We start from the raw sequence: 57,671 nt of genomic DNA, 5'->3' as shown, positions 1-57,671 counted from the left end.
GGGATGGGTGTTGTAGTAGGGGAAACAACAGTTATTGGAGATGATTGTATTTTATATCAAGGTGTCACATTGGGTGGTGTTGGAACTGGTGAACATAAAGTGAAGAGACATCCAACGTTATGTAATAATGTAATGATATCAGCAGGAGCTAAAATTATTGGTGATGTGACAATTGGAGATAATAGTATCGTAGGTGCTTCATCTGTTGTGCTTAAAGATGTTCCACCAAATTGTACAGTTGTTGGTGTTCCAGGTAAAATCGTAAAAGAAAATGGTATTAGAGTTGATAAAGAATTATAAAATAAAGTATCTATGGATAATGATTTCATGGATACTTTTCTTAAGTTACTGTATAATTTTCTCATTAGGTTATCTTCAATCTATAGACACTCATGTTTATCAGTTTCTCTCTTCATTTCAAAACTCATCATTAACAATTTATATGAAAATCATAACTTTTTTTGGATCAACTTTAGGAATTATACTTGTTTGTCTCCTATGTCTTATTAATGATTGGAAAATAGGTTTCATGATGAGTATACATGTTGCAATTGTCGCAATTATCAATCAAATTATGAAAATTCTTATAGCAAGACCAAGACCAGATGTCCTACCATTGGTAATAGAACGTGGATTTAGTTTTCCTTCTGCTCATGCAATGGTTTCATTCATTTTATATGGAATGATCGCGTATTTCTTTTGGAATAAAAAGAAAATCATTTCGCTTCTTTTATTTTTTGTCATATTATTAATTGGAGTTTCACGTATATACTTAGGTGTTCATTATACTAGCGATGTCATTGGTGGATATTTATTTTCGTTTGCTTACTTAAATACAGTATTCATTTTTATGAAAAATCATAAATGGCTTTCTTATACATAAGATTGTATGAGGAGGTTTTTTTATGTCTATTCCTGCAGATATACAATCGAGTCTTTATTATTATGATTTAACACTTGTCCAGCGAGAGAATAACTTATATTGCCTTATTGATTTAAAAACAGGGGAATGGTATGAGAAGATGACTATTTACTATATTCAAAGATTATTAGATGTTTGGAACACAAAAAGAAAAAATATTTGTATTTAACTTGACCTAACCCTTGGGGTTAGGTTTAATATGTTTATGGGTGATGTATATGAGAATAAAGGAAGTTATGAATAAATATAAGGTAACGCGAAAAGCACTCCTTTTATATGAAGAAAGAGGTCTTATTCAACCAGATAGAGAGTTATCGGGATACAGAGATTATCGATTAGTTGATATAGAAGTGTTAAAGAAAATTATATTGCTACGAAAAATGGAATTCTCTTTGGATGAGATTGAAAATATTATTATTTATAATAACAAAGAGTTAATTTTGAATAAGAAAAATGAATATGAAAAAGAGGCACATTTCATTGAAACAAAGAAATTATATCTTGACTATATTCATGATGTTATTATAGGTGAGTATGAAATAGATGAAGCTATAGATGCTATAGATGATACTTTAAAGTTATATGATGAAAATAAATATGATGATATGATTCATTTTGATTATCAAAGAGATACAATTGCAGTGATGTGGTTAACATCACTGTTTATCGCAGTATCATCTGGAAGAATTTATTTAATGATATCTTCAGTTATTATGGGAATTGTGGCAATTATTATGAGTTTGAGAAGTGTAAGAAAGTTCTTTTTATACTTGCCTGTCAAAAGAATTGTAGGAGTATTGTTAATTCTAAGTGGCTTGCTTGGCACTCTTATCTTTATGTATAAAGATAATAATATGAAGAATAATTTAATGACAATGTGTAGTACAATGGCGTTTATGTTTGGATTTAGTTTCTTTAGTGAAATAAGAACTTTCTTTAAAAAGTATCAAAATATCTTCTCAACGCTTTTCTTTTTTTGTGGACTTCTTATTATTGGAGTATTAATATATTTCAATATAGAAAGCCCAATATATTTAGTTTTTATTTCATTAGCAATTGGTTTTATAACTTTAGGAATTGTGTATAATTCTATGGTGAGGAAGATTTTTTTTGAAATATTTTTAGATTTCTTTTAAAGAATTGAAAAAATCAACATCTCATGTTAAAATAAGTAATGTTGATTTACTCTTTGGATAAAAGAGTACTTATCATCTCATAATTGTGTGTATTTAATCATACACCTGTTTTGTCCTTGTACCTCAGATGGATAGAGGGTTCGCCTCCTAAGCGAAACGCCGCTGGTTCGAATCCAGTCAGGGACGCCATTGAAATGATGTCGAAATCCTTTGTATATGAAGAATTTCGACTTTTTAAATGTTTTGTATATATAATATAAAAATAAAAAACTGTAAAATTGATAGTTTATTTACAGTTTAATAAAATCATTATAAATATGATTTATTGATAGTATTTACTATTTTTAAAAAATTGAATAAATTCATCATTCAGATAGGATAAATGTAATTCATCTAAGAGTTGAAGGATAGTTTTTAAACTATTCTTCATTTTATTTCTATAGTGATAAATCTCTTTTAAAGCATCATCACGAGATATAAGATTATAGCGAATCATTTGAGAAAGTTTGAATTCATTTTCAGTATATCCTAATGTTCCATAATAAAAGAAATCTTTAAATTCCTCTATGATACAATCAAAATGCCAACTCTTTTCAGGCCTTTTCCAAGATAATCTCTCTGTAACAGCTTTTTCATATTCATCTGGATTATTTTCAATATAATCATCTAAATCAAATAGTTTATAGTTTTTAAATTCATGTGAGATTGTTTTTTTACCATTAGATATACTTTTATATGCTAAATCGTCATCATTGAGAATGATTTCAATATTATCATCAAAGTTATATTTTTCATTTTCAATTAATCCTTTTAGAAGTCCATATTTATTGTTTCCATTTCCTTTTTCCTTTAATAATTCTGCTTTAAAAGGAGCCAACTCTAAATAAGATGCAGCACTTACAAATTTTTTTATTTTATACTTTTCATCTGCTAATCTATAAAGATTACCAGTTATACCATATCTACATCCCGCACATAATGCTACCCTTGTCATTGCAGGATCAGGTTTTTTAACAAATGCTTCTAAATTCTTACGGAAGCGAATAATGAAATCATTATCTTCAACAATAATTAATTGACTCTTTAGAATTCGAGAAGCATTTAAAAGATTTTCATATGCGAAGGGATGTACTAATCCAGATTTATGATGATTGAATGCTATAACATTCTCTGGTCCAAATATATTACATAGTGTCATCCATGCATATAATCCATCTTTGCCACCACTGACCATGACACCAATTTTTTCTCCTTCCTTTAAATTGATGTCCTCTTTTAGCTGCTTTATGCCTTTAAATTGTTTTCTAACATGATTTTTACAATAGTTGCATATCTGCTTGCCATTTTTAAGTGTTGTAAAATGAGCGGTCTTATAATGATCTGGAGTCACACAGAAATCACAGCCAATATTATGTGCCTGATGAAATGAATTGTCAGTTAGTGCTTGTTCGATTGTTTTCATAATACTCTTCTCCTTGATTGTTATTACACATTTATTATAGTTGAAAAAAAACTATTTTTATATATTCCTGTCACAAGAGGTCAAAATATGCAATAAGAAGAAAAGAATATAAAAAAGCACTATAATTGTGCTTTTTGGTCCTGATAAATATTATTTCTATATTAATAATTTTGTGATTGCAAGCACTAGCATATTAATTTATAGAATAAGAAAATAATATTTATAGGTACTCCTCAGATACTATTTTAAAGACATCTTTTTTTATTACAATAATATTTAAACAAGTGGAAATATTTTGACATTAAATGATAAAAGCACTCATAATGAGTGCTCAAATATCAAAAAATGAAAATATATTCATGAATCTATATTTAGTTTTATCATCAGATTTATAAAAATAAACCATAAATTTATTTAATAATTAAAAAGATTAAATAAAATTTGTAATTACCTGTTTTTAAAATATCTTATTAGCGAGGTTATTATAATGAAAATAGCTACTATTATATAGATATTATGAAATATAAATCCAATTATGGTACTATTGTTTCCAGCAAGTGGTGCTGGAAATATGATTGAGAAAAATAGAAATACCATGAATAAGAATATTCCTTTATATAAACTTGATGCTGCGTTTTCCTTATTTCTTAACTTTTCTGATTCAGGATCAGAAAAGATTTGATTCTTAGTTGAATCTTCTGAATAAAATATATAGTCACTATTATATTCATCGTTTGCAAAATTATTCTTAAAATATTTCCATCCATCATCCATAAAAATCTGTTGATACTCTTTAAAGTCTTCTTTCTTAATCTTTCTACTGTCTACTCTATATACTCTCTTGGTTTTTAATGTTTTTTTGAAACTATATGCATCCAATCGTAATGGAACAAACAATCCAAAAGAAGTAATACTTTCTAGTTCATATCCTTTCTGAGCTTTTTTATTTAAGTAATCCTCTGTTGACTTACTACCTAGATATGGTTTGATTCTTAACATATTATTTCTCTCCTTTTTTTAAAATGCTTTCTGCAATCAAACATAATTTTTTCATTCGTAAATAATCATGAGATAAAACTTCTAATCCAGTATCAGTTATTTGGTACACTTTACGCCTTGAGTTATCCTGAATCAACATTTGATCTACAAGATGAGATTTTTTTAAATTCTCTAGTGCTCCATAGAGAGTTCCTGCCGCAAGGATAATAGTATTTTCACTTAAGAGCTCAACCTTTTTGATAATGCCATACCCATGTAATGGTTCACTTGCTAATGCAAGAAGTATATAGAACGTCGATTCAGTTAAAGGATTAGATTTCAATTCATCCACCTCCATTTATAAAGTTTTACGATATAAAGATTATCTATATATCGTATTGCGATATATCGTCTATCTATATAATACCACGTTTTTTAAAAATTACAACATATTTTATTTATTTTATGACTTCTCTTTTGATCCATAGTTCATGATATCGTTTATTGAGACGTAATAATTCTTCATGAGATCCATGCTCAACGAGTTGACCATTTTCAAGAAATAATATTTGATCGCAACGAGAGATAGTACTTAATCTATGTGCTATCATAATGACAGTCATTTGAGATGTTAATTTGGAAAGAACACTATCTATTTCTAATTCTGTTTCAACATCTAAATTTGAAGTTGCTTCATCCAAAATGAGTATTTTAGGATTGAGAAGAATTGCTCTAGCTAAAGATAGTCTTTGTTTTTGACCAGCAGAAAAGTTTCTTCCATTTTCAGATATCTGGCTCATGTAAGTATTGGGGAGAGAGGAAATAAAATCATGAATTTTTACCATTTTACATACCTCTATGACACGTTCCATAGAATTTTGATGATGCAGATTAATATTTTCCAAGATAGATCCTGAGAAAAAGAAAGAGTCTTGACCTACATAGCCTATGATTTTACGTAAAGATTGCTTATTAAAATCAATAATGTTTTTATGATTAATATAAATATGCCCTTTTTCATAATTATAGAGTCTCATAATAAGTCTAATTAAAGTTGTTTTTCCTGAGCCACTTTTTCCTATAATAGCTACTTTTTTATTGTGGGGAATAATTAGATTCAAATTTTCAAATACATTATATTTAGTGTTATAACCAAATTGTAAGTTTTCTATGACTATATCACCATTAATGATGCTTTCTATTTCTTCTTCATTGTTGAATTCAGTTGGTAACTCAATAATCTCAGTAAGTCTATTAATCGCAATTATTGATTTTTGAAAATTATTCTGTAGTTGAAGTATCTTTTCAATGGGATTAAAGAAATAAACAAGTAAAGTATTAAACGTCATTAAAGTCCCAATGCTCATATGCTGACTAATTATATAATAACTACCTAATGTGAGTACTAAAAGAGTAAAGATATGACTTACAATTTCTTGAATCGTTATTTGGAGACTAATTGTACAAGCTACTTTTGTACCTTTAGATAACATTTTTTTAAAGTTATCTGTTATTTTATGAATAAAGGCATTTTCAATACAAAAACTTTTGATAAGTTCAATTCCAGATATCATTTCAATTAATAAGGAATTGAGTGATGCGTTATATTTCATATTTTCATAGTTAAGTCTTGTAATTATTTTTCTAAATACAATGACAGTGAAAGCATAAATAAGAATAGGAAACAAAGTAAGAATAAATAAAGTCCTATTCATATAGCATAGTATAAAACCTGCACCAATAGAAAGCACAACATCCATAATTAAAGATATACAAACTGTTGATAATGTTTCTCTGATACTGATTGCATCATCAAATCTAGATAAAATATCGCCAGCCTGACGATTGGCAAAAAAATCAAAAGGCAACAGAATTGTTTTTTTGTAAAGATTTAGCAAGAGTTTTTCATCGAGTCTTTTTGAATATTGAAATATGAAGTACTGTCTCATAAATGAGAAAATATTGCTGATGATAATTATAGAGGCAAAAGTTATGAAAATTTTAGGTAATTGTGCACTCAATCCGTTTGGGATAATATTATCAAATAGTATTTTGTTGTATAAAATTGATAAAATACTGAGTAAGGTTACAATTAATGATAAGAAAAAAATAAGTAATGTTAATTTTAATTCACTATTAAATAATTTCTTAAAAACATGAAATGATGTAGAATAATAATTTTTGTTTTTTTCAAACTTTTCAGTAGGGATAACCTCAAGAATATGACCAGTAAACTCTATAGGAAAAGATTCTCTTAAAATCTTTCTTTTACCTTTGAGTGGATCACAAACATAAAGGTACTTATGAGATATTTTGTAAATAATCACAAAATGAAGAGAAGAACTTGTGTTTTTCAAACATGCAATGCAAGGTAGTAGAAGAGTTTCTTTTTCATTATCATCAATGGTGGTGAGAAGTTTTCCTCTAGAGGCTAAACCCAATTTTGCTAGAGCAATTTTCATTCCTTTTCCTGAAGTTCCCTCTAAATTTGTTTTTGCATATTGTTTTATAATTGCAATAGGAATCTTTTTTCCATAATAACTGCATATTGTCGATATACAAGCAGGTCCACAATCGTTTGAATCGTGTTGATATATACAATGTATTTGGGCCATATTATTTTTTTCTCTCTTTCTCTAAGGATAAGACGTCTTCAAAAGAAGAACAATTGAATAATCCATGACTTTGCCAATATTGTTTTTCAAAACTTGAATCTAATTGTAATGATTTATCTAATTTTTCTATTGCAAATGTTTCTTCCAGAAATTGATTCGAATGGATTTCTTTTTTTTCTATAAGATATTGATTAATAATGTAAGCTGATTTATTAATTTTATGGATAAGTTCATCTATATCGCTGCTATGCGTGAAAATAATTTCACTGATTGGAAGCAAGCCCATACCTGAACCGATGTATTTTAAATAATTATTTGTTTCATTTGCTCCTGAGCGACTTGTTGTTATAACTGTTACAAGTAGTTTATTACGAAGTTTTAATAAATGACACCAATATGATAGTCTATCTAATAGAATTTTCATTGGAGATGAAACATGCATGAGATAGACTGGACAAGCTAAAATAATAACATCTGCATTATCTAACATTGCTTTTAATTGTCCCATATCATCTTGCCTATCTAGAGGACACAATCCTTTCTCAAAACAAGTATTGCAGCCCCTACAAACATTGATGTCTATTTCAGTTGTATCTATGATTTGAAAATCTATATTCTCATTTCTTGCATGTAAATTATCTTTTAACAATTGAATAATATTTCTCGTAAAACCATTGATATGATTTGAACCAACCAATGCTAAAATATTTTTTTGCTTAGAGATTACCATTTACATAATCCTCATCTATATATTTTCTTACCTCATCATTATGAAGTGCAATGATTTCAGATTTTAAATCTTTTATATGTTCTTTTATTTCAACAGAATCCATGAGTTTGTGAGATATTTTATTAATGTTATAGCCAGATAATTCCATATGTCTTAAATCAAAACCAATATTTAATTCTTCAATTCTTTGTGAATTGATAAACTGATCATGTGTTATTGCATAAACAAGAATTGGGACTTCATAGTAAATCGCTTCTAGGATAGAATTATATCCTCCATGTGTTATTAAAAGATGTGCTCTTTGGAGTAACTCTGTTTGTTTTATATATTTATGAAAATGGATATGAGAAGGTAAATTGGTAATTTTAAAAACATCTGTACCAAAATACTTTTGTGATATTTCAACTTGATAAGGTTCTTTTTTATATGCGTTAATAATATAATTATATAATTTAACTGGAAAATTAATTAAACTGCCACTTGATACAACTATCGTATCTTTATTATTTTCAATTCTTTCTGGCACTTCAAAAATTTTTGGTTTCATAAAAAGATACTTTTTAGTCTCCTCTTGAGCAATAAAATTTAGACGCTTTGATCCATAACAAAAGTTCATTTTTTCGTCTGGACAAGTTAAATAATTTAATGGTAGAGTGCGTATACCATACTTAGTACATGTTTTAGTAAATTGTTTTTTAATCATAGTATAAAGTGAGTTAATTTGTTCGTCAGATAAAGTATCTAATTCTCTTTTTAAAGAGAATGGTAGATATTTTCTAAGATGACTTTCAACAAATAAATCTGTAAAAGTAGGCGATGTTGTATATCCAAGTACAGGGATATTTAATTGATCGCCAATAACTCTTCCAAATAACGAACATGCATCTCTTAATATATAGTCAGGGTTGATTTGTTTGATTATAGGAAGAAGATCATTGACATAAATCATTGAACCTTCTAGCATATATTCTAATGGATATTTGACTTCAGCGACTAAATCCTCAATAGTTGGTACATCTTTTTTTTCAATAAAAGGATTATGTCTAAAAAGCAATTCTTTCAGTTGCTTATCTAGGGCTTTATGATATGCGATGTAATGTAGATTTTTATCTTCTCCATATATATTTATATATTCCTCTTCTAAAAAGCAAAAAACTTCATACTTTTTACAAAGGGATTTTACAGTATTCTCTATTGCATTAACATGACTAAAACTTGAGTGTGTTAATATAACGATTTTCATTTTTAATTCTCCTTAATATTAATTAAGGGCATAAGATGAACTTATGCCCCTATGCTAAATGGATTAGCAACATTTCAATTCAGTATAACCGTTTGTAGCATTTCCAGGGCCTTTAGAAACCAATGCGCTTAATGCAGCTCCAACACTTGCCCAGTTGCTTGTAGCTGAGTTAAAAGTCTTAGAGGCTCTGCTTCCATCACCAGCTGCTGATAATTCAACGAAGATATCATCATCGAATTCTTCTTCTAAATCAAAATCAGATAGTTGGATATTTTTTAATGTTTTCATATATTTCACCTCCTTTCCCTATATAAAACGTTTGAAAACGTTTGATAAGCTGTTTACGAAATTCACTTGGAGAACAACCATTTCTTTTTTTAAATACTCGTGAAAAGTATTGTAAACTGTCATAGCCTACTAACTGGGATATTTCAGTGATGGTGTATCTAGAATCAGCTAATAACTCTTCAGCTTTTTTCATTCTTATTGTATTTAAATAATCGATAATAGTTGTATGAGCGTACTTTTTAAAAAGATAGAACAATTCGCTTCTACTCATGAAAAATTTATTGGCTATATCCTGTATTTGGATTTTAGACTCAATATTATCTTTTAAATATGCCTTAATTTCAAATATAATTTTAGGACATTGTTGATAACTTTTTTTCTCATTTAAGTAGATAGCTTCATTTAACATAAGAAAATATGTCATAATGAAATTCAGTATCTGTGGAGTATAAGATTTTTTGATATGCAATGTTTTGACATAGGAACAAAAAATTCTAATATCTTCATTGATATCGATAAATGAATGTTTGCTTAATGATTGCAGTTGATCATCAATTATAAATTCTAAATAAAGAATATGAGAATATTCTTTGTAAGCTTTGATTTCACATTTATTTCTTCCATCAATAAAACAAAGCTGATTATGTACTTCATGTTTGACATCATTGAGATATAAAATAAAATCTTGATTGGGTGCTATAAGAATTCTTTGACATTTTTTTCGATTCAATAGCACACTATCATCTAGCATAAAATGATTTAATGTAATATCTTTAACACTTAAAGAATCTTCAATATACATTGGTTATTCCTTTCCATGCTAGTGCTTGCATGACTATTATTAAATATTTTATTCAATTTTGAAAGCGCTTTGACTAGTATTGGGACTATTGTGCAAATATGGTAGACAATATTAGAAGTTATGTCTTTTTTTTCAGTGTAAACTTAAAGTATGAAAAACTGTTTATGTTGAGGAGGGTATAAAATGAACAATTATTACAAACAAAAGTTTATAGCACAAAGAAGTCCACTAATGAGTAAGGAGGAGTATTATAAGTATTTTATAGAAAATAATGATTTTACTTATGAGAATATGATGACATTATTTCAAGATTCAAGAATTAGAGAGGGAATTTTATTTGCCAGTCCTGATTTGTATTTTTCAATTAAAAATCAAAGTGGAGATCAAGAGAAGATATTACTGGCTTTTGTAAAGTATTTTATAAGAATGACAACAAGAGCAACACCTTTTGGTTTGTTTTCAGGTATTCATTTTAATCAAGAATATGTGAATGATACCAATACTAAACCCAAGCATATTTGTACAGTTGACTTTGAATGGCTCATTTGTTTAATTAATCGCATTGAATTAAATATTGATGTCCTTTATGGTTTAAAAGTCAAATCCAATCATAATCTCATGATTGAAAATCATATCTGTACAAATCCATATATATCACTTAGATATGAGCAAAAAGAGTATTTAGATAATATGAATATAGACCAGCACATATTAAGTATAGAAAATACACCGATGGTGACATTTATTTTAGCCAGATGCGAAGAGTTTGTAGATTTCTTTGATTTAATTAATGAAATTAGAGAACAGTTGCAAGACAAGATTCCCCCTTATAAAATAGTTAATTTTATGGTTGAGCTTATTCATAGAGAATTTCTGTATACAAATTTACGACCATCGTTGCCTTTAACTCGTCCGTTGGAAGAGACAATCATGACATTGGAAAATATTGATACAGCTGATATATATGTAAGAAAATTGAAAAAAATCAATCAGCTCATTGATTTATATAATAAAACTGAACTTGGTTATGGTGAAGATATATTAGTGAATATTGTTGAATATATGGAGAAACTTCAAAAGGCCAAGAAATATATTCAAATTGATATGCGATTAAGTGACACCAATATGGAAGCAATTAAAAACAATATTCCAGATTTATCTAGTCAATTTTTTAAAGCTGCTCATTATTTATCTCAATCATTAATAAAGAACGATATTTTAGAGGAATACACTTATAAGTTTATAGAAAAATATGGTTTTGAAAGGCGGGTTCCATTATTAGAAGTTGTAGATGTACAAAGGGGAATTGGTTATCCAAATTATCATAAGACATTAAACAAAAAAGAAAATAATGAAGAAAAAATGAAATATCTTATAAATAATAAAATTCTTAATTGCTTTGCCAATAAACAAAATTTTATAAATATAACTTATGAGGAACTAAAAGAATTAGAATTATCACATATCCATCATAAAATAGGTTCGTTTGATTTATCATTTCATAAGAAGAATTCAATTGAGTTATCACCTTTGCTTGGTATTAGTCCTGCTGGTCGAATTATTGGTCGTTTTATAGAATTGGCAGATTTAAAAGAGGAGTATAAGAGGATTTTTCATGAAAACCAGAATCATTCAAATATAAAGCAAGTTGAATTGATGCTCATGCCATCTGACTTTAGATGTGGGAATGTTATTTCAAGACATTCATTCAATATAAATGTGATTGCTTTAGGATCTTATTCTAAGAAGCCTTCTATATCAATACAAGATATATACATTGGTGTGAATAAAAATAAACAGCTATATCTTTATTATCAAGGAAAAATATTAAATGTAAGAATATCAAATATGTTAAATCCAAAATTATGTCCTGAATTATATCGTATATTATTAGATATTTCAGAGCAGAGTTCAGTGGCTGATTCTCTAGCATATATGCATAGTTTTATAGAAACATTTCATCATGTACCAGAATTAAAAATAGAGAACGTTGGTATATTTCCTGAAAGATGGCTTATAAACAGATCAATATTAGGAATGAATGAAAAGTGTTCTTTTGAAGAATTTCTAGTTTTATTTGATCAGTACTCACAAGGTGTTCATATTCCAGAATATTTTTATTTAAAAGACTATGATAATACACTTTTGTTGTGTAAAAAATGTTTGATTCATATGAAAATCTTCTATATGGAAATTATGAAAAAAGGAAATATGTTTATACATATCACTGCAGGAGGGCATACATTTCAGGATATAAGTGTTGATGAGATTATTATGAGTTATGAACCTATACAAAATAAAGAAACAATTTCTTCTGAATACATTAATTATCCATTAGAAGATATTGCATATTCTCAAAGAAATAAAGCTATAGGGTCTGATTGGATTTATCTTAAGATTTATGCAAAAAAGTTAACTTTAAAAAAGATTGTTAAAAATGAGATTAAGAAATATGGAGAGCAATTTATTCAGGGAAATTATATTGATAAATATTTCTATATTCATTACATTGATAATCAAAGACATCTGAGAATAAGATATCATAATATATCTCAATTTAAAGAGTTTATGGATAAGCTTCATCATTTCATATCTTATTTAAATGATACGTATGATATTTATGATATCAAACTAGATACTTATGAGAGAGAAATAGAGAGATATGGTGGTATTGACATGATGGAGATAAATGAATCTATGTTTTGGATAAATTCTAAAGTTACAATTGATTTATTGAACTTATCATCTCGAAATAAAGAGTTGAGTTTAGAAGATTTAGCAATCTTAGAAATTGTATACTTTTTAAATCAATTAAAATTAACATCTCATTATATAGAAGAATTATTCTCTTTTATTGATAATAAAGAGAGCTTGAAGAGATTTAGACAAGATAAGAATAAATATATGAACTTATACATTCTTTTAGAAAACAAAGAAAATCCTAACAATGATTGTATGCATAAAGAACTCATGGACATATTCTATCAACAAAACGAATTACTTAATGAATATAGTCAAAAATTAGTAACCAGTACATTAACAAACTCAAAAGCGGATATTATATTGGCACATCTACACATGTTTTGCAATAGATTATTTGGAGTGGATAGAGCATCAGAATTAAAATGCTATGCCATTGTAAAGCATCTCTTTCATGCTATAGAAGGTTATAAAAAATACAATGGATGATAATGTAGATAAGTATAGAAAGTTATTTTCAAGTCAGATTAATTCTTTTTTTGATGAAGAGGGGGATAAAACTCTTCTTCCTCATTTGGTTCATTTTGCAATTGTTATGAAAGACCTAGATATATCTCATTATCAACAAAAAGAAATATTAAATATATTAGTTAACAATAAAGATTATTATTTTCAAAACAATTATTCTTTGTTTGATGGCATTCCGCTCCTCAGTATACTTTTCCTCATTAATAAGGATATCGTTGGAAAAAAATATGTGAGTATTCAAAAACAATTATTAGAACTCATTCAGAGTATGAAAATAGATATTCAAGATTTTCGCAATGTAGAATATGTTAATGGTATTTCTGGATTACTTAATTATTATTTAATATTATTTCAAGATGACTGTTCATTGATATCAAGTGAGCGAATATATATGTTGATAGAATTCATAATGAAACATGTTCATCAGAAAGTATATAATACGCTTCCTATGAATTTGGGCTTATCACATGGGATCGCAGGACTTCTCTTGGTTTTATCAAAAGCATTTAAAGCAGGATTTCAGATGTTGGGAATGAAGAGTATAATATGGCATTTACAAAGGATATTAATAACACATTATTTCCATCATAAATTGAGAATACCAGGAATTATAAATAAAGAAGAAGTTATTTTTCCACGAAATACTCCAAGTTGGTGCTATAGCGAATTAGGAGTCCTGCATGCTATTATACAATCAACTCAGATTTTAAAATTCAATTTTTTATCAACTTTATTTAAAGAGCAATTAAAGAGCATTATTCAGGATAAGAATAATTATAAAATTATAAGTCCTAATTTTTGTCATGGATATTCAGGTATTTTCGTATTTGCAAGATTGTATGAAGTGAGTAGTAAAGAACTAAATGGTTTTTTATTAGAACAAATTGAATTTTTTTATGATCACGAATGTTTAAGTATATTTTATGATCAGTATTATAATTTATCAGGAGAAATTTGTTCTGATGCAAGTTATTCATTTTTAGATGGTTCAATATCAGTTTTGCTATCCTTATTATTTGTTGAGGGATACAATACAGTCATATGGGAAGAAATGCTTTTGTTGAAATAGTCATTATTATTTGTTAGTATTAAGCCCAATTCAATTATAATATAATTTATCATTTATACTCGCTTATGTAGATAAATGGTAAAAATGAGATATAAGATGTGGATGATAGGATATTAGAATATCATCCTTTTTTTATTTTATCTATATATTATAAAGAATTGTTTGTAGATGATGTTGGTCTCTACAAATATAAATAATTTATACAGATTATATATTATCATTTGTATAAATACTAAAATATATGAAGGAGGTTGATAGAATGGTAGGTAGTCGCTTTGATCTAGAAATAGATTATACGAAAATTGGAAGAAAAATTCAGAAATTACGAAATATGCAATCATTAACTCAAGCCTATGTTGCTGGACTCGCAGATATCTCTTTAAGTCATATGAGTAATATAGAAACTGCTAAAACAAAGCCATCACTTGTGACTTTGAGTAGAATATCAAGAATACTAGGATGTACATTAGATGAATTGGTTTTTGATGATGAAATCACTTTACGATTTAAACAATTAAAAGTTTTAGGAATTTCTGATGAATTTGAAATACGTGTCTTTGAAGATTTTGTTGATTCAGTTAAAAAAAATAAAAAATATTTAAAAGTAGATGATAGAGGTGAATAATAATGAAAATAGCGATTTGTGATGATCAAATAAATGAACTAGAGAAAATAAATCAACTGGTGGAAGAATATTGTTGTTTTAATAAATACAAGGCAGATATTTATGCATATAGCGATGTGAATTCGCTTATGCATCACATAGATGATATAAATTGTTTGATTTTAGATGTATTATTATACAAAACAACAGGACTTGAAGTTGCAAGACAGATATTCCAGCGTAATAAAGATATTAAAATTATATTCTGTTCAACCAACCCAGAATATAGTTTAGAGGCATTTGAAGTAAATGCATTTAGATATCTTGTAAAGCCTATAGATAAATTGAAATTATTTGGATATTTAGATGAAGTTAGAAAGTATTATATGGAATTATCTATTTGTGTTAATGATATTAATCATCGACAGAGAACAATGAGTCTTTTTGATGTTTGTTATATTGATATGCAAGGAAGGAAGTCAACTATTCATTTGAAAGATAAGACAACCATTATAATGGTGAGGCAAATGAAAGAGTGGATATCTATTTTAGATGGGTTAGGATTCTATTTAAGCCATAAAGGGGTTCTGGTGAATCTTAAATATGTTTTAGGTATTGAGGATGATATTGTGACATTGAAAAATGGTGAATCTGTGTATTTATCAAGATCATATAGAAAAGATTTTCAGAAAGCATTTTTTGATATGTTAGGTGAAATATTATGAATTATGTTTTCAGTATTGTTACTTCAAATATAATTGAACTTTGCTTATTTACATATTACTATCGCATCGTATTGTCTCTTAAAAAACCTAATAAAATATTATATATTGTTGTTTACAGTTCATTATTTTTAATAAAATGTCTATTTAATTTTTTCTTTATTGCAAAAATTAATATAGCTGTATCCTTTTCTATATATCTGTTACTCATTTTCTTTTTTTCTCAATCAAATATAATATATAAAATACTATCATTAGGAATATATTTTGGATTATCAATATTTGCAGAGTCATTAACTTATCATATTTTCTCTATCTTTTTTGAATGGAATGAGCATATTCTCATACAAATGTTATCAAGTAAGTTTGTATTATTGATTTTTATTCTCTTTATCAAATATTATAAAACAATTAATGATGAAGATAGTATTGACTTAAAGAGTACGCTTTTACTTTCTATACAACCAATCTCTATTATCTTTTTTATATACATAACAAATGGTGAATTTATTATCAACTCTCAAAATAAATTATTAATAATTCTGTCTCTGGCTTTACTGGTTTTTTCTAATTTCATCTCTTTATATATATTTGAAGAAATTATAAGAAAAAATAAAATTGAAAAAGAATTAGATTTTGAAAAAGAAAGAACAAAAGAAAATGATACATATTATCAATATTTAAAAGAAAGCATAGAGAATTTTAAAGCTTACCGACATGATTTAAGACATCATTTTGGTATTCTTAAAAGTATGCTGTATGCTGGTAAAAATGGAGATGCTAAAATATATATTGATACTCTTGTTGAAGATATCATTGAGGTTTCAGACAAAAGAAGTGGTGATGAATTTTTAGATTTGGTTTTATCAAGTCGATGGCATAAAATAAAAAAAATGGATATTCATATGGTATTTGAAATAAGAAAAATCAACTTGAATCAGATTAGTAAACTTGATTTAAATATTATTTATGGCAATATAATCGATAATGCTATTGAATCGTGTTCTCAATGTGAAAAGAGAAGTATTAAGATTGAAACTGCACAAATAAATGATAGATATCAGATGATTAAAATAACGAATAGTTGTCATGCAGTGAATGTAGAAGATGATAAATTTAAGAGCATGAATCAAGATTCTGAATTTCATGGTTATGGTCTTGCAAACATACAGAAGACAGTAGAAAAATATGGCGGCTATATTAATTTTTCTTTTCATGATGATAAACAGGTATTTCAAACTATTTTATGGTTTGATAAAGAATTTAAAAAAGAATTATAGAATTTCTATTTTCTTATTATATTTTTTTTAACTTCTTATGTCGTTTTTTTACATCTTGTGTTAAAAATATATATTTTCTTGATGGAGTCCAATATACTAAAGATGCAAGAAGGGGGGCATTCAATTGGATAGAATAACAAATTCAATTGTTAGATGTCTAAACGATAATAAGTTCTCACCAAGAGATATTGAATTATTCACATATGGTTTGAATATATCTTTGAGGTATTTATTGTTTGGTGCATTTATATTTGGACTCTTATTTTTTCTTGGAAATATAGGGTATGTTTTGGTATTTGATTTGGTATTGGTACTCCTTAGATTTCATTGTGGCGGCTATCATACAGAAAATGTAGTAACATGCTTTCTTCTATCTGTATTTTCATTAGTAATCGTCCCTGAAATTGGACTCTCCTATAACATTTCTGCTGCTGTAAGTTGTTTATTCATGACTATTTGTTTTATCTTTATGTTAAGGAGCCAACCTATACAAAATGAAAAAAAGAAACTAAATTCTGACTTTGTGAATAAAGTGAATCAAAGAAAAAATATTATAATTGTTTTTTTCTACATACTATTTTTATTCCAATTGATAATATCCAATCAGATTGCAAATATGATGATGCTAGCATTTCTTTATAATGTCTTGAGTATGTTAGTAGAACTTATAAGAAAGGGAAGGTAAGAAAATGTTTAGTTTATTTGAAAAAGTAGTTAGTTTTATTGGTATTTTTAATGTTAACATGATGTGTGATTTTATTTATTTTCAGGAGAAAGAACCTAAATCATTAGAAAAGTATAGAATGTAATTCAAAACACTCTAGACAATTGATGATACTGAAAAAGGAAACTATCATTGAAGATATTTTCCTTTTTTCATATATTTATTTTTTTTTGACAGGAATCCAGATTTCAGAATAATAATTTTCATCATGATTTCCCATTGAAAAATCTTTGCAGTCTGAATACATTTCAATATTATAATGTTCAGAAATTTCATAAGTATTATTATTTGGTAGCCATTCTGAGAAAATTCTCTGATTAACATCTTGCAGTGCTTTAGGTAAAGGACCTTTGCAAGGAAAGACTGCCCATGTCAAACGAGGAATGATGTGAGTTTCTAAGCCCTCTGGTATCTCTTTTTCAGGATGATAATTATCAGCAATCATATATTTAAAATTGTGTTTATTCTCATCATCAATACAAACTCCATATAAACCATTCAATTGTGTATCATTGTCTTGGAAGTGTTCATTCCAAAACTGAGGAATTTCCTGAAATGCTGTATCTACATCAAAGCATCTTGAGACTCCTATGACAGTAAAAGCTTCTTTTTCAATAATTTTATAATCCATAGTTGAACCACCTTTCAAAGTTAATTGGATTTTTAATGGAGCAAAAGACTTTATCATCGTCTTTTCTCTCCTTACGACAGTAGGAGTGACACCATGAAAACGAGTAAAAGCTTTGGTAAAGCTGTCAGGCGAATCATAACCATATTTCATAGCAATATCTATAATTTTTTGATTCGTAGCAAGGAGATCACTGCCGGCCAATGATAATCTCCGATAACGAATATATTCAGATACAGAAAAACCACACAATATGCTAAATGCTTTCTGATAATAAAAGCTTGATATACAGACATGTTTTGCGACATCTTCAATTGTAATCTCTTCCTCAAGATGTTCCTCTATATATTGAATACCATCTCTTATACCTTCTACCCAATTCATTATATCTTCTCCTTTGTCACATATATCATATCAGTTTGGCTTTTCTTCTTCCCGATTTTTCTTGTTCATTTTTGTCTGACATATAAATTGATTATGTCACTTCAAAAAGATATTTTCAATTATTTCTTTTATAATAGAGTTCATTATATTAAAAAAATAAAAAAAATTAAACTTTTTTAGGTTTTCATGTATCTAATATATGAATGGTTATTGAAAGAGGTTAAATTATGAAAGTGTTAATGAAATTATTATGTTTATGTTTATTAACTGGATGTACCACGAATACAATCTTTGTGAATCAACAAAATAATCAAAAAAAACAATGGGATTATGCAATAGCAGATTCCCAATATTTTAATGATGCAGTTTTTATAGGAAGTTCGAGAATGCTTGGCTTAAGACAAGATCAACGATTTCAATCAGCTATGTTTTATACAATGCAAGAGTTATCATTTGATTTTCTGCTCACAAAAAAATGCATTGATTCTTATGGTTATTCAGTGACAATATTGGATGCTTTAAAACAGCAGAATTTTAAAAAAGTATATCTGGATTTAGGAAGTGATGAAGTCAATTGGATGTCACCAAGTTTATTTATTGATAAATATTCCCAAGTTATAGATGAAATTCAACGTATTCATCCAGATGCTCAAATTTATATACAAAGTATTGTCCCTTTAAAAACAAAACAAAAAGAACCGCCTATTGAAAGAATAGAGTGTTATAATGTATTATTAAAGCAGTTGTGTCAAAAAAATCAAATTGTTTATTTAGATCTTGTAAGTGCTCTTACTGGTTCTCATAAATATTTAGATGAAAATATGATTTATGATGAATATCATTATAGAACACAAATGAATCAAAAATGGATTGATTATATCACACAACATGTTATAACAAAATAAAAAGAGGGGGAGCGTATGATTGATGAAGAAACTGATTTAATACAGTTTATTCAAGATCATCAAGATGATTTTTATCGATTTTGTTATTCTTATGTTAAGGATTCTACTATGGCTATGGATATTGTCCAAGATGCCATTGTGAAAGCAATAGAGAATTATTCACGTTTGCGAAAAAAAGAATATATCAAAACTTGGTTTTATCGAATTATGATTAATGAATGTAAATTGTATTTAAGAAAGAGAAAAAATTATGAGAGTTTTAATGAACAGGAAATCAGTCAGAAACAAATGGATATTAATACTGTTTTAGGTGTTCAACAGGTTATGCAAAATCTACCAGTTCAATATAAAGATATTGTTTATTTAAGATATTATGAAGATATGACTCTTGAAGAAATATCTCTGACTTTACATATCAATATGAGTACTATTAAATCACGGTTATATAAAGCATTAAAGATGATGAGGGTAGATTTAGAAAAAGATAAAGGATGTGGCTACAATGAAAGATAAATTGAAGGATGAATATGAAAATATAAAGATTCCTGATGATTATCATCAGAAAGTTCAAAAGTCGATTGTATATGGATTAGAAAAACAATCTTCTCGTCAAAGAAGAATTCACTTGAGTATGAAATTAGCCTTAAGTTGTTTTTTGATTTTTATAGTCTTTTTAAATACGAGTACTGTATTTGCAAAAACTGTTTCGCAAATACCTTATTTAGGACAAATATGTAAGGTCTTAACTTTTACCAATCAGGATGAGATTGATAAAACCAAAAGTATTCATATTAATGCTCCTCAATTAAATCATACAGGGAATACGAAGTTAGAAAGGAAAGTTAATCATGAAATACAAACTATGGTGGATCGTGCTGTTGATGAAGCATCAACACGAGCAGAAGAATATTATGATGCTTTTGTAGAAACAGGTGGGAATCCTAATGAATTCATGCCTGTTGAAATAACTATAGATTATGAGATTAAATACTATCAAGATAATTTTGTATCTTTTTTAATTGAAAAAACAGAAACATTAGCATCTGCTTATCAAGAATATATGTATTATAATATTAATTTGAATACTGGAAAAATCTTAACATTAAAAGATTTATTAGGTGATAATTATCAGGATGTTATTACTCAGGAAATTCGAAAACAGATATCTGCATATCCCGAAGAAGAACGTTCTTTATTTTTCGAAGAAGTTAATATTAAAGATTTTATCAATCAAGATCGTATTTTTTATATCAATCAAGATAAAAGAATTGTCATTAAATTTCAAAAATATGAAATAGCAGCTGGAGCAGCTGGACCAGTTGAATTTGTAATACCTCAGAATATATCTCTTTAATAAAAAAAGCCAACTTTATCAAATGAGAAGGAGGCTTTTGACTATTTTATTGACTATTCAGCTGTCATAAAGAAATGTGCTAATTGATAATTATATGTTATTTGAGAAGAATTAAATAAAGTACCATTAGCAAGATAGACATTATCTTCAATAATAATTGCAGGATCATCTTTTTGTAATTTTAGCAGTTCACTTTCACGTTCAGTCAATTTGCGAGCACTTATGTATTTATCAGCAAAGCCAAAAGTGAGTTTGAGATCTTCTTTAATGTATTGATATATTGAAGATTCAACAATTTCTTTATTTAAGTAATGAATAATGTTTTTGTTGTAATATGTATACTCTACTGCATAGGGAACTTCATCCACAATTCGCAGTCTTTCAATATAATAAATAGGTGTTCCTTGTTCACATAACATAAATTGCGCAATCTTTTCATCTGCTTCAATAACTTCAATATGCAAGCATTTGTTCTCAATATGGGTACCAGGATGATCTTTTGTAATACCGCGTGTTCCACTTAGAAAAATTGTATCATATTTTTTTATTTCCCTAATAAACATTCCACTACCTTGGACAGGATAAAGTAAACCTAATTTTGTTAATATTTTAATAGCATTTCTAATTGTATTTTTGCTAACATTATACTCCTGCATAAGTTGATCTTCTGTAGGAATTTTTTTTGTATGTTTAAATTCATTGTTATTAATTCTATCTGCTAGTTGATTAGCAACAAATTCATATTTTGTCATATTTTGTCATATCCTCACTTTCCTATCTTAATCATATTATCATAAATAATATGTAAAATCAAAACATTGGAATGAATCAAATATATAGTAATAAATGCATGTAAACGCTTTACTAGATAAAATCAATGGTATATAATCAATTCATACCAAAGAATTTTAAACTATAAAATGGGAAAGGAGTTTATCATGAAAAAATTCGGTGTTGGTTTGTTATCTGCATTTTTGGTGATTACAAGTACTATGATACCAGTAAATGCAGAAAGTCGCATTGAAACACAAGTTTCTGAAATTTTGTCATCAATGACATTAAAACAAAAGGTTGGTCAGATTTTGCAGCCTGACACAAGGAGCATTACACCACAACAAGTAGGAGAGTATTATATTGGTTCCATTTTAAGTGGTGGAGGTGCGCAACCAGAACAGGGAAATACTGCTCAAGATTGGGCAAATCGTCTTGATGAATATCAAAAGGCTGCAATTGATACATTTGGGATACCTTTGTTATATGGGGTAGATGCAGTACATGGTAATAACAATGTTAAGGATTCAACGATTTTTCCGCATAATATTGGATTAGGGCAAGCAAATGATGTGGATTTAGTTAAACAAATTGGGAGGATTACTGCTCAGGAAATAAGGGCAATTGGAGCCACTTGGGCATTTACCCCAACTTTAGGGCTTCCTCAAAATGAAAGATGGGGTCGTACATATGAATGTTTTAGTGAAACATCTGATGTCGCTTCACAATTGGGTTCAGCTTATATTGAAGGGTTACAAGGAGATTTATCTCAGAATCATTCAATAGGAACAGCAAAGCATTACATTGGAGAGGGTTTAACATATAATGGGACAAATCAAGGTGATGTGAATGGTCAATTGTTTTATTCTCAGTTAGAAGAGTTGTTGAAACCATATCGTGCTGCAATTGCAAGCGATGTGAAAAGTGTTATGGTTTCTTATAACAGTATTGATAATGTAAAGTGTCATGGAAACAAAGATTTAATTACAGATATCTTAAAAGGACAACTAGGGTTTAAAGGGATTGTCATTACAGATTATAATGGGGTTGATCAGATTGAAGGTAATCTTTCATATAAGCAAAAATTAATAAAATCTATTAATGCTGGTATGGATATGATAATGATTGATGGCAATGAAGGAGATAGCCCTAAATGGATGATTGCAAGAAATAGTATTATTGAGGCTGTAAATGAAGGGCATATTTCAATGGAGAGACTTGAAGATGCTGTTAAACGAATATTAACAGTGAAATGTGAATTAAACTTCATTGATAATCCATCACTGGCTTATGCAGATAAAACATTACTTTCACAATTTGGAAGTCAGCAGCATCGAACTGTTGCGCGAGAGGCAGTGAGAAAGTCATTAACACTTTTAAAAAATACAGAGACTGCAAATGGCTCTACATTAATGTTAGATCTTAAAAAAATGAAAAAAATTGCTGTGGCGGGAATTTCAGCAGATGACATTGGTATTCAATGTGGTGGCTGGACTATGACTTGGCAAGGCTCAACAGGCAATATCACAAAGGGAACAACAATTTACTCAGGATTACGTGAAGTGGCTCAAAATGACCAGATTATTGATTATGCAGCGAATGGATATTTTTCAGACGATGATTATGAAGCGGCCATAGTTGTCGTTGGAGAAAGACCATATGCCGAAAGTAATGGAGATAGAGTAGCACGTGATTTATCTTTACCATCATCTGATATTGAAACAATTGAAAGAATTCATAAAAATCATCCTGATCTACCTATCATTGCTGTTTTGACAACAGGTCGACCTATTACAATTGCAGATCAAGTAGATGATTTAGATGCTATTGTTATGGCAGGATTGCCAGGTAGTGAAGGGGCTGGAGTTGCTGATGTTCTTCTTGGTGATTATGATTTTCATGGTCATTTGACAATGACTTGGCCATGGTATGCACAAGATATTGAGAGTAAATTTACTGATCAGACAAAAGTGATGTTTGAATATGGTAGGGGTTTGACAAAAAATCAAGTCACTGCTATATCACAAACACCACCAAATAATCCAACAGTCATTAATTTGGCTCAAACAAATGGCATTATTGAAGCTGAAAATTATTATACAAAGCATAATAGTATTATTTTAGAAAATAATAATACTTCTATTGGATATTTTTGGCAAGGATATGATATTAGTTATAAAGTTATTGTTCCAGAACAAGCAAGATATACATTAAATCTTAATGCTGCAACTGAAAATGATAATGTCAAGGCAGCATTCGATGTATATATTGATGATGTTTTATCTTATAGTACATCTACACTAGCAAAGAATACAGGTGGCTGGGCAAAATTTGAGGCCATAGAAATGAATGATAAAATTTCTTTACCTAGTGGACAACATATAATTAAGTTTGTTTCACAGACAAAGGATTTAAATATTGACTATTTTAAATTCATCAAATTTGATGATCAATATATTGAACCAGAAAATCCTAATCAGCCAAGTATTGGAACTGGTGCACTTATTAAAGAAGATGCAGTACAAGTAACTATGTCTTCATCAGAACATTCTGGTGATATGTCTTGGTATGCTGGTGATCAAGATATTGAAAATCGTAATGCTCCAAAAGATCCTTTGGATATAAGGAATCCAGATACATCCGACATAACAACAATTGTGGTAGATGATAATCAAAAGTATCAATCTGTATTAGGAATGGGGACTTCCATCGAAGAATCTACTGTGAATAATTTAATGAAGATGTCAGTGACAACCAGAAAAAAATTTATTAAACAGTTGGTTGATCCTCAAACGGGTATGGGAAATACATTATTTAGGATTACTATTGGGACTGCAGATTTTACAGGAAGAGATTTTTATACTTATTATGATGGGACAGGTACAGAATTAAATGGAAATCCAGATTGGGACAACTCTACTGGACATGGTTTTAGTATTCAAAAGGATAGAGACTATGGTATTATTCAAGTCATTAAAGAGATCCAACAGATTGCTCAAGAATGCGGAGTTGAAAAGGATTTAAAGTTCTTTGCCTCTTCTTGGACACCACCAGGATGGATGAAATTGCCAACTTCAGCGAGTTCGTCTTATCCTAACAATGGACTTCTATTAAAAGGTGGTCAACTTAATGACAGATATATTCAAGATTTAGCAAAATATTATGTACGCTTTATAGAAGAATATAAAAAGGAAGGTATTCCACTTTATGCAATGACACTACAAAATGAGCCATTGTTAGAAATTAATTATCCTAGCTGTTTAATAACAGGGGGACAAGAAGCTAAGTTAGCAAAAGCAATAAAAGAAGAACTTAACAAGAGTACAGTATTATTAACTGATGAGAAAGATGTTAAAGTTTGGGCTTTTGATCATAACTTTGATGGAGCAGAAGCTTATGTATCTGAATTATTTGCTACTCAAGATGGGCGTGATAATGTTGATGGTATAGCATTCCATCCTTATGGTGGTGTTCCTTCAACAATGGGCTCACTCTATGAGCAGTACAAAAATAAGTATACAATGAATTTAACAGAGCGTTCAGTTTGGGGGGCAAGTGGAGCGAATGATATAATAAGCTGGTTTAGAAATGGCTCAGAAAGTTATAATGCATGGGTGACTATGCTTGATAGCAAAATCGCTCCTCATCAATGGGTAGGAACACCTGATCCAACAATGTTTGTTCAAGATGCTAATCATCGTGAAAAATATTGGTGTACACCAGAAGTTTATTTGATTGGACAATTTACAAAATATGTTCGACCAGGCTATGAACGTATTTTATCTACGAATGGAAATACATCTACAGTCACAAATGTTGCTTTTAGAGATCCGAAAACTGGAAAGATTATTATGATTGTTGCAAATAGTAGTGGAAGTGCTCAGAATTTTAAAGTTATCAGTCATGGAACTCAATTTAATGCAACTTTACCAGCTGGGAATGTCGCAACATATATTTGGGAACCAGTGGATGGCAACCAATTTAAAAATATTACTGATGATTTAACACTGAATGATGCCATCATTGAAGGATCAGGAGTCATTAATAATGGTGAATTAGGCTATATTGATTCAACAACAAAAGTCAATTATACAGTTAATGTTAAACAGGCAGGGACTTATCGAGTAGAATTTGATGTTGCTGTCGGAGGAGAGTGGCATAAGGATTTTCCAGTTGTTATTTCACAGGGAAACAAAGAATTAGGTCGAACTCATGCACGCAGATATGTATATTGGGATAATGCTGAATGGAGTACCTATTCTACTATTCAAACATATATAACATTGAGTGAAACAGGGCTACAGAATATCACATTATCTTTTCCAGAAGCAGGAATAAATTTTAAAGATGTAAGATTTATACCAGCTCGTGAGATTCAGTCTCTGCCAGGCAAATTAGATACAACAAACTATTTTAATAAAAGTGGTTGTGTTTTGGAAAGTGAAAATTTTGGTTTTATTGATAGGGACTACTATCTTGATTATAAAGTGAATGTTCTAAAGGCTGGAGATTATGACTTTGATTTTGAAGTTGCTACAAGTCAAAATAATAGTGGTGTTTGGATTGATAAGATTGATATGAATAACCAGGTATCAAATTTAGGTGAAATTGATTTCACCAATACAGGTGGAACAAACCTTTATACACATCAAATCAAAAGACTTCATTTAGACGAAGGTCATTATACAATGAGAATAAAATTTAAAGCCGGTGAAACTAACTTTAAAGGTGTTGTCATTGGACAGGCAATGTCTCTTCAAAGTGATGAACTGATTGAGAGACAACTTCATGGTCATGTTATTAATGTTCATCTGATTGGTGGATCCTTTGCATTAAATCTTACAAAGAATGCATGGCATCTCAATTTTCCAAAAGGTGTTGATTATGAAGTCCAGAGAATTGATGATACAAATGCTAAAATTGTCTTACAAGGTGAGATAGAACAAGATTTTGATAATGATTTGAGTATTTTATTAAAAGTAGATGCCAGTGAGTTTGGAGGTATAGTTGGAACATCATTAGAAGACTATATTTTGATTAAAGCTATTGATGATATAGAAACTTTAACATCTATGTCTGAAATTCCTTATCATCAGGATACTTTTAATATGAGTATTCAAGGTGGAACATTTAAAGAAGATGTTATTCATCATGTCACTTTAGCTGGTGAGATTACCCAATATGTCACAATTCAAAAAGTAACCAAAGTATCTTCACGTTTATTAAGTATTACATTGCAATGGAAACCTATGTATAATGATTGTAAAGGGACAATTATTATAACTCCAGATGGTTATAGTGATGGTGTTCTATCACTTGAAAAAGAATTAATATTTAAACAGACTGATCAATTGCCACCCACTATACCAGTTGGGAATAACAATCCAGTTGACTTAACAGAAAGTTTGGCTTATCGTCATAAAGGAAGTCTTGTCAATCAGCCAGCAAAAGGAAATTATATAGACTTTTTCTTAGATATACAAACAGCTGGAAAATATACAATTTATTATGATATTACAAATACAGAAGCAGTTGCAAATGGATTAAAGATAAGTGGTGGATTAGGGCTGGCTACTGATAATCTTGAGAGTATTTCATTTCATAAATTCTGGGGAAATGAACTTGGTTATTGGCATACATTAGATTTGAAAGAAGGCAAACAAACACTTCGTTTTGAAATGAATAATTATAATGATGGATTTAAGATTGATCATATCAGAATAGCAAAAGTTCAATCAGCCATTGAAGTTCAGGGTAACACAACGATTGTTGTTAACCAGTTAATTGATGGTTCTAAAACAAAAGGTTGGGGTATTGAGACTAAAAATGGTATTGCTAATATTGGATGTTCAGAATCAGGAGCATATCAAGACTATCATATAAATGTGAAAAAAGATGGATATTATCAGTTTAGTATAAATGCAGCATATAATGGTGGGTCTCATGCTAATGCGATATTACAATTAATTAATAATCAAACATCTTATGTGAAAAGTACAAGTCAGTCAGTTACTGAACTTGGAAAAGTTCAAATTACACAAACAGGTGATTGGGGGAATTTTGTAAATAGTGACAAAGTTCTTGTGAAATTAAGTGCTGGCGAACAAACCATTAGGATTTATGATGAAGGTGATGGTTTTAATTATCGATCATTTGATTTAGATTACGTAAAAGAATTCAATGAAGTTTAATAAATCCATGTAAAAAACAAAAGAAGAAATAAAAGTCCTAAATTATAGGGAATTTACTTCTTCTTTTTAATTATTTATACTTGTATCGTCAAACAGCATCAAGTCATCTTCTTTTTATTGTTATTTTTCTCGATAATAACGTAAATGGCAAATTTCATCACCCTTAGCGATTGTTTTTAGCAAATCGAGTTGGCATCCATAAGCTTGACCAATACCCCGGTCTCCACACATAGCAATATCACAGTACATAGCAATTTCTTCATCGCTACAGCCTGCTTTTTGCCATGCTTTGACAAGGGGACAATAATGAAAATGTATTTCTAACTGATCATCACTACAATTTTGGATTTTCATTTCAAACATCCATTGAGCAGGTTTTGTAAATAGAGTTTTTCTAAGTCCTTTTAAACTCGTCGTTTGTCCTTTGGCAATTAAGTCTTTTCCTTGTATAAGACCGCAACGTTGAATAGCTGCTGGACCAATCTCCATAGGATCAACTCCTTTCTTCTTGGCTTCATCGCAAAGTAAATATAGCCAAGAAGCTCTTTGTTCAAGTTGACCACGTACAGCAGTCACTAAGGGATTTTTAATTTTAGGTTCATTGTTAATCTTTGACATCGTTATCACTCCTCTTTACTTTATTATAACATTAATGTAAAGAAAAGGAGAGTTAACCTCTCCTAAAGCTTTATTTCTTTAATAATCTATTAATCATTTTTTCAGACAGCATTGTTTTTTGAGAAATCTCTTGAAGATTTAAACCTTGTTCAATAAACCTTTTGCAAACATTTGATAAAGTTTCACTGATTTCAATAATATGATGATCTGGGTCATAAATACGAATACCTCTTTGTCCCCAATCATGCGTTTTCAAAGGATGAACATATTCAATATCATCTCTAGAGTCTAAGCGTTTGATAAAGTCATCTAAATCTTCACTCTCAAAATACATTTCACCATTATTCGCATTGAGATGAATATCATCAGTCGATTTTTCTATAAAGTTCTGCCAACTATCTAAGGTTTGAAAAGAAATGCCACCAGTTAAAACAAAGTTTGCTCCAAAATCAGTAATAACTCTTAAACCTAAAATCTCTTTATAGAAAGCTTTGGTTTTTTCACTATCCTTGATAACATATAAACTTCCACAATACTTCATATTACGCTTTCTCATCTTTCCAGACTTGACATTGTTGAATTCTTTTTCCATCATCACCTTGCTTTTCATCATAAGCAAATGCTTTGAGTTGGTCACATGGAAAAGTTTCACACATTCCACAATGTTGGTGACCTTTACTTTCACAAGAATCTTTAATAACACATTTGTCACCCCAAAAAGGCTTTTCCATATGTAAGCACCCTGGACATCCCATTTGTTCTCTATATTCACATTCACTACATTTAATACCACATCTTGATTCGATCATAATCATACCTCCTGTAAGTATAATTATAATTAGAATTTGTATAATTCATTGTAAAAATCAGACAAATTCTGCAGATAATGTGTGGGTGTTGTTTGACAAATTTCTTTAAATACATGGTTAAAATGTGCTTGATCAAAATATTCATAATCAAAAGTTAAATCAATTAATTTTTTCTTAGACATATCTTGTATAAGGTGATTAATATTTACGATTTTAGTGAATTTCTTAAAACTCATTCCTACATATTTATGAAAATATCGATTAAGCTGTCTTTCACTAATCCCAAGTTCTGCTGCAATAAGAGATGTATGAAAACTTTCATGTTGTGTATAAATACGTTCTATGGATTTAATGATTTGCTGGTGAATAGAATGTTTCTTAACTTCTCTGCAAAGAATGTCATCAATAATTTCTACCACTTCATCAAAAGTTGTTACTTTTTCAAACAAATCTCTAATTTCTTGATAAAGTGCTTCATTTAAGTCTTCTAGTTCTATTTTTTGATCTAAAATACTATGTACATTTATGCCTAAGACTTGATAGAGTCCACCAGGTAAAAATTCAATAAAAAAACGACATGGAAAAGTATTCAGATCATTATCAACAGTAACAACTTTTGTTGTTGGCCCCCATACTTTAATTGATAATTTATCAAAGAATTTAAAAACAAAGCATCCACTTACATCTGGAATGAGATTTAAGACAGAATGTTCTGGAATTTCAAGTTCATGATTTTGAAAAGTAATTGTATAATGAGCAACAATGTTTTGTAGTTTTGGAGATGGAGCAATATATAAATGATGATCAGTCTTGTTAATGTATGGTTTTGTATAACTTTCAATCTTTAATTCCATAATTCACACTCCTATGCTATTTATTATAATATATTTTAAAAAGAATAACTATGAGAATTTTATTTTCAAAGATGAAGATGGTTATTTATGCAATTACCATTAAAAAGTGATAAAATAAAGTGAAAGGGTAAGGAGGTTATAATGATGAGTAACTTTAATGAAGATTTAAAAAAGGTCTTATTGGCTGGTATTGGTGCTGTTGCAGTGACAGCAGAAAAATCTAAAGAAGTTGTTGAGCAGTTGGTTAAAAAAGGTGAATTAACTGTTGAACAAGGTAAAGTTCTTAATGAAGAATTAAAACATAATGTTGCAGAAAAATTAAGAGAACCATTAACTGTAGATAAAATAAGTAAAGATCTAGAAAAGGTTAATGATGAGGAATTAGAGATTTTAAAAGCAAAGATAGAAGAATTACAAAATGCCAAAAGAGATACAGAATAATTCAGGATCTTTAAGCAGTAAGCATCGCCTTGCACAAATTATTGCTATATTGAAAAAACATCATCTTACAAAAGGTATAGATCCAGTGAAATTAAGAATGATATTAGAAGATTTAGGACCGACTTTTGTGAAGATTGGGCAAATTATGTCCTCACGTCAAGATATGTTTTCTGAACGTTACTGTCAGGAGCTAACCCAATTACGAGATAATGTTGCACCTATGAATATGGCAACAATAAGAACTGTTGTAGAAGATGAGTATGGAACAGATTTAGAAGATATATTTATGACATTTGATCAAGTACCACTTGGAAGTGCTTCTATAGCTCAAGTTCATAAGGCGACTCTAAGAAATGGCAAGCAAATTGTTGTTAAAGTCCAAAGACCTTCTATTTATAATATGATGGAAAGAGATATCTCTTTAGTAAGAAGAGCAATACAGTTATTGCGACTCAATGAGGTTTTAGGGAGTGTCGTTGATTTAAACATTGTTTTAGATGAATTCTGGCAGACTGCAAAAGAAGAAATGGATTTTTTAAATGAAGCACAATATGCTGAACATTTTATCAAACTGAATGAAGATTTGTTATATATAGGTGCACCCCATATTGAAACAGAATATACAACGAGTAAAGTTCTTGTGATGGAATATGTTGATGGTTTTGAAATTGATAATAGAGATTTGCTTTTAAAAAATGGTTATGATAATCATGAAATTGCTGTTAAAATATCAGAAAACTATATCAAACAAATTGTTGATGATGGTTTCTTTCATGCTGATCCGCATCCTGGCAATTTAAGAATTAGGGATGGTAAAATTGTGTGGATTGATTTTGGAATGATGGGAATCTTAAAACGAGAAGATAAAGATTTAATGAAGCAAGCAGTGCTTGCAATTGGGAATAATGATACACAACAACTTGCAGATGTTATATTGGTATTAGGGGTTCATGAAGACCGCATTGATTATACACTTTTTTATGATGATATAGAAAATTTTATGCAGCATTATGTTAGTATGGATTTGAAAGATATGAATTTAGGTGACGCTGTGCAAGAAATCTTTACTATTGCTCATAAACATCATATTTCAATGCCTAAAGGTGTGAGTATGTTAGCTCGTGGACTTGTTACGATGGAAAGTACAGTTATGCATCTTGATCCTCACATAAGTATTATTGAAGTTGCAGCTAATCATGTTGCAGGTCATATTTTAAAAGATTTAGATATAAAAAAAGAATTGTCTACAACTGGTAAAAAAGTCTATGATGCAACTCAGTATGGATTAAATATTCCTATCCAATTATCTGAACTTATTCGTATGATAATGAAAGGTCGTATAAAAATAAATCTTGATATTATGGATTCAAGTGTTCCTTTGAACTCTGTCAATCATATGGTTAATAAATTAACAGTTGGGATTGTGAGTGCTGGTTTACTAATGGCAAGTAGTTTATTGTGTACAACTCAGATGAGTCCTCAGTTTTTTGGAATACCAGCTATTGGTTTTATTGGCTATATGACAGCTATTGGATTAGGGATATGGTTGTTGATAACTGTATTAAAAGAAAGAAAATATCGTAAATAGACATAAAAATATTGACAAAATAGGTTATTTTCATTAAAATGAAAGTGTTCATAATAACTAATGAACGTTACAAACCGCTAGAGTAGGCTCCCCAATAAATGCCTACTCTTTTATTTTATATTTATATTTTAACTCGTTTGAATTTTAATAATTTGATATAATAAAGATATAGTGAGGGGGGAGATAAGTGAAGGAGAAAATTCAACAACTAATACAAGAACATGTTGCATTACATATTGAATGTTCAAAAGATATTGCTTTGAAGATTGAAGATATTGTGAGTGAATATCAAAACATGTCTATCTTAAGTGAAAATATGGCCATGTATGAGGATATGAAGGTTAAGGAATATCTACGTTTTTTTGCTGATATATCACAGAAAAGAGAATTCATAGAACAAGCCATTGAATATATGCATCTTACAGATTTTTTACATCTTAGAATTGCTAAATGTACATTAATTCAAAAACGGCGTATTTTAATTGCTAGAGAAATTATTAAAGATTGTGATATTTATTGTCTAGAAGAACCAATGAAAGATCTTAATGAAGAAAGTATTCATATGATATTACATTGGTTTGAGATTGCTAAGCGACATCATAAGAAAATAATAACAATATCTCGTTCATTTAAGGACATCTGTTTGTGTGATGGATATAAGGTGTATATTCGAAATGATCACATTCAACCTATTGAGCAAGAAGAAAATATTGAAATTGATGATGATACAATGGTTATTCAAAAAATATCTGTAAAACTCAATAATCGTATTTTTTTATTAAACCCTGAGGATATTGATTATGTAGAAGCATATGATGGAAAATCCCAAGTTTATGTAAGAGGAAGTTGTTATCAATCACCTTTTTCAATGGATGAGCTTGAAAATCGTCTTCATCGCTTTGGGTTCTATCGTTGTCATCGATCATATTTGGTAAATATGCAAAGAGTTACACAAATTGTGAAATGGACAAGGAACTCTTATTCATTAAAATTAATCAATTATGAAGACTCTATGATTCCTTTAAGTAAATTAAAAATACAGGAAATGAAGACTATTTATCAGTTTTAATACTCATTTCAATGTTTAATATGCTCTTTTCATGGATATTTTATAGAAAAATATCCATTTTTATATAAAATAAGAAAAGTCAGGAGGGGTACAAAATGACAGATAATATTATTTCGGTTCAACAGCTTACAAAAAGTTTTGGATCACATAAAGCTTTGGACAATTGTTCATTTGAAATTAAGAAAGGTGAAATATTTGGATTTTTGGGTCCAAGTGGAGCTGGAAAAACAACGACAATTAAATTGTTATCAGGTCAGCTGCATAGTGATACTGGTCAAATTACTATTTTAAATGATAGTCCTTTTTCACAAGAAATAAAGCAAAAGATTGGCATTATGAGTGATAACAGTGGTTTATATGAAAAGATGAGCGTTTATGATAACTTAGTATTGTTTGCTGATATCTATGGTGTTGATCATAGTCATGTGGAGCGTGTATTAAGGGAAGTTGATCTTTTAGATGCTAAGAAAATGCTTGTATCTAAATTGTCACGTGGAATGAGACAAAGAGTTATTTTTGCAAGAACGATTATTCATTCTCCAGAGATCTTATTTTTAGATGAACCAACTGCTAATCTTGATCCAGCAACTGCTCAAGAAGTAAGAGATATCATTAAACTCTTAAATCAAATGGGAACAACGGTTTTCTTAACAACCCATAACATGGAAGAAGCTGATGAGCTTTGTCATCGTATTGCTTTCTTAAATCATGGACATGTTATTGAATGTGGGAAACCAGAGGATTTGAAATTAAAATATTCTAAACAGACAATAGAATTAACTACACAAGATGGGAAAAGAACAATCCCATTAAATAAAGAAAAATTAATTTCTGAATTAAAAGATATTGATGAATTGCTGATGATTCATTCTATTGAACCATCATTAAAAGAAGTCTTTCTATTCTTAACAGAGGGGGAATAATTAATGAAATTCAATATGCGTTGCTTCATAGCTTTATTTAAGAAAGATTTTAAAAACAGTTTTACAAATAAAAATGTTCTCTTATTACTTTGTTTACCAGTTATGTTTTGTCTTCTATATACAATGATTTATTCTGATATGGAAGGTATACCAACAGGATTTGTAACAATTTTATGCATTGTTTTGGTTTTATCAATTATTCCAGTTAATATTCTTGCCAATATGGTTGCAGAAGAAAAAGAAAAGCATACACTTCGCTCCTTAATGATGGCTAATGTCAGTGCTTCTGAGTTTTTGCTAAGTAAAGCAACAGTAGCATTATTATTGGTTGTTTTAGATTCATTTTTAATCTTTATATGCTGTGGTGAAGGTTTTCTCAATATAGGCTATTTATTAATTGTGATTACAATTGTATCGATTGGTCTTTTGTTTTTTGGTGCATTAGTAGGATTGTTGTCTAAAGATCAAATGAGTGCTGGGACACTGAGTTCACCTATTATGATTTTACTAATGTTGCCACCAATGTTTGCCAATATGAATGCTTTTTTTGAAAAGATAGCTGTTGCTTTTCCAACTACTTCATTCAAAACACTTTATTTTATTTTACAAGATGGACAATCATTATTCTCACAAGATGCTCTTATTGCTTTTGGTGTTGCAGTAGCGTGGATTGTTCTTGGATTAATAGGATTTACAATTGTATATAAAAAACGTGGATTAGATGATTAAAATAGATTTGTATTTATATAAAAAGATTCAATTTCATTTATAGAAATTTGAATCTTTTTTAATATTGCATATCATACTCATAATTTTTAATCTTTTAAAGATGGATATATTGTAAAAAGTCATTATAACTCCTGGTATATTGAAGTTACTCATACAAAGAGTAATAAATCTAATATACCAATTCTCCTTTCTACCTGAATCTTTTGGTATCACTTCAGGTTGTGATAAAATTTGTAATTGTGAATGTGGATTTGTATCTTACTCTCTATTGCTCTGACTTTCTAGAAAGAATCTTACCACTTCTTCGTATCGCATTTATTATTAGTTGTATGAGTCTTTTGAATTCTAAACACACCAGGTTTTTGATACCTTTGAAGTGGATTCAATTTCACAATCACAAACTATCGTAAGAAAGGAATTGATAATTATGAAACTTGTTGGCATTGACATCGCCAAATATGAACACGCTGCTTTTATCATGGAGGCTTCTACTGGCGAATCTTTATGTGATCCTTTTTTCTTCAAAAACAATAAAGAAGGTTTTAAAAAACTCTATACGGAACTTAATAAATATTCAAAAAACGAACTCTTAATCGGTATGGAAGATACAGGGCACTATAACTTCGCCATTGAAAGTAGTTTATTGGCTGAAGGCTATAAAGTAGCTCTTATTAACCCTATTACTACTAAAAGCCTTAGAAAAGCTTCTTTAAAATCCGTTAAAAGTGATAAAGAAGATGCCCTATTAATTACGAAAGCGCTTTTAGACAAAGCCTACTATCGTATCATCTCTATTCAAGATGAGAAATTAAAGGAAGCGAAAGAATTAACTCGCTATCGTACACAACTAACCCTTGAAATGAATCGTAAAAAGAATGTTCTTCAACGACATATTGACATTGTTTTTCCTGAATTTAATACATTATTTAATAACGAATACACCATTACTTATTTAAACATTTTAAGAAAATATAGTGACGCTTATACAATTGCTCATACAGACATTCGTTCTTTAAGAAAATGTTTTAAATATTGTAACTCCTTTAGTGCGGAAGAATTAAAAGAATTAGCTTCTAATTCTGTTGGCATTCATGATGTTTCTATTTCTTTTATCATTCAATCGGTTATTTCCAGTATTGATTTAATCAACTCTCAAATTGAAGAATTAGATAAAAAAATAGAAGAACTCGCCATCACACAAGCTTCTTCTATCACATCAATACCAGGAATATCAATTATTACTGGTACTTCTATTTTAGCTGAACTTGGTGATATAAGTAAATACTCAAATGCAGGAAAAGTAATTAAATTTGCAGGTGTAAATCCTTATATAAGTGAATCTGGCAAATTTTCAGCTGATAAAACAGCCATAACCAAGAAAGGTTCCAAATATCTAAGAACAACACTTTATAGAGTCATTATTCCTGTAATTCGTCATAACCCTGCATTCAATAATTACTATCATTTAAAACGAAATCAAGGTAAAGGGCACCTCTGTGCTTTAGGTCATTGTGTAAGAAAACTTTTGAGGATTATTTATCATCTCGAAACAAACAATCTATCTTTCGATATAAATTCACTCAAATAGTCAAAACTTTTAACAAACCACATTTTATTGAAATGTGCTATTTTTAACTATAGTTCTTTTCAACATATTTACATTCACAATTTCAAAGATCGAATACTATATTTTCAAGTATTTTATATTTCATACTTTTTCACAATTTACTACTTGACTTTAATATAGTTGTCTTTCTTTTCTGATGTTTCTGTTGAGAGTGTCGAAAAAAATGATATAATGGTAACGAATATGAATAATGGAGGGGACTTATGAAGCAACGGGGGATGAATAAATTATTTGTTTTTATTATAATCATAACTTTTGGCATAAGTCTTTTTTCTTTATTACAGCCGACCTCTGCAAATCATACAATTAAAGTTGGATATATTGATTATCCAGGCTTTTTAGAAAAATCATCATCTGGACAATATGTTGGTTATGGTGCTAAATATTTGGAAGAAGTTTCTCAATATACCAATTGGGATTATGAATTTGTTTTAGATTCATGGGATAATTGTTTAGAAAAACTAAAAACTGGTGAAATTGATTTATTATGCACAGCTCAATATACTGATGAAAGAACACAATATTATGATTATTCACAGTATTCTATTGGTGATGAGTATACTATTGTATATACACGTGAAGATGAGAATATTTATTATCAGGATTATGAAGCTATGAATCACTGCAAGATTGGTTTTTTAAGTAGCAGTTATCAAAATGGTGTTTGGGAGAAATATGCAAAAGAGCATAGTATCGAATATAAATCCCAATATTATACAACAGAGACAGATGTCTTAAATGCTTTATATAATAAGGATGTTGATATGGTTGTTGTTGGAGGTTTGGCTCTACATGAAAATGTGAAAGTTATTGATAAGTTTAATGCTGAACCTTATTATTTTATAACTGCTAAAAATCGTCAGGATATTATGGAGCCTTTAAATGATGCATTGAGTCAAATTTATAATCGCAATCCTTATTTTAATGCATATCTATATGAAGAATTTTACAGTACAAGTGCGTATTCAACACAACCTCTTTTCACAAGAAATGAAGTGGAGTATATTAAGAATGTGCAGTCTATTCCAGTTGGTATTGAAGATGAACTCTATCCATTTTCTTATGATGATGATCAACAGCGTAAGGGAATTTTTATTGAACTTTTAGAAAAAATGTCAGAAAAATCTGGATTATCTTTTAAACCAAATTATTATTTAGAAAAAGAAAAAAATAAAGCAACCTTTATAGAACAATTGCAAAATAAAGATGCTTTATTTATGGGTGTGACAAAGGATGAGTATTCTTTTCATATGAAGTCTCAGTACCATATATCCAAATCTTTTTTAGATGTGAATCAAGTTATGATTGCGAGAAAAAATGAAGTATTTGATAATCAATATACAATTGCATTAACAAAGAATCATACTGGCTATGAATCACAGGTTTATTCAAAATACCCGGATGCAAAAGTCCTTTATTGTGAAAATATGAATGCTTGTTTGAAAGCAGTATATTCAGGGCAAGCAAATATGACTATTGGAGATGCTTATTCAGTCAAATATTATATCCAAAAACTGGGTTTTGAAGATACTTTAGATATTTATAATATTTTATTGGAGCCTATTCAATTATGTTTTGTTGGTCAATTAGATAATAATCCAGTCTTGATGAATATTATTGATAAAACGATAGATAGTTTGTCTAATAAAGAGATTGAAAGAATTGTTCAAACATATACAGTTGGTTTAAAATATGAATATTCATTACTTGATACTATTTACCAAAATAGAACCTCAATAACTTTCGTTGCTTTAGTAATTATTATTATTCTTGTTATTATAGGGCAGTCTATCAAAAAACGTACTGAACTTTTTATGCAAAAACGTGAAACAGAAATTTTAAGAGAAAAAGCGGAACTCGATCGTTTAACTGGGATATATAATCAGTCAACATTTTATGAGAAGGCAAGAGAAATTCTAAATCAAAATGAAGAAGATTTCTGTTTAATATATATGAATATTAATCGTTTTCAAGTTATTAATGATTTATATGGAATTGAAGAGGGTGATAGATTATTAGCTTATATAGGAAAGTATTTAAAAGATTACATGAATAATCATTCTCACACGTTGGTATGTCGATTAACAACTGATCACTTTTTAATATTAACTACACAATCTGAATACAAAAAGAATAAAAAAATAGATATCTTAAAAGACTATCCTTTAGATTTTAACAGTGCTTTACGATTTGGAATATATTTTATTGAAGATAAAAGTTTATCTGTACATATTATGGCAGATAGAGCTGCTATGGCTGCAAAAAGTATTAAAAACAGATATATTAATCAAGCAGAAGTTTATAATGAAGAACAGCGTCAAATCATCTTGCAGGAACAAATGATTATGGATGAAATACAAACTGCTATTCTTCAAGAAGATATTCTTATTTATGTTCAGCCTAAATATGATATTGAAAATAATATGATTATAGGTGGAGAAGCTTTGGTAAGATGGCTACATCCAAAGCATGGACTGATTAGTCCTTCAGTATTTATTCCAGTTTTAGAAAAAAATGGCTTAATTACACAATTAGATGATTTTGTTTGGGAGAAAACATGCCAGTTATTAAGAGAATTAAAAAACATGCATTGTTTATTACCAATATCTATTAATATTTCAAGATTAAATTTTTATCGAAATCATCTCCCGCTTTTATTACTTGATCTTGTTCATAAATATGAACTACAACCACAAGATCTTCATTTAGAAATTACAGAATCTGTTTACTCTAAAGATACAGAAGTTATTTATTCTGTTATAGAAGAATTGCAACAATTAGGATTTGTTATTTTAATGGATGATTTTGGAAGTGGCTATTCATCACTTAGCATGCTTAAAGATGCACCTGTGGATATTATCAAATTAGATATGGGCTTTCTTAGTTTAAAAGATGATATGAAGCGTAGTTATGCAATAATTGAAGCTATTGTTGATCTGTCTTATACTTTAGACCTCTCTCTTATTGTTGAAGGTGTAGAGACAAAGGAGCAAGTTGCATTCTTGCAAAAGATACATGCTCAATATGCACAAGGATATTATTTTTCTAAGCCAGTTCCAGTCAAGGATTATATTAATTTATGTTTAGAGAATCATTAAAAGAGATCATCATGATGATGATTTCTTTATTTTATCTTTTATAAGAAAAATAGTTCGTAAAATTAGACAATTGAATACATCAATGTAGACATTAAAAAACTTGTGTTTATATGGAAAAAAGTGTAAAATATCAGTGTATAAGAGGTGAAATCATATCCAAAATGATAGTTCGTAATTGTCTACATTTTCGAACTGCTATGTAAGGGAGGCAAATCATTTATGATGGTTACAAAAGATATTTTCGAAGATATAGTACTTAAAATACCCAAATGCCAGTATATTTCTGATTTACGTTCTATGATTGAGCGAAATGATGTATTTGATATCATAACTGCTATTGAAAAGATTGAGGCTAATGAATATTCAGTCAAGCAATGGCATGAATTGTATCAATATTTATTTAAAGAATCGAATTCATTTAAAACTGCTGAAGATATTAAAGATTATATATTAAGTTTATTGAAGAAATAAGCATCATCTCTTTTGAAGAAGTTGAGATAATGCTTTTTTATTAATAACATGTATTTTTTTGTAATTAATTATAATATATTTCTTTTTTACAAATTCATTAAGAACTTTTGTTACAGTTACACGAGATAATCCAACAAGTGAAGCGATTTCTTCATGGGTATAAGGGAGAGTGTTATTTATAATATCTTTATTTGGATTATCATGCACAGTTTGTTCAAGCAGGAAAGATGCCACTTTTTCATATCGATCATATGTATAGGCTTTTTTTATGAGAAGAGAGAGATGATCACAAGTTTGCGACATCAATTGTAAAAGAGAAATGGTTAATTCTTTAGATTCATTAAGATAAGGATATAAATCATCTAGATGACAAGAAATGAGTTCAACATTTGTAATAGCATCAGCAGTTGTTGGGCGCAATGAATTTTGTAAAAAAGATGACTCTCCAAAGATTCTTCCTTTATCTATGATCTCTAAAGTAACTTCTTCACCAGTAGGATTCATGACATATATTCGGACTCTTCCTTTAGTAATTAAATAGAGATTCTTCGCATCATCTTCTTGCATATATATGATTTCCTGAGGTGAATATTTTATTTTTGTACCAGCTTTTTCAAAATAATGAAATAATTCTTCTTTAATTTTCATAAAATCACCACTTTCTTATTTAATTGTAACATAGGTTACAATCTAATAAAAGGAGATATGATAAAGTCTTGCACGAGGTGAGGCGTATGAAACAAAAATTATTACATATTGTTTATATTGTTGTGGGAAATATTTTGATTGCTTTCGCATTGAGTACATTGTTATTAGAGAATAATATTATTGCTGGTGGTGTTTCAGGGATAGGTATTATTTTTAATCATTATTTTGGTTTGAGTATTTCTCTTAGTGTGGGAATTCTTAATGTTTGCCTATTTGTATTAGGTTTCTTATTTTTAGGAAAAGTATTTGCAATGACAACACTTGTTTCTACATTTTTGTTTCCATTCCTATTAGAATTTTTTGAGAGTCAACCAGTTTTTCATCATTATTTAAATGATCCATTACTAGCTTCTATTATCGCAGGATGTTTAATCGGAATTGGTGTAGGCTTGGTCTTAAAAGCAAATGCTTCAACAGGTGGAGTAGATATTTTAGCCATTCTTCTTCATAGAAAATTTGGTGCACCTGTGCATATTGTTTTAAATATCACAGACTTAACAATTTTGTTATTTCAATTCTCATTCAATGATACAACACATGTTATTTATGGTATTGTGACAGTTATGATGACAACCATTATGTTAAATAAAACATTAACTGCTGGAACAAGTTTAATGCAACTTGTTGTTATAAGTGATTATTATGAAGATATTAAAGATATGATTTTACATGATCATGATGCTGGTGTGACTTTATTAGCGAGTGAAAAAGGTTATACTGAAGAAAATTCTAAACTTGTTTTATCAATATTACCATATCGAAAATTACCAGATATCAAAGAAAAGGTGAATCAAATTGATCCTTTAGCTTTTATGATTGTATCTCATGTTGATGAAGTTGGTGGGAAAGGATTTACTTTAGAAAAGAAGTAAATAAAAGAAAAGCATATGATTTGATTTTAAATAAAATGCATGATAATATATGCACAGTTAGTTAATGCTAACTGTGCGTTTTATTTATTATGAATAAAAATGCTGAATATGTAAAAAATATAAACGGAGGTAGAAATTATATGTCATTAATCGGAAAAGAAATCAATGAGTTTAAAGTTCAATCATTTGTAAATGGTGAATTTAAAGAAGTAAGTAAAGAAGATGTTTTAGGAAAATGGAGTGTATTCTTCTTTTATCCTGCAGACTTTACATTTGTATGTCCTACTGAATTAGAGGATTTAGCAAACAAATATGAAGAGTTCAAAAACATTGACTGTGAAATTTATTCAGTATCATGTGATACTCACTTTGTACACAAAGCTTGGCATGATACATCAAAAACAATTCAAAAAATTCAATATACTATGTTAGCAGATCCAACTGCAACTTTAGCAAAAGATTTTGAAGTGTATATTGAAGCTGATGGATTGGCTGAAAGAGGAACATTTATTGTTAATCCTGAAGGTAAAATTGTTGCTTATGAAGTGATTGCAGGAAATGTTGGACGTAATGCAGATGAGTTATTAAGACGTGTTCAAGCTTCACAGTTTGTTCATGAGCATGGAGATGAAGTTTGTCCAGCAAAATGGAAACCTGGAGAAGAAACATTGAAACCATCATTAGATTTAGTTGGAGTTCTTTAATGAATCAAGTTTATGATGCTATTATTGTTGGAGGGGGTCCTGCGGGACTTTCTTCAGCAATTTATCTTGCAAGAGCAAAATATAGTGTTCTTGTTATAGAACAAGAAAAAATTGGTGGTCAGATTACAATCACATCTGAAGTGGTCAATTATCCAGGAGTTTTAGAAGCATCAGGAAGTTCCTTGACAGAAACAATGCGTAAACAAGCGCAGAAATTTGGAGCTGAGTTTAAAATTGCGCATGTCAAAAGTTTGAATATGGATGGAAATATCAAAACAATTATGACTGACCAGGGTAACTTTCAGGCAATTGGAGTTGTTTTGGCAACAGGGGCAAATCCAAGAAAACTTGGATTCAAAGGTGAAAAAGAATTTCAAGGACGAGGTATTGCCTATTGTGCAACATGTGATGGTGAATTCTTTGAAGGTTGTGAGTTATTTGTGATAGGTGGTGGCTTTGCTGCATGTGAAGAGGCTATTTTCTTAACACAATATGCAACAGAAGTGACAATGATTGTCCGTGAAGAAGATTTTACATGTGCAAAGACGATTGCAGATGAAGTTAGATCACATCCAAAAATTAAAATTATCTTTGAAACTGAGATTATTGAAGCAGGTGGTCAAGGTGTTTTGGAATATGCTGTTTTTAGAGATAATAAAGAGCAGACAACTTGGCGTTATGATGCAAAAAATAATCAACGTTTTGGAATCTTCGTTTTTGCTGGATATGTTCCTGCAAACGACTTATTTAAAAATCAATTAGCATTAAATGATGGTGGATATTTGATAACTGATAAATATCAAAAGACAAATCTTGATGGTGTTTATGGTGCTGGTGATATCTGCGAAAAAGAATTAAGACAAGTTGTAACTGCTGTGAGTGATGGTGCGATTGCTGCAACATCATTAGAAAAATATATCCCTCAAGTCAAATCGCAGCATCATATTGTTACAAAAGAGGTTCAAAAACAAGAAAAAATAGAACATATTGAAACTCATAATCAGCACTTTATTAATGAAGATATCCGTACACAATTACAGCCAATATTTAATAAATTAACAAAAGATATTTATCTTGTTGGTGTTGGATCATCTGATTCATTCTCTCAAGAGTTAAAAAGCTTTATAGAAGAATTCTCTTCTCTTCATGAACGTATTCATGGTGAGTGGAATGATAATGCTGATGAATCTCCACATATTATGCTTTATAATCATCAAAAAAATCCACTTGGGGTCAACTATCATTGTGTTCCAGGTGGCCATGAATTCAATTCTTTTGTTTTAGCTGTATATAATGCTGGAAGTGAAGGGCAAGTTTTGGAAAATGATATTCTTAAAAAAATACATGATCTTCAATCACATCATTTTCAAGTCTTTATTTCTCTTTCTTGTACAATGTGTCCTGACGTTGTACAAGCCTCACAGCGAATAGCTTTAGAGAATCATCAAGTTCAAACAGATATTTACGATTTAGCCCATCATCCTCACTATAAAGAACAATATAATATTATGAGTGTGCCATGTATGGTTATTGATGGACAGAGAGTTGTTTTTGGAAAAAAGAATCTGGAAGATATTCTAGAAATTATTGAGACTGCCTAGACAGTCTCTTTTTATTTGCATATGTTATTTTGAGGTGAACATCATGGAACCATACCGTGAAGATGAGTATTATGATTATGACCCTAATATGACAAGACAAGGGTTCGTTGTGCCATATTGGTTTTGGTGGTGGTTATTTCCACCATTTCCGCCAAGGCCACCGTTTCCACCGGGACCAGGACCAAGGCCACCATTCCCACCAGGACCAGGACCAAGGCCACCGTTTCCACCGGGACCAGGACCAAGGCCACCGTTTCCACCGGGACCAGGACCAAGGCCACCATTCCCACCGGGACCAGGGCCAAGACCGCCAAGACCAATGCCTAGAAATGATGAAGACACAGTTATTTAAACTGTGCCTTTTTCTTTTGCTTTCTTCTGTTTTCTTTCAATTTTTTTATATTCAATTGTTGCAACTACAACTGCACCACCCAAATCTAGCATTAAATCTTTCATTGTGTCAGCAAGAGCCTCATGCCCAACGAGAGGAACATCATCTTTATCATAAAGTGTTGATCGTGTAGATTTCATATATTGTTGGTTATTTGTATGAAAAATGTCATCAACAGTATATTCTCCAATTTCCCAAACAGCTCCAATTGCTAGTGCAACACTAACAACAGTTAAACTCATAAATAAAGGAGATATAGAGAGCGGTATTGTATATTCTTTATCTAGATATTCAATAACAATAAATCCAACATATGCAATAACTACTCCTGAAAAGGCATGAAGGATAGAATCCCAGTAAGGTATTTTTCCATAGAAGTTAAAAACATCACCTAAAATAAAACCACTAAAAGCAAAAGAAATTAAGATAAAGTCAAGAAGATTTGGTATTTGAAAATGATATTTATCTTTAATAAATTGAGGTATTCTTAAAACCAATAACATTCCCAATAACTGAACCATTGTAAAAATTAAACGACCTTTATTGGCATCCTGACGTGTAAATAATAAAAATATTGCAATTCCTAGCATCAAGACAACTAACCAAAAGATTATCTTTCTAGAAATAATCAAATAATAAGGTTTCTTTTCTTTCAATTTTGAATTCATGATATAACCTCCCTAGGCATACTAACATCCTTTTATGAACTTAAGATAAATCATGGTTCAACAATAGTCTCCATGATTCGATTAATTTTTCAAGCGAATAAGTGGCATTGGCTGGAGATGTTGATGGTAAACAAATATCTTCCTTTTGTGTGACTGGAAAAATATATTTTTGGTATAACTGATGTGCTTTTTTACCATTCGTATATATCGTTTCAATAGAAGTTTCTTCGATTAAAGAATTGATATCGTTAACCAGAACATTTTCAATAGAACTATCACTTGAACCAACAATATCACAACTCGCAATAACATCCCATACAGCAATATGGTGTTTTAATAAAAATGCTTTCTTATCCTCAATTGTTTGAAGTTTTAGATCGAATAACTGTTCAAATATTTTCCAAAAACGATTTTGAGGATGATGATAAAAGAATTGCCCCTCACGTGACTTGACTGATGGAAAAGAACCTAAAATTAAAAGATAAGAATCTTTGTTATAAACTGGTTGTATATTATGATATTGTTTCATAACAGAATTTACTCCCTTCTTTTTTTATTTCTTCTATTATATCAATTTACAAATAAAGAAAAAAGGTATATGATTATATATGCAGATGATGTGAATCATTGACCCATCTTTCAAAATTGAATAGAGTCTTTGTGGCAGGGTGTAATTCCCTACCGATGGTAAAAGTCCATGACCCACAATAAGTGGTTGATCTGGTGTGATTCCAGAACCGACGGTAAAGTCCGGATGAGAAAAGACATTTTCTGTGCACGCCTAGACATTTTTTGTATAGGTTATTTTTTTTAGAGAAAGAAGGAGACAGATTATGAAAAACATGAATGTAAAAGAAATGACAACATTGGGAATTTTATCAGCTTTAGCAATGATTTTGAGTTTATTAGCTTTTTTCCCACTTGTTCCAGCAGTACCTTGGCTTACCTATGATCCAAAGGATATAGTGATTGTTATTGGTGGTTTTATTTATGGACCTTTTGCGGCATTTCTCATGAGTTCTATTTGTGCTGTTCTTGAAATTGTTTTTAAAGGAGGCACAATTATTGATGTCATGATGAATATTATTTCCACTTGTGCGTTTGCCTGCGTCGCATCAACAATTTATAAGAAGAATCGAAGTAAAAAAGGTGCTATTATAGGTCTAGTGAGTGGAATTGTGGTTATGACAGTTTGTATGACAATATGGAATTATATTATTACACCCATTTATTATAATATGCCACGAGAGGCAGTCGTTTCTATGTGGTTACCAGGAATTGTTTTGTTTAATATACTAAAAGCCAGTTTGAATGCTGGAATCACTTTATTACTATATAAGAGTGTTGTAACAATTCTTAGAAAGACACATTTGGTGGAAGGACAGGGACAACATGCAAAAAGTTCAGGACTCATTATTATTGGTTTGTTTATTACAATTTCAATCATTTGTGTTGTATTAGCTATTCAAGGCTTAATATAGGAGGAAAAGAGATATGGAATTTAAAGAAGCTGTAGAATTTTTATTTGAAAAATTGGCACCATCAAAAATTATGGCATTAGCATCAAGCGTTGATAATCATGTGATGGTCAGAAATGTAAGTTGTTTAATTTATGACGATGCGATTTATTTTAAAACTGATAAGAATTTTAGAAAAACAAAACAGTTGTATGAAAATCCACGTGTTGCTTTATGTTTTAGTGGTATTCAAGTTGAGGGTGTTGCGACTATAAAAGGTTTAGTAACTGAAGAACCTGAACGTAAATTTGAGAAACTTTATCAAAAGTATTTATGGGGAAGTTATAATGCTTATAGTCATGAAGATACTGAAATTTTGGTTGAAGTGAAACCATCTTTTGTTGAAATTTGGGATACAGATGAGAAAAATAAGGCTTATCAAATCTTTATTGACTTTGATAAGAAAGAAGTTGAATATAAAAAATATGATGAATAATTCCAGACTTATCTGGAATTTTTCTGATTTTAGATATATTATAAGTTGGTCAATAAATATGAAACATAAATAAAGGGTAGGTCAATGAATTGAATATTAAGTAAAATTATGGAAAAGAATGATAATAATTATCAATAAATATGAGTTATGTTGCTATTTTTCTTGTCAAAAAAGTGAAAAAAGGGTACAATTTTAATGTTTTTTGAATAAGGAGAGGAAGGTTGAAATGTTAGAAAAAATCTTTAAATTAAAAGAAAAAGGAACAACTGTTAAAACTGAAGTTTTGGCGGGTGTAACGACTTTCTTAGCAATGGCGTATATCCTAGCTGTAAACCCACAAATGTTAGGTGAGACAGGTATGAGTATACAGGGTGTATTTTTAGCAACTGCTATTAGTAGTGCTGTTGCTACAATCATTATGGGATTACTTGCTAACTATCCAGTTGCATTATCTGCTGGAATGGGAGTAAATGCTTTATTCACATACACAATTTGTTTTGGTATGGGATTAAGCTATCAAGGTGCATTGGCTTGTGTCTTTGTATCAGGTATTATTTTCTTAGTTATTTCTATTACTGGACTAAGAAAGATGATTATTAATGCCATTCCTGCTCAGTTAAAATTAGCAATTGGTGCAGGTATTGGTTTCTTTATTGCATTTATTGGATTAAAGAATGCAGGTATTATCATACCAAGTGAAGCAACAGCTGTTGCATTGGGAAATTTAAAAGATCCAGCGGTTATATTAGCAGTTTTTGGTATCTTAGTTACAATTATTTTATTAGCTAAAAAAGTTCCTGCTGCTGTTTTCTATGGTTTATTAATCACTGCAGTTGCTGGTATTGTGGCTGGGTTGTGTGGTATCAAGGGGATGCCACAATTGCCAACAGGTGTTGTATCTGTTGACTTTGATTTTAGTTTAATTGGAGCATTTGCTTCTGGAATGGAAGAATTACTATCACATCCAAGTTGCATTGTTGCGATTTTCTCACTATTATTTGTAGATTTCTTTGATACAGCTGGAACGTTAGTTGCAGTTACAAATCGTGCTAATTTAATTGATGAAAATGGTGAGTTGGAAAATGTTGATAAGGCATTGTTAGCAGATTCAATTGGAACAGTTTTTGGAGCAACAATGGGAACTTCTACTGTGACATCATTTGTAGAATCTACTTCTGGTGTTGAAGTAGGAGGAAGAACGGGTTTAACTGCTATCACAACTGGAATTCTGTTTCTTTTATCAGTGTTTTTCTCACCATTACTCTCTTGCGTTACAAATGCAGTGACTGCACCAGCATTGGTAGTTGTAGGGATATTAATGGCACAACAACTCAAAGGAATTGACTGGGATAACTTTGTTTTTGCAGCCAGTGGATTTATGACAGTTATTTTCATGATTTTGGCATATTCTATTTCTGATGGAATTGCTATTGGATTTATTACATATGCTTTAGCAATGATTGGTGTAGGTAAAGCAAAAGAAGTCAAACCAATTGTTTGGATATTGGTTCTTTGTTTTGTTGTTTTCCTAGTATTCTTACCAAAATAGACATTCTTAGGGATGTCTATTTTTTCACACAAAATTCATAACTTTAGTTTATAATACTCATGTTTGATGAATACTAAATATACAAAAATCTTTGTCTTCTTGAAAATATATTTGTATTTATAAGATGAGTGTGTATAATAATAGTGTTGTCGAATGTGTAGAAAAGAGGTTAGTTATGAAAAAAATAATATCAAGAAGATTGCTATTTATCTTAACAATAATCGCAGCTATCTTTTTTAGTTTTGTAATGTTTGAATTACAGGTTCTACCATTAAAATACTATATACCATTAGTGGTTATGATTTTTTTGGGCGCTTTTTTACTTTATCGTGGTGAAAAAGATAAACATAATCAACATTCTATAAAAGTGACTTTATTAAAGTTTGTAAATGTTATTTTAGCAGTTTTATTAGTTGTTGGTTCTTTGTATGCAATGAAGGGTTCTGATTTCTTAGCTGCTATTACTGGTGGAGGAGATCAGACAATTGAAATGCATGTTGCTGTTCTTAAAGATTCCCCATATCAATCATTAAATGATTTAAAAGGTAAACCATTTGGTGCTAATACTATAGATGCTGTGAATATTAATAAGACAGAAGCAGCTATTGAAGATGAGATTGGTGATATTGATGTGACTGCTGCTTCTTCGTATGAGCAATTAATCAATTCATTAAATCAAAAAAGTGTTGAAGCAATTATTATTAAAGCAGTAGACTTAGAATCCTTAGATGATATAGAGAAAGGTTTTAATGAAAAAATAAGAACTGTGAAAAAAATAGAATTAAAGATTCCTAGTGTATCTGCAAACAGTGCTAAAGTGACAAAAGAACCTTTCCATATCCTTATTAGTGGAACTGATAAAGAAGGACCAATTGGAACATTTGCTTTATCAGATGTGAATATGATTGCAACTATCAATCCCACAACGAAGCAAGTTTTATTAACGAGTATTCCTAGAGATTATTTTGTTGATATTATTGGTATGGATGGTGTGAGTGGTAAAGATAAGTTAACACATAGTGCCAAAGGTGGTATGCAATGTACAATTCAAACAATAGAAAATTTTATGGGAATTAAGTTTAACTATTATGCTAAATTTAACTTTACATCATTTATGAATGTTGTTGATGCATTGGGTGGAATTGATGTCAAAGTTCCTAAGTATCAAGTCATTGGTAGAGATGATGGTGTTTTTGTCACAAAGAAAGGTAAATATACAATTAAACCTGGTGAGAATCATTTTAATGCCAAACAAGCTCTGTCTTTTGTCAGAGAAAGAAAAGCATTTGTTGAAGGTGATACCATTCGTGGAAAAAATCAAATGCTCATGTTAAAAGCCATTTTGAAGAAATGTACTTCAGCAAGTATTATCACAAAGATGGATGGTGTTTTTGAATCTTTATCTGACAGTTTTGAAACAAATATGGAAGCAAAAGAAGTAAAATCATTAATCAATATGCAAATTGATGATATGGCTTCTTGGGATGTTCAATCTTATCATTTAGATGGTGATGGATCTCAAAGAACAAAAACTTTAGCAACTGTTGGTGACGTGACTAAGGTGAATCCGTTAGGAATGTTTATAACTATTCCAGATCAGACATCAATTGATCAGGCTAAACAATATCTTCAATCTGTAATGAACAATGAGATTATTAAAGTTAAAGATGAATAGACCTTCAAATTTGAAGGTCTATTTTCTTGACTTTATGCATATAATTCTATAAAATATGATTAAATACAAAGAAAAGAAAGAGTAAATGTTATAAACAATTGTAGAGAATTCTTGGTTGGTGAAAAAGAATATTGCGTTAATATTGAATACATCTTGGAGTAGACGGTTGAATAAAGTAGGCTGGTTCGGATACACCCGTTATCGTGTTAGAGTATGTTGGTACTCGAAGAGGTTGCTATTGTGAGATAGTAACAAATTAAGGTGGTAACGCGATGATCTCTCTCGTCCTTATGTGGATGAGAGATTTTTTGTATATAAGAGGAGGAAAGAAAATGATTATTGTATTGAAACAAAAAGTAAGTGATGAAGATTTAAAGAGAGTTGTGAATAAGGTAGAGAAATTTGGGTTAACTGCCCATGTTTCACAAGGGGAAGAAACAACAATTGTAGGTCTTGTTGGAGATGTTACAAAAGTTGATTCAAAACAAATTGAAGTTGATGAAGCTGTAGAAAGAGTTATGCATGTGAGTGAACCTTATAAGTTAGCGAATCGAGCATTCCATCCAGATGACTCTATTATTGATGTGAGTGGTGTCAAAGTGGGAGGAGACCACTTGGCATTAATTGCTGGACCTTGTTCAGTTGAATCAAAAGAACAAGTCATTGAGATTGCTAAGGCAGCAAAAGCAGCAGGAGCCAATATGCTAAGAGGTGGTGCATTCAAGCCAAGAACATCACCATATGCATTCCAGGGAATGGGAACAGAAGGCTTGGATATCCTTGTTGCAGCAAAAGAAGTGACAGGATTACCGATTGTTTCAGAATTAATGAGTGCAGAGTATATAGATGAATTCAATGCAAAAGTAGATCTTGTTCAAATAGGAGCAAGAAACATGCAGAACTTTGACCTGTTAAAAGAAGTTGGAAGAAGATGTACAAAACCAATCTTGTTAAAAAGAGGGTTAAGTGCAACATTTGAAGAATGGGTCATGAGTGCAGAATATATCATGGCAAGTGGGAATCCAAATGTCATCCTATGTGAAAGAGGAGTGAGAACATTTGAGACATATACAAGAAACACATTGGATTTACAAGCGATACCAGTGATTAAGAAGTTAACACATTTACCAATCATCATAGATCCATCACATGCAGGAGGAAAATGGTGGCTAGTGGAACCTATGGCAAAAGCAGCAGTGGCAGCAGGATGTGATGGATTAATGATAGAAGTGCATAATAGTCCAGAGACAGCCTTGTGTGATGGACCACAATCATTAAAACCAGAAAAGTATACACAATTGATTGAACAAATCAAAGAAATTGGTAAAATAGTAGGTAAAGAAGTTTAGAAAAAAGAGATTATAAAATATTTTGTATAAATTATCCTTCCAATGGTAGAATGAAATACCATAGGGAGGATTTTATGATGAGTAAAAAAGATTAAATAAAATATTAAGTTGAATATATATTTGGAGGGAAAGTTATAGCAAAAATTAACATTATATTGATTGTCAAAAAGAAGGCAAAAGTATATAATGATAAAAATATAAAAAGGAGGTTACATGATGAATTTTAAATATTATATTCCAACCCGTATATTATTTGGGACTGGCTCACTTCAACAGTTAGGAGACCAAGAATTACCTGGCAAGAAGGCAATGATTGTCACAACTCATGGACAATCAGTTAAAAAATATGGTTATCTTGATCGAGTCATTGAACAGTTAGAAAAACAAAATATTGAATATCTTCTTTTTGATAAAATTCTGCCAAATCCAATCAAGAGTCATGTTAATGAAGGTGGACGACTTGCTAAAGATGAGCATGTCAATTTTATTATTGGATTAGGAGGTGGAAGTGCTATAGATGCAGCCAAAGCAATTGCTATTATGGCAACAAATGATGGAGACTATTGGGATTATGTCCATGGTGGAACTGGTCTAGGGAAAGAAGTTGTTCATGACCCACTGCCAATTGTTGCTATTACAACAACTGCAGGAACAGGTACTGAGGCAGATCCATGGACTGTCACAACAAAAGAAGAGACAGGTGAAAAGATTGGTTCAGGTTATGATAAAACATTCCCATTTCTTTCTATTGTTGACCCTGAACTTATGTTAACTGTGCCATCACTATTAACTGCTTATCAAGGTTTTGATGCACTGTTTCATAGTTGTGAAGGATATCTTAATAAAGCTCATAATCCCATCAGTGATATGTATGCACTTAAATCCATTGAATTGATTGGCAAAAGTTTAGAAATTGTTGTTAAAGATGGGAAGAACATAAAGGCAAGAGAAGATGTTGCTTTAGCAAATACCTTGGCAGGAATGGTAGAATCTATTTCTGGATGTATTTCTGAACATAGTATTGCTCATGCTATGAGTGGCTATGTTCCAAACTTTGAACATGGTGCTGCTCTTATTAGCATTAGTAAAGAATATTATACAATGCTTATAGAGAAACATGCCTGTGACCAACGTATAATTGATATGGCTAAAGCATTGGGAAATAAAGATGCAAAAAAACCACAAGATTTTGTATATGCCCTTGTTAATTTACAGGCACATTGTGGTGTTGACGGTATCAAGATGAGTGACTATGGTATGACTTATGATGATTTACCTCGATTTGTACAAAGTGCAAGAGAAACAATGGGAGGACTCTTTGACTCTGATCCTATTGAAGTAAGTGATAATGATGTTTTAAATATCTTGCAAAAATCTTATAAATAGGAATAAAGGTGTTGATTTCATAGATCAGCACCTTTTCTATATCTTGACATATTCTCACAAATGTATCATAATATATGCAAGTGAATACTTGCAAAGGAGGGCGTATGGATAAAACGAGGCAAAAGATTATTGATGCAACAATGCATCTTGTGATGGAAAAAGGATATGCTTCAATGACAACAAAAGAAATTGCTGAATATGCACATGTTAATGAGAGTACATTATTTAGAAAGTTTGGAAGTAAAAAAGAGATTGTTTTAAGTGCTATGCAAGAAAATTGGCATCCTCATCTTTCATCAGATGATTTCTATCCAATAACAGGGGATCTTTATAGGGATCTTCTGCATTTCTCATCAGTTTATATGCAAAAAGTTACCCCTCAATTTGTAAAAGTTTCTATTGGACTCAGAAGTCCAGAATTATATCAAGATACTGTTGAAGGGATTATGAAGGTACCACAGGTTTTTAAAGATATTCTTATGCAATATTTTGAAGAAATGCAGAAATTAGATAAAGTGATTCAACAAGACATTGAATCATTAGCGATTAGTTTTCTATCTATAAATTTTGGATTTGTATTTTTTAAAGGATCTTTTGGAGAGCGTCTCACAACTCTGAGTTCAGATGAATATATTCAAAATAGTATTAAGGTTTTTGTTAAAGGAATTCAAAAGGTATGACACTTTTGTGTCATTTCTTTTTTGATAAGAATGCAAGTGTTTACTTGCGTATAAGGAGGAGAAAAATGAGTTGTTATTTTTTGGTTCAAGTTTTTTGTTCAGATCAACAAAAAAGAGTATTATATGATGAGTATATACATGATGTTAAACCTATTGTTGAAAGTTATGGTGGTAAATATCTGATACGAAGTGAGAATTTGATTTCATTAAGTTGTGCATGGAAACCAGATAGAATGATTCTCATTCGTTTTCCTAACAAGGAAACACTAGAGAAATGTTTCCATTCTAGTGAATATTTAGAAATCAGTTCTAAGCGTGAACAAAGTGTAGAAAGTCATGCTCTGATTATTGGAGGGATGGAAGATGAAGATATGTAATGGGGTTTATCAGCTGAAGATTTATTTTTATGTAACACCTGAAATAGAGAGATATGTTTATGTTTATATTTTAACTGGAAAATATTGTTACTTAATAGATACAGGTATTCATGGTTCAGAAAAGCTCATTGAAGATTATCTTCATCAATTGGGTTATCAGATAGAAGATATTCATGGTATCTTTTTGACACATGCTCATCCTGATCATATGGGAAGTGCCTATGCATTACAAAAGAGAAGTGGTTGTCCTATATATGCAAGTTATCTTGAAAAAGAGTGGTTTGAAAATGTTGATAAACAGTTTGCAGATAGACCAATTCCTCGTTTTTATCATCTTTTACAAAATTCAGTTCATGTTGATATGGCTATTGAAAGAGAAACAGAAATAATGTTGGAAGACTATTTATCAATGAAGATTATATTGACACCTGGTCATTCTCATGGGTCCCTTTCTTTTTTATTCAATTATCAAATTTTATTTACTGGTGATGCTATTCCTGTTGTTGGAGATATTCCTATTTATACTCATGTTTATCAAACCCTAAAAACTTTAAATACGTTATTAAATATTCAATCTATAGATTATTATTGTCCGGCATGGGATGTTGTTTATCAACAGGAAATGGGAAAAGAAAAAATCAGAGATGCTATTCATCTGATTGAATCCATTGATGAATGTGTTCAAAGGATGATTAATGATTATCCATCAATAAGTTATGATAGATTATTTGAACTTGTTTGTTATCAAATGAAAATGGAAGTCTTTAAACAAAATCCATTATTTAAGAAAACTATACTTTCTCATATTTATTATCAATGTTATGATTGAAATCATGGAAAATCATAATTCATTTTTCGAATATATGGAAAAATATATAAAATATTTATATTTTAGGTAAAAGCCATTGACAAATGAGGAGATATCGCATAAAATACTAACAACAAAACTACTGATATAAATACAGTGAAAAGAAAGAGTAGATTATTGAACTTGCGTAGAGAACTCTTGGTTGGTGAAAAAGAGTGAGGGAATGTAATTGAATTCATCTTGGAGTAGACGGCTGAACAAAGTAGGCTTAGTCCGGGAATGCCCGTTATAGCATGAGAGTATGAACCTAAAGGTTAGGCGTACTTGATAAGGTTTATTTAGTAATAGATAAGCAAACTAAGGTGGTAACACGAAAGATGTATCTCTCGTCCTTATGGATGAGGGATTTTTTATTTATACAGTAGGGGATAAAAAGAAAAGGAGAAAAAGAAAATGATTATTGTATTCAAACCAAAAACAAGTGAAGAGGATGTTAGAAAGGTTGCTTCTGTTGTTGAAGCAAAAGGATTAACAACACATATTGTCGTGGGGGAGGATGTAACAATTTGTGGTGTTATTGGAGATACAACAAAAGTGGATCCTAAACAAATCGAAGTTTCATCAGTTGTAGAAAGAGTTATGCATGTGAGTGAACCTTATAAGTTAGCGAATCGAGCATTCCATCCAGATGACTCTATTATTGATGTGAGTGGTGTCAAAGTGGGAGGAGACCACTTGGCATTAATTGCTGGACCTTGTTCAGTTGAATCAAAAGAACAAGTCATTGAGATTGCTAAGGCAGCAAAAGCAGCAGGAGCCAATATGCTAAGAGGTGGTGCATTCAAGCCAAGAACATCACCATATGCATTCCAGGGAATGGGAACAGAAGGCTTGGATATCCTTGTTGCAGCAAAAGAAGTGACAGGATTACCGATTGTTTCAGAATTAATGAGTGCAGAGTATATAGATGAATTCAATGCAAAAGTAGATCTTGTTCAAATAGGAGCAAGAAACATGCAGAACTTTGACCTGTTAAAAGAAGTTGGAAGAAGATGTACAAAACCAATCTTGTTAAAAAGAGGGTTAAGTGCAACATTTGAAGAATGGGTCATGAGTGCAGAATATATCATGGCAAGTGGGAATCCAAATGTCATCCTATGTGAAAGAGGAGTGAGAACATTTGAGACATATACAAGAAACACATTGGATTTACAAGCGATACCAGTGATTAAGAAGTTAACACATTTACCAATCATCATAGATCCATCACATGCAGGAGGAAAATGGTGGCTAGTGGAACCTATGGCAAAAGCAGCAGTGGCAGCAGGATGTGATGGATTAATGATAGAAGTGCATAATAGTCCAGAGACAGCCTTGTGTGATGGACCACAATCATTAAAACCAGAAAAGTATACACAATTGATTGAACAAATCAAAGAAATTGGTAAAATAGTAGGTAAAGAAGTTTAGGAGTGAGACTATGGAAATGAAAGTGAATTTAGGTAAAGACAGTTATCCTATTTATATACAACAAGGATTGTTAGATGAGGTTTTGGGTTATATCAAACCTATATTTCAAGGAAATAAGATTATGATTATTTCTGATAATCAAGTGTTTTCATATTATGGCGAAAAGATAGAAACACAGTTAAAAAAAGAATATGAAGTTGGGCACATTGTTGTTCCTCATGGAGAACAGTCAAAAAGATTTGATATTTTGCCTGAACTTTATAATGAATTGCTTTCATTTCAATTGACACGTACTGATTTAATTATTGCCTTAGGTGGCGGTGTTATTGGAGATTTGGCAGGCTTTGTCGCAAGTACATTCTTGCGTGGAGTGAAGTTTGTTCAAATCCCAACTTCACTATTAGCACAAGTTGATTCAAGTGTTGGGGGAAAAGTTGCAGTTGATTTGCCAGCAGGTAAAAATTTAGTTGGAGCTTTTAAACATCCAAGTCTTGTTTTAATTGATCCATTGACATTAAAAACATTAGAGAAAAGATTTATTAGTGATGGAATGGGTGAAGTGATTAAATATGGATGTATCTTTGATGCAGACTTATTTCAGCAACTCGCTTGTTATACATCATTTGATGAATTGTATCAGGATATTGATGAGATTATCTATCGTTGTGTTGATTTAAAAAGAGATGTTGTGGAAAAAGATTTATTTGATTTTAACGATCGATTAGCATTAAATTTTGGTCATACTTTAGGACATGCTATTGAACAATACTACCATTATGAAAAGTATTCTCATGGTGAGGCAATTAGTATTGGAATGGTACAATTAACACGCATTGCTGAAGCAAAAGGTCTGACAAAAGTAGGAACTGCTGATCAAATCTGTGATGTTTTAAAGATTTATCAATTACCAACTGTTTCGCATTTGAAAACATCTGATTTAAAACAAGCTATGGCAGTAGATAAAAAGAATATTTATAAAAAATTATCTTATGTTTTATTACATGCTATAGGACAATCATATATTTATCCAAGTGATTTGACATTTATTGATGAAGTTGAGGAGGTTTAAAATGGCAATGACAATAACACCAAAAAAATTAAAAGGAAAAGTGAATGTCCCTCCTTCTAAAAGCATGGCTCATCGTGCCATTATCTGTGCATCACTTGCGAGAGGAAAAAGCATTATTCGTCATATTGAATATTCAAAGGATATTGAA

Annotated in this window: 56 protein-coding genes, 1 tRNA gene, 1 riboswitch and 2 other annotated features (2 of these 60 running past the window's edge); of the genes, 40 read left to right on the top strand and 17 right to left on the bottom strand. The window is 30.1% G+C overall.

Going from position 1 to position 57,671, the window contains the following annotated elements; genetic code table 11:
* From epsC to GQF29_RS03470, 5 genes are all read left to right on the top strand, one after another.
* A protein-coding gene (gene epsC, locus GQF29_RS03490; RefSeq protein ID WP_008788164.1) for a serine O-acetyltransferase EpsC crosses the window boundary here: on the top strand, window positions 1-300 show its 3' portion. 237 nt of this gene lie to the left of the window's left edge; only the last 300 of its 537 coding nucleotides appear in the window; its start codon lies off the left edge, out of view; its stop codon occupies window positions 298-300.
* A 229-nt stretch (window positions 301-529) separates the two neighbouring features.
* On the top strand, window positions 530-883 hold the full coding sequence (locus tag GQF29_RS03485) for a phosphatase PAP2 family protein (protein ID WP_157832393.1): 354 nt from the start codon (window positions 530-532) through the stop codon (window positions 881-883).
* Between the two features lie 22 nt (window positions 884-905).
* Window positions 906-1,091 carry a hypothetical protein gene (locus tag GQF29_RS03480; RefSeq protein WP_008788166.1) on the top strand — a complete coding sequence of 62 codons (186 nt, stop codon included), beginning with the start codon at window positions 906-908 and terminating at the stop codon, window positions 1,089-1,091.
* Window positions 1,092-1,140: 49 nt separating this feature from the next.
* A complete protein-coding gene (locus GQF29_RS03475) occupies window positions 1,141-2,058 on the top strand; it encodes a MerR family transcriptional regulator (protein ID WP_008788167.1) in 918 nt (305 codons plus the stop codon).
* A gap of 112 nt (window positions 2,059-2,170) precedes the next feature.
* Window positions 2,171-2,247, top strand: a tRNA-Arg gene (locus GQF29_RS03470).
* Window positions 2,248-2,380: 133 nt separating this feature from the next.
* Here the strand turns inward: GQF29_RS03470 and GQF29_RS03465 are convergent.
* From GQF29_RS03465 to GQF29_RS03430, 8 genes are all read right to left on the bottom strand, one after another.
* The gene (locus GQF29_RS03465) at window positions 2,381-3,520 is read right to left on the bottom strand and encodes an adenine nucleotide alpha hydrolase family protein (RefSeq protein ID WP_008788168.1); all 1,140 of its coding nucleotides are present in this window, start codon (window positions 3,518-3,520) and stop codon (window positions 2,381-2,383) included.
* Window positions 3,521-3,967: 447 nt separating this feature from the next.
* Window positions 3,968-4,519 carry a DUF2812 domain-containing protein gene (locus GQF29_RS03460; protein ID WP_008788169.1) on the bottom strand — a complete coding sequence of 184 codons (552 nt, stop codon included), beginning with the start codon at window positions 4,517-4,519 and terminating at the stop codon, window positions 3,968-3,970.
* 1 nt (window position 4,520) lies between these two features.
* A complete protein-coding gene (locus tag GQF29_RS03455; RefSeq protein WP_029158248.1) occupies window positions 4,521-4,850 on the bottom strand; it encodes a PadR family transcriptional regulator in 330 nt (109 codons plus the stop codon).
* Between the two features lie 106 nt (window positions 4,851-4,956).
* Entirely contained in the window at window positions 4,957-7,113 is a 2,157-nt protein-coding gene (locus tag GQF29_RS03450; RefSeq protein WP_017144133.1) for a peptidase domain-containing ABC transporter, read from the bottom strand.
* A 1-nt stretch (window position 7,114) separates the two neighbouring features.
* Window positions 7,115-7,843 carry a flavodoxin family protein gene (locus tag GQF29_RS03445; protein ID WP_017144134.1) on the bottom strand — a complete coding sequence of 243 codons (729 nt, stop codon included), beginning with the start codon at window positions 7,841-7,843 and terminating at the stop codon, window positions 7,115-7,117.
* On the bottom strand, window positions 7,830-9,086 hold the full coding sequence (locus GQF29_RS03440) for a nucleotide disphospho-sugar-binding domain-containing protein (protein ID WP_008788174.1): 1,257 nt from the start codon (window positions 9,084-9,086) through the stop codon (window positions 7,830-7,832). The genes GQF29_RS03445 and GQF29_RS03440 overlap by 14 nt, the downstream gene beginning before the upstream one ends.
* A gap of 63 nt (window positions 9,087-9,149) precedes the next feature.
* Window positions 9,150-9,374, bottom strand: a complete 225-nt coding sequence (locus GQF29_RS03435; protein ID WP_008788175.1) for a hypothetical protein — start codon at window positions 9,372-9,374, stop codon at window positions 9,150-9,152.
* Window positions 9,343-10,176 (bottom strand): helix-turn-helix domain-containing protein, encoded by an 834-nt coding sequence (locus GQF29_RS03430; protein ID WP_008788176.1) that lies wholly within the window; start codon window positions 10,174-10,176, stop codon window positions 9,343-9,345. Before GQF29_RS03430 ends, GQF29_RS03435 begins: the two co-directional genes overlap by 32 nt.
* Before the next feature lie 183 nt (window positions 10,177-10,359).
* Here GQF29_RS03430 and GQF29_RS03425 point away from each other — a divergent pair, with 183 nt between their 5' ends.
* From GQF29_RS03425 to GQF29_RS03395, 7 genes are all read left to right on the top strand, one after another.
* A complete protein-coding gene (locus tag GQF29_RS03425; protein WP_117599028.1) occupies window positions 10,360-13,365 on the top strand; it encodes a lantibiotic dehydratase in 3,006 nt (1,001 codons plus the stop codon).
* Window positions 13,358-14,473, top strand: a complete 1,116-nt coding sequence (locus GQF29_RS03420; protein WP_008788178.1) for a lanthionine synthetase C family protein — start codon at window positions 13,358-13,360, stop codon at window positions 14,471-14,473. The genes GQF29_RS03425 and GQF29_RS03420 overlap by 8 nt, the downstream gene beginning before the upstream one ends.
* A gap of 259 nt (window positions 14,474-14,732) precedes the next feature.
* Entirely contained in the window at window positions 14,733-15,098 is a 366-nt protein-coding gene (locus GQF29_RS03415; protein WP_008788179.1) for a helix-turn-helix transcriptional regulator, read from the top strand.
* 2 nt (window positions 15,099-15,100) lie between these two features.
* Complete coding sequence (locus GQF29_RS03410; RefSeq protein WP_008788180.1) at window positions 15,101-15,802, top strand: LytR/AlgR family response regulator transcription factor; 702 nt, start codon at window positions 15,101-15,103, stop codon at window positions 15,800-15,802.
* A complete protein-coding gene (locus GQF29_RS03405) occupies window positions 15,799-17,079 on the top strand; it encodes a sensor histidine kinase (protein ID WP_017144135.1) in 1,281 nt (426 codons plus the stop codon). The genes GQF29_RS03410 and GQF29_RS03405 overlap by 4 nt, the downstream gene beginning before the upstream one ends.
* A 124-nt stretch (window positions 17,080-17,203) precedes the next feature.
* Window positions 17,204-17,764 carry an accessory gene regulator B family protein gene (locus GQF29_RS03400; RefSeq protein WP_017144136.1) on the top strand — a complete coding sequence of 187 codons (561 nt, stop codon included), beginning with the start codon at window positions 17,204-17,206 and terminating at the stop codon, window positions 17,762-17,764.
* Between the two features lie 4 nt (window positions 17,765-17,768).
* Complete coding sequence (locus GQF29_RS03395; RefSeq protein WP_017144137.1) at window positions 17,769-17,888, top strand: cyclic lactone autoinducer peptide; 120 nt, start codon at window positions 17,769-17,771, stop codon at window positions 17,886-17,888.
* Window positions 17,889-17,963: 75 nt separating this feature from the next.
* Here GQF29_RS03395 and GQF29_RS03390 read toward each other — a convergent pair whose 3' ends face one another.
* Entirely contained in the window at window positions 17,964-18,815 is an 852-nt protein-coding gene (locus tag GQF29_RS03390) for an AraC family transcriptional regulator (RefSeq protein WP_017144138.1), read from the bottom strand.
* A 227-nt stretch (window positions 18,816-19,042) separates the two neighbouring features.
* Here GQF29_RS03390 and GQF29_RS03385 point away from each other — a divergent pair, with 227 nt between their 5' ends.
* Genes GQF29_RS03385 through GQF29_RS03375 form a run of 3 tightly spaced genes read left to right on the top strand, consistent with a single transcriptional unit; the run spans window position 19,043 to window position 21,074 of the window.
* A complete protein-coding gene (locus GQF29_RS03385; RefSeq protein ID WP_017144139.1) occupies window positions 19,043-19,720 on the top strand; it encodes an SGNH/GDSL hydrolase family protein in 678 nt (225 codons plus the stop codon).
* A 15-nt stretch (window positions 19,721-19,735) separates the two neighbouring features.
* Entirely contained in the window at window positions 19,736-20,233 is a 498-nt protein-coding gene (locus GQF29_RS03380; RefSeq protein ID WP_008788185.1) for an RNA polymerase sigma factor, read from the top strand.
* Window positions 20,223-21,074, top strand: a complete 852-nt coding sequence (locus GQF29_RS03375; RefSeq protein ID WP_054689791.1) for a DUF3298 and DUF4163 domain-containing protein — start codon at window positions 20,223-20,225, stop codon at window positions 21,072-21,074. The genes GQF29_RS03380 and GQF29_RS03375 overlap by 11 nt, the downstream gene beginning before the upstream one ends.
* Window positions 21,075-21,127: 53 nt before the next feature.
* On the opposite strand, the gene GQF29_RS03370 is transcribed toward GQF29_RS03375, so the two are convergent.
* Window positions 21,128-21,826 carry a GntR family transcriptional regulator gene (locus GQF29_RS03370; protein ID WP_008788187.1) on the bottom strand — a complete coding sequence of 233 codons (699 nt, stop codon included), beginning with the start codon at window positions 21,824-21,826 and terminating at the stop codon, window positions 21,128-21,130.
* Between the two features lie 186 nt (window positions 21,827-22,012).
* Between GQF29_RS03370 and GQF29_RS03365 the strand changes: the two genes are divergently transcribed.
* Window positions 22,013-28,036 carry a glycoside hydrolase family 3 N-terminal domain-containing protein gene (locus tag GQF29_RS03365; protein ID WP_017144140.1) on the top strand — a complete coding sequence of 2,008 codons (6,024 nt, stop codon included), beginning with the start codon at window positions 22,013-22,015 and terminating at the stop codon, window positions 28,034-28,036.
* Window positions 28,037-28,156: 120 nt separating this feature from the next.
* On the opposite strand, the gene GQF29_RS03360 is transcribed toward GQF29_RS03365, so the two are convergent.
* From GQF29_RS03360 to GQF29_RS03345, 4 genes are all read right to left on the bottom strand, one after another.
* Window positions 28,157-28,654, bottom strand: a complete 498-nt coding sequence (locus GQF29_RS03360; protein ID WP_008788190.1) for an L-2-amino-thiazoline-4-carboxylic acid hydrolase — start codon at window positions 28,652-28,654, stop codon at window positions 28,157-28,159.
* A gap of 70 nt (window positions 28,655-28,724) precedes the next feature.
* Complete coding sequence (locus tag GQF29_RS03355) at window positions 28,725-29,246, bottom strand: VOC family protein (protein WP_236916376.1); 522 nt, start codon at window positions 29,244-29,246, stop codon at window positions 28,725-28,727.
* Window positions 29,197-29,463: a DUF3795 domain-containing protein gene (locus tag GQF29_RS03350; protein ID WP_008788192.1), complete on the bottom strand. Its 267-nt coding sequence runs from the start codon at window positions 29,461-29,463 to the stop codon at window positions 29,197-29,199. The genes GQF29_RS03355 and GQF29_RS03350 overlap by 50 nt, the downstream gene beginning before the upstream one ends.
* A gap of 29 nt (window positions 29,464-29,492) precedes the next feature.
* Window positions 29,493-30,317, bottom strand: coding sequence for an AraC family transcriptional regulator (locus GQF29_RS03345; protein WP_008788193.1), 825 nt, complete (start codon window positions 30,315-30,317; stop codon window positions 29,493-29,495).
* Window positions 30,318-30,461: 144 nt separating this feature from the next.
* Between GQF29_RS03345 and GQF29_RS03340 the strand changes: the two genes are divergently transcribed.
* From GQF29_RS03340 to GQF29_RS03305, 8 genes are all read left to right on the top strand, one after another.
* On the top strand, window positions 30,462-30,758 hold the full coding sequence (locus GQF29_RS03340) for a phasin family protein (RefSeq protein WP_029158249.1): 297 nt from the start codon (window positions 30,462-30,464) through the stop codon (window positions 30,756-30,758).
* Window positions 30,736-32,346: an ABC1 kinase family protein gene (locus tag GQF29_RS03335; protein WP_008788195.1), complete on the top strand. Its 1,611-nt coding sequence runs from the start codon at window positions 30,736-30,738 to the stop codon at window positions 32,344-32,346. The genes GQF29_RS03340 and GQF29_RS03335 overlap by 23 nt, the downstream gene beginning before the upstream one ends.
* Window positions 32,347-32,533: 187 nt before the next feature.
* Window positions 32,534-33,415 (top strand): LytTR family transcriptional regulator DNA-binding domain-containing protein, encoded by an 882-nt coding sequence (locus GQF29_RS18945; protein WP_008788196.1) that lies wholly within the window; start codon window positions 32,534-32,536, stop codon window positions 33,413-33,415.
* A gap of 95 nt (window positions 33,416-33,510) precedes the next feature.
* A complete protein-coding gene (locus GQF29_RS03325; RefSeq protein WP_008788197.1) occupies window positions 33,511-34,338 on the top strand; it encodes an ABC transporter ATP-binding protein in 828 nt (275 codons plus the stop codon).
* 3 nt (window positions 34,339-34,341) lie between these two features.
* Entirely contained in the window at window positions 34,342-35,067 is a 726-nt protein-coding gene (locus GQF29_RS03320; RefSeq protein ID WP_008788198.1) for an ABC transporter permease, read from the top strand.
* Between the two features lie 427 nt (window positions 35,068-35,494).
* Window positions 35,495-36,655 (top strand): IS110 family RNA-guided transposase, encoded by a 1,161-nt coding sequence (locus GQF29_RS03315; RefSeq protein ID WP_008790901.1) that lies wholly within the window; start codon window positions 35,495-35,497, stop codon window positions 36,653-36,655.
* A gap of 242 nt (window positions 36,656-36,897) precedes the next feature.
* Window positions 36,898-39,792: an EAL domain-containing protein gene (locus tag GQF29_RS03310; protein WP_017144141.1), complete on the top strand. Its 2,895-nt coding sequence runs from the start codon at window positions 36,898-36,900 to the stop codon at window positions 39,790-39,792.
* A 219-nt stretch (window positions 39,793-40,011) separates the two neighbouring features.
* Window positions 40,012-40,263, top strand: a complete 252-nt coding sequence (locus GQF29_RS03305; RefSeq protein ID WP_008788201.1) for a hypothetical protein — start codon at window positions 40,012-40,014, stop codon at window positions 40,261-40,263.
* Window positions 40,264-40,266: 3 nt separating this feature from the next.
* Here the strand turns inward: GQF29_RS03305 and GQF29_RS03300 are convergent, their stop codons facing one another.
* The gene (locus tag GQF29_RS03300) at window positions 40,267-40,911 is read right to left on the bottom strand and encodes a Crp/Fnr family transcriptional regulator (RefSeq protein WP_008788202.1); all 645 of its coding nucleotides are present in this window, start codon (window positions 40,909-40,911) and stop codon (window positions 40,267-40,269) included.
* An 86-nt stretch (window positions 40,912-40,997) separates the two neighbouring features.
* Here GQF29_RS03300 and GQF29_RS03295 point away from each other — a divergent pair, with 86 nt between their 5' ends.
* The 4 genes from GQF29_RS03295 to GQF29_RS03280 all read left to right on the top strand — a co-directional run bounded on the left by GQF29_RS03295 (window position 40,998) and on the right by GQF29_RS03280 (window position 44,500).
* Window positions 40,998-41,843 (top strand): YitT family protein, encoded by an 846-nt coding sequence (locus tag GQF29_RS03295; protein WP_017144142.1) that lies wholly within the window; start codon window positions 40,998-41,000, stop codon window positions 41,841-41,843.
* A 140-nt stretch (window positions 41,844-41,983) separates the two neighbouring features.
* The gene (gene ahpC, locus GQF29_RS03290; protein ID WP_008788204.1) at window positions 41,984-42,547 is read left to right on the top strand and encodes an alkyl hydroperoxide reductase subunit C; all 564 of its coding nucleotides are present in this window, start codon (window positions 41,984-41,986) and stop codon (window positions 42,545-42,547) included.
* The gene (locus GQF29_RS03285) at window positions 42,547-44,148 is read left to right on the top strand and encodes an FAD-dependent oxidoreductase (RefSeq protein WP_017144143.1); all 1,602 of its coding nucleotides are present in this window, start codon (window positions 42,547-42,549) and stop codon (window positions 44,146-44,148) included. Before ahpC ends, GQF29_RS03285 begins: the two co-directional genes overlap by 1 nt.
* A 43-nt stretch (window positions 44,149-44,191) precedes the next feature.
* A complete protein-coding gene (locus GQF29_RS03280) occupies window positions 44,192-44,500 on the top strand; it encodes a hypothetical protein (protein WP_008788206.1) in 309 nt (102 codons plus the stop codon).
* Here the strand turns inward: GQF29_RS03280 and GQF29_RS03275 are convergent.
* Entirely contained in the window at window positions 44,497-45,207 is a 711-nt protein-coding gene (locus tag GQF29_RS03275; RefSeq protein ID WP_008788207.1) for a DUF2238 domain-containing protein, read from the bottom strand. The genes GQF29_RS03280 and GQF29_RS03275 overlap by 4 nt on opposite strands.
* 40 nt (window positions 45,208-45,247) lie before the next feature.
* Window positions 45,248-45,736, bottom strand: a complete 489-nt coding sequence (locus GQF29_RS03270; RefSeq protein ID WP_008788208.1) for a DNA-deoxyinosine glycosylase — start codon at window positions 45,734-45,736, stop codon at window positions 45,248-45,250.
* Between the two features lie 121 nt (window positions 45,737-45,857).
* A riboswitch (FMN riboswitch) is annotated at window positions 45,858-45,977 on the top strand.
* A 63-nt stretch (window positions 45,978-46,040) separates the two neighbouring features.
* Here GQF29_RS03270 and GQF29_RS03265 point away from each other — a divergent pair.
* From GQF29_RS03265 to aroA, 12 genes are all read left to right on the top strand, one after another.
* Window positions 46,041-46,688 (top strand): ECF transporter S component, encoded by a 648-nt coding sequence (locus GQF29_RS03265; protein ID WP_008788209.1) that lies wholly within the window; start codon window positions 46,041-46,043, stop codon window positions 46,686-46,688.
* 13 nt (window positions 46,689-46,701) lie between these two features.
* Window positions 46,702-47,160, top strand: a complete 459-nt coding sequence (locus GQF29_RS03260; protein WP_008788210.1) for a pyridoxamine 5'-phosphate oxidase family protein — start codon at window positions 46,702-46,704, stop codon at window positions 47,158-47,160.
* A gap of 226 nt (window positions 47,161-47,386) precedes the next feature.
* Complete coding sequence (locus GQF29_RS03255; RefSeq protein ID WP_008788211.1) at window positions 47,387-48,709, top strand: NCS2 family permease; 1,323 nt, start codon at window positions 47,387-47,389, stop codon at window positions 48,707-48,709.
* A 175-nt stretch (window positions 48,710-48,884) separates the two neighbouring features.
* On the top strand, window positions 48,885-50,384 hold the full coding sequence (locus GQF29_RS03250; protein ID WP_008788212.1) for an LCP family protein: 1,500 nt from the start codon (window positions 48,885-48,887) through the stop codon (window positions 50,382-50,384).
* Window positions 50,385-50,443: 59 nt separating this feature from the next.
* Window positions 50,444-50,677: a binding site (T-box leader), on the top strand.
* A gap of 39 nt (window positions 50,678-50,716) precedes the next feature.
* Window positions 50,717-51,733 (top strand): 3-deoxy-7-phosphoheptulonate synthase, encoded by a 1,017-nt coding sequence (aroF, locus tag GQF29_RS03245; protein ID WP_017144144.1) that lies wholly within the window; start codon window positions 50,717-50,719, stop codon window positions 51,731-51,733.
* A 216-nt stretch (window positions 51,734-51,949) separates the two neighbouring features.
* Window positions 51,950-53,119, top strand: coding sequence for an iron-containing alcohol dehydrogenase (locus GQF29_RS03240; RefSeq protein ID WP_017144145.1), 1,170 nt, complete (start codon window positions 51,950-51,952; stop codon window positions 53,117-53,119).
* A gap of 104 nt (window positions 53,120-53,223) precedes the next feature.
* Complete coding sequence (locus GQF29_RS03235; protein WP_008788216.1) at window positions 53,224-53,799, top strand: TetR/AcrR family transcriptional regulator; 576 nt, start codon at window positions 53,224-53,226, stop codon at window positions 53,797-53,799.
* Window positions 53,800-53,864: 65 nt separating this feature from the next.
* Window positions 53,865-54,176: a DUF1330 domain-containing protein gene (locus GQF29_RS03230; protein ID WP_008788217.1), complete on the top strand. Its 312-nt coding sequence runs from the start codon at window positions 53,865-53,867 to the stop codon at window positions 54,174-54,176.
* On the top strand, window positions 54,163-55,005 hold the full coding sequence (locus tag GQF29_RS03225) for an MBL fold metallo-hydrolase (RefSeq protein ID WP_008788218.1): 843 nt from the start codon (window positions 54,163-54,165) through the stop codon (window positions 55,003-55,005). The genes GQF29_RS03230 and GQF29_RS03225 overlap by 14 nt, the downstream gene beginning before the upstream one ends.
* A 126-nt stretch (window positions 55,006-55,131) precedes the next feature.
* Window positions 55,132-55,381: a binding site (T-box leader), on the top strand.
* Between the two features lie 56 nt (window positions 55,382-55,437).
* A complete protein-coding gene (aroF, locus tag GQF29_RS03220; RefSeq protein WP_017144146.1) occupies window positions 55,438-56,454 on the top strand; it encodes a 3-deoxy-7-phosphoheptulonate synthase in 1,017 nt (338 codons plus the stop codon).
* A gap of 10 nt (window positions 56,455-56,464) precedes the next feature.
* The gene (aroB, locus tag GQF29_RS03215) at window positions 56,465-57,523 is read left to right on the top strand and encodes a 3-dehydroquinate synthase (protein WP_008788221.1); all 1,059 of its coding nucleotides are present in this window, start codon (window positions 56,465-56,467) and stop codon (window positions 57,521-57,523) included.
* Between the two features lies 1 nt (window position 57,524).
* On the top strand, window positions 57,525-57,671 hold the start of the coding sequence (gene aroA, locus GQF29_RS03210) for a 3-phosphoshikimate 1-carboxyvinyltransferase (RefSeq protein WP_008788222.1). The gene runs 1,131 nt beyond the window's last position; the window shows 147 of its 1,278 coding nt (coding positions 1-147); the start codon lies at window positions 57,525-57,527; its stop codon lies beyond the right edge, outside the window.

It is taken from the genome of Coprobacillus cateniformis (assembly GCF_009767585.1).
In the GTDB taxonomy this organism is placed as follows: domain Bacteria; phylum Bacillota_I; class Bacilli_A; order Erysipelotrichales; family Coprobacillaceae; genus Coprobacillus; species Coprobacillus cateniformis.
This window is presented reverse-complemented; position numbering and strand designations above follow the sequence as displayed.

Coding starts and splice junctions, on each gene's coding strand:
- GQF29_RS03345 (WP_008788193.1), bottom strand. CDS start 30,317: ATGGAATTAAAGATTGAAAGTTATACAAAACCATACATTAACAAGACT.
- GQF29_RS03450 (WP_017144133.1), bottom strand. CDS start 7,113: ATGGCCCAAATACATTGTATATATCAACACGATTCAAACGATTGTGGA.
- ahpC (WP_008788204.1), top strand. CDS start 41,984: ATGTCATTAATCGGAAAAGAAATCAATGAGTTTAAAGTTCAATCATTT.
- GQF29_RS03405 (WP_017144135.1), top strand. CDS start 15,799: ATGAATTATGTTTTCAGTATTGTTACTTCAAATATAATTGAACTTTGC.
- GQF29_RS03440 (WP_008788174.1), bottom strand. CDS start 9,086: ATGAAAATCGTTATATTAACACACTCAAGTTTTAGTCATGTTAATGCA.
- GQF29_RS03460 (WP_008788169.1), bottom strand. CDS start 4,519: ATGTTAAGAATCAAACCATATCTAGGTAGTAAGTCAACAGAGGATTAC.
- GQF29_RS03380 (WP_008788185.1), top strand. CDS start 19,736: ATGATTGATGAAGAAACTGATTTAATACAGTTTATTCAAGATCATCAA.
- GQF29_RS03480 (WP_008788166.1), top strand. CDS start 906: ATGTCTATTCCTGCAGATATACAATCGAGTCTTTATTATTATGATTTA.
- GQF29_RS03255 (WP_008788211.1), top strand. CDS start 47,387: ATGTTAGAAAAAATCTTTAAATTAAAAGAAAAAGGAACAACTGTTAAA.
- GQF29_RS03445 (WP_017144134.1), bottom strand. CDS start 7,843: ATGGTAATCTCTAAGCAAAAAAATATTTTAGCATTGGTTGGTTCAAAT.
- GQF29_RS03390 (WP_017144138.1), bottom strand. CDS start 18,815: ATGAATTGGGTAGAAGGTATAAGAGATGGTATTCAATATATAGAGGAA.
- GQF29_RS03475 (WP_008788167.1), top strand. CDS start 1,141: ATGAGAATAAAGGAAGTTATGAATAAATATAAGGTAACGCGAAAAGCA.
- GQF29_RS03385 (WP_017144139.1), top strand. CDS start 19,043: ATGAAAGTGTTAATGAAATTATTATGTTTATGTTTATTAACTGGATGT.
- GQF29_RS03365 (WP_017144140.1), top strand. CDS start 22,013: ATGAAAAAATTCGGTGTTGGTTTGTTATCTGCATTTTTGGTGATTACA.
- GQF29_RS03375 (WP_054689791.1), top strand. CDS start 20,223: ATGAAAGATAAATTGAAGGATGAATATGAAAATATAAAGATTCCTGAT.
- GQF29_RS03250 (WP_008788212.1), top strand. CDS start 48,885: ATGAAAAAAATAATATCAAGAAGATTGCTATTTATCTTAACAATAATC.
- GQF29_RS03300 (WP_008788202.1), bottom strand. CDS start 40,911: ATGAAAATTAAAGAAGAATTATTTCATTATTTTGAAAAAGCTGGTACA.
- GQF29_RS03225 (WP_008788218.1), top strand. CDS start 54,163: ATGAAGATATGTAATGGGGTTTATCAGCTGAAGATTTATTTTTATGTA.
- GQF29_RS03240 (WP_017144145.1), top strand. CDS start 51,950: ATGAATTTTAAATATTATATTCCAACCCGTATATTATTTGGGACTGGC.
- GQF29_RS03230 (WP_008788217.1), top strand. CDS start 53,865: ATGAGTTGTTATTTTTTGGTTCAAGTTTTTTGTTCAGATCAACAAAAA.
- GQF29_RS03435 (WP_008788175.1), bottom strand. CDS start 9,374: ATGAAAACATTAAAAAATATCCAACTATCTGATTTTGATTTAGAAGAA.
- GQF29_RS03325 (WP_008788197.1), top strand. CDS start 33,511: ATGACAGATAATATTATTTCGGTTCAACAGCTTACAAAAAGTTTTGGA.
- GQF29_RS03275 (WP_008788207.1), bottom strand. CDS start 45,207: ATGAATTCAAAATTGAAAGAAAAGAAACCTTATTATTTGATTATTTCT.
- GQF29_RS03270 (WP_008788208.1), bottom strand. CDS start 45,736: ATGAAACAATATCATAATATACAACCAGTTTATAACAAAGATTCTTAT.
- GQF29_RS03310 (WP_017144141.1), top strand. CDS start 36,898: ATGAAGCAACGGGGGATGAATAAATTATTTGTTTTTATTATAATCATA.
- GQF29_RS03280 (WP_008788206.1), top strand. CDS start 44,192: ATGGAACCATACCGTGAAGATGAGTATTATGATTATGACCCTAATATG.
- GQF29_RS03285 (WP_017144143.1), top strand. CDS start 42,547: ATGAATCAAGTTTATGATGCTATTATTGTTGGAGGGGGTCCTGCGGGA.
- GQF29_RS03295 (WP_017144142.1), top strand. CDS start 40,998: ATGAAACAAAAATTATTACATATTGTTTATATTGTTGTGGGAAATATT.
- GQF29_RS03465 (WP_008788168.1), bottom strand. CDS start 3,520: ATGAAAACAATCGAACAAGCACTAACTGACAATTCATTTCATCAGGCA.
- GQF29_RS03340 (WP_029158249.1), top strand. CDS start 30,462: ATGAGTAACTTTAATGAAGATTTAAAAAAGGTCTTATTGGCTGGTATT.
- aroF (WP_017144144.1), top strand. CDS start 50,717: ATGATTATTGTATTGAAACAAAAAGTAAGTGATGAAGATTTAAAGAGA.
- GQF29_RS03420 (WP_008788178.1), top strand. CDS start 13,358: ATGGATGATAATGTAGATAAGTATAGAAAGTTATTTTCAAGTCAGATT.
- GQF29_RS03315 (WP_008790901.1), top strand. CDS start 35,495: ATGAAACTTGTTGGCATTGACATCGCCAAATATGAACACGCTGCTTTT.
- GQF29_RS03425 (WP_117599028.1), top strand. CDS start 10,360: ATGAACAATTATTACAAACAAAAGTTTATAGCACAAAGAAGTCCACTA.
- GQF29_RS03350 (WP_008788192.1), bottom strand. CDS start 29,463: ATGATCGAATCAAGATGTGGTATTAAATGTAGTGAATGTGAATATAGA.
- GQF29_RS03360 (WP_008788190.1), bottom strand. CDS start 28,654: ATGTCAAAGATTAACAATGAACCTAAAATTAAAAATCCCTTAGTGACT.
- GQF29_RS03410 (WP_008788180.1), top strand. CDS start 15,101: ATGAAAATAGCGATTTGTGATGATCAAATAAATGAACTAGAGAAAATA.
- GQF29_RS03235 (WP_008788216.1), top strand. CDS start 53,224: ATGGATAAAACGAGGCAAAAGATTATTGATGCAACAATGCATCTTGTG.
- GQF29_RS03370 (WP_008788187.1), bottom strand. CDS start 21,826: ATGACAAAATATGAATTTGTTGCTAATCAACTAGCAGATAGAATTAAT.
- GQF29_RS03415 (WP_008788179.1), top strand. CDS start 14,733: ATGGTAGGTAGTCGCTTTGATCTAGAAATAGATTATACGAAAATTGGA.
- GQF29_RS03335 (WP_008788195.1), top strand. CDS start 30,736: ATGCCAAAAGAGATACAGAATAATTCAGGATCTTTAAGCAGTAAGCAT.
- GQF29_RS03355 (WP_236916376.1), bottom strand. CDS start 29,246: ATGGAAAAAGAATTCAACAATGTCAAGTCTGGAAAGATGAGAAAGCGT.
- GQF29_RS03305 (WP_008788201.1), top strand. CDS start 40,012: ATGATGGTTACAAAAGATATTTTCGAAGATATAGTACTTAAAATACCC.
- GQF29_RS03260 (WP_008788210.1), top strand. CDS start 46,702: ATGGAATTTAAAGAAGCTGTAGAATTTTTATTTGAAAAATTGGCACCA.
- GQF29_RS03485 (WP_157832393.1), top strand. CDS start 530: ATGATGAGTATACATGTTGCAATTGTCGCAATTATCAATCAAATTATG.
- GQF29_RS03265 (WP_008788209.1), top strand. CDS start 46,041: ATGAAAAACATGAATGTAAAAGAAATGACAACATTGGGAATTTTATCA.
- aroB (WP_008788221.1), top strand. CDS start 56,465: ATGGAAATGAAAGTGAATTTAGGTAAAGACAGTTATCCTATTTATATA.
- aroF (WP_017144146.1), top strand. CDS start 55,438: ATGATTATTGTATTCAAACCAAAAACAAGTGAAGAGGATGTTAGAAAG.
- GQF29_RS03395 (WP_017144137.1), top strand. CDS start 17,769: ATGTTTAGTTTATTTGAAAAAGTAGTTAGTTTTATTGGTATTTTTAAT.
- GQF29_RS03320 (WP_008788198.1), top strand. CDS start 34,342: ATGAAATTCAATATGCGTTGCTTCATAGCTTTATTTAAGAAAGATTTT.
- GQF29_RS03430 (WP_008788176.1), bottom strand. CDS start 10,176: ATGTATATTGAAGATTCTTTAAGTGTTAAAGATATTACATTAAATCAT.